This window comes from Labrenzia sp. THAF35, assembly GCF_009363595.1.
Taxonomy (GTDB): domain Bacteria; phylum Pseudomonadota; class Alphaproteobacteria; order Rhizobiales; family Stappiaceae; genus Roseibium; species Roseibium algicola.
Window position 1 is genome coordinate 4044171 of sequence record NZ_CP045380.1, and the last position, 54391, is coordinate 4098561.

60 protein-coding genes and 1 tRNA gene (2 of these 61 only partly in view) are annotated in these 54391 nt (G+C 57.4%); 41 read left to right on the plus strand and 20 right to left on the minus strand.

What is annotated here, in order from left to right; genetic code table 11:
- The 3 genes in view from FIU93_RS18535 to FIU93_RS18545 are tightly spaced (at most 8 nt apart) and all read left to right on the plus strand, a layout consistent with a single transcriptional unit that may run on beyond the window.
- Positions 1–279 carry the 3' end of an NAD-dependent epimerase/dehydratase family protein gene (locus tag FIU93_RS18535; RefSeq protein WP_055654679.1) on the plus strand. It extends 942 nt beyond the left edge of the window, so only the last 279 of its 1221 coding nucleotides appear in the window; its start codon lies off the left edge, out of view; its stop codon occupies positions 277–279.
- 8 nt (positions 280–287) lie between these two features.
- A complete protein-coding gene (locus FIU93_RS18540; RefSeq protein ID WP_152506401.1) occupies positions 288–1154 on the plus strand; it encodes a glycosyltransferase in 867 nt (288 codons plus the stop codon).
- Complete coding sequence (locus FIU93_RS18545) at positions 1130–2038, plus strand: NAD-dependent epimerase/dehydratase family protein (protein WP_152506402.1); 909 nt, start codon at positions 1130–1132, stop codon at positions 2036–2038. The genes FIU93_RS18540 and FIU93_RS18545 overlap by 25 nt, the downstream gene beginning before the upstream one ends.
- A 91-nt stretch (positions 2039–2129) precedes the next feature.
- Here FIU93_RS18545 and FIU93_RS18550 read toward each other — a convergent pair whose 3' ends face one another.
- Both FIU93_RS18550 and lipB read right to left on the minus strand, forming a co-directional pair.
- Positions 2130–4052 (minus strand): methyl-accepting chemotaxis protein, encoded by a 1923-nt coding sequence (locus tag FIU93_RS18550; protein ID WP_209010162.1) that lies wholly within the window; start codon positions 4050–4052, stop codon positions 2130–2132.
- A 291-nt stretch (positions 4053–4343) separates the two neighbouring features.
- On the minus strand, positions 4344–5051 hold the full coding sequence (gene lipB / locus FIU93_RS18555) for a lipoyl(octanoyl) transferase LipB (RefSeq protein WP_152506404.1): 708 nt from the start codon (positions 5049–5051) through the stop codon (positions 4344–4346).
- A gap of 98 nt (positions 5052–5149) precedes the next feature.
- Between lipB and FIU93_RS18560 the strand changes: the two genes are divergently transcribed.
- From FIU93_RS18560 to mgtE, 6 genes are all read left to right on the plus strand, one after another.
- Positions 5150–5416 carry a FliM/FliN family flagellar motor switch protein gene (locus FIU93_RS18560; protein WP_022998287.1) on the plus strand — a complete coding sequence of 89 codons (267 nt, stop codon included), beginning with the start codon at positions 5150–5152 and terminating at the stop codon, positions 5414–5416.
- A 132-nt stretch (positions 5417–5548) separates the two neighbouring features.
- A tRNA-Leu gene (locus FIU93_RS18565) sits at positions 5549–5635 on the plus strand.
- A 219-nt stretch (positions 5636–5854) separates the two neighbouring features.
- On the plus strand, positions 5855–6454 hold the full coding sequence (locus tag FIU93_RS18570) for a hypothetical protein (RefSeq protein WP_152506405.1): 600 nt from the start codon (positions 5855–5857) through the stop codon (positions 6452–6454).
- A 111-nt stretch (positions 6455–6565) separates the two neighbouring features.
- The gene (locus tag FIU93_RS18575; protein WP_062488588.1) at positions 6566–7054 is read left to right on the plus strand and encodes a hypothetical protein; all 489 of its coding nucleotides are present in this window, start codon (positions 6566–6568) and stop codon (positions 7052–7054) included.
- On the plus strand, positions 7047–7415 hold the full coding sequence (locus FIU93_RS18580) for a hypothetical protein (protein WP_075282978.1): 369 nt from the start codon (positions 7047–7049) through the stop codon (positions 7413–7415). Before FIU93_RS18575 ends, FIU93_RS18580 begins: the two co-directional genes overlap by 8 nt.
- Positions 7416–7589: 174 nt before the next feature.
- Positions 7590–9005 carry a magnesium transporter gene (gene mgtE / locus FIU93_RS18585; RefSeq protein ID WP_055654668.1) on the plus strand — a complete coding sequence of 472 codons (1416 nt, stop codon included), beginning with the start codon at positions 7590–7592 and terminating at the stop codon, positions 9003–9005.
- A 28-nt stretch (positions 9006–9033) separates the two neighbouring features.
- Here the strand turns inward: mgtE and FIU93_RS18590 are convergent, their stop codons facing one another.
- Positions 9034–9474 (minus strand): DUF1330 domain-containing protein, encoded by a 441-nt coding sequence (locus tag FIU93_RS18590; RefSeq protein WP_152506406.1) that lies wholly within the window; start codon positions 9472–9474, stop codon positions 9034–9036.
- Positions 9475–9523: 49 nt separating this feature from the next.
- On the opposite strand from FIU93_RS18590, the gene FIU93_RS18595 reads away from it, so the two are divergent.
- A complete protein-coding gene (locus FIU93_RS18595) occupies positions 9524–10117 on the plus strand; it encodes a TetR/AcrR family transcriptional regulator (RefSeq protein WP_173017354.1) in 594 nt (197 codons plus the stop codon).
- 311 nt (positions 10118–10428) lie between these two features.
- Here FIU93_RS18595 and FIU93_RS31740 read toward each other — a convergent pair whose 3' ends face one another.
- Positions 10429–11238 (minus strand): MarR family transcriptional regulator, encoded by an 810-nt coding sequence (locus tag FIU93_RS31740; RefSeq protein ID WP_152506408.1) that lies wholly within the window; start codon positions 11236–11238, stop codon positions 10429–10431.
- Between the two features lie 149 nt (positions 11239–11387).
- On the opposite strand from FIU93_RS31740, the gene FIU93_RS18605 reads away from it, so the two are divergent.
- The 16 genes from FIU93_RS18605 to FIU93_RS18680 all read left to right on the plus strand — a co-directional run bounded on the left by FIU93_RS18605 (position 11388) and on the right by FIU93_RS18680 (position 22076).
- On the plus strand, positions 11388–11813 hold the full coding sequence (locus FIU93_RS18605; protein WP_055654655.1) for an organic hydroperoxide resistance protein: 426 nt from the start codon (positions 11388–11390) through the stop codon (positions 11811–11813).
- Between the two features lie 77 nt (positions 11814–11890).
- Complete coding sequence (locus FIU93_RS18610; RefSeq protein WP_152506409.1) at positions 11891–12175, plus strand: YciI family protein; 285 nt, start codon at positions 11891–11893, stop codon at positions 12173–12175.
- A 158-nt stretch (positions 12176–12333) separates the two neighbouring features.
- Positions 12334–12756 carry a VOC family protein gene (locus tag FIU93_RS18615; protein ID WP_152506410.1) on the plus strand — a complete coding sequence of 141 codons (423 nt, stop codon included), beginning with the start codon at positions 12334–12336 and terminating at the stop codon, positions 12754–12756.
- A 56-nt stretch (positions 12757–12812) separates the two neighbouring features.
- Positions 12813–13523: a GH25 family lysozyme gene (locus tag FIU93_RS18620; RefSeq protein ID WP_022998298.1), complete on the plus strand. Its 711-nt coding sequence runs from the start codon at positions 12813–12815 to the stop codon at positions 13521–13523.
- Between the two features lie 90 nt (positions 13524–13613).
- Positions 13614–14039, plus strand: coding sequence for a MerR family DNA-binding transcriptional regulator (locus FIU93_RS18625; RefSeq protein ID WP_152506411.1), 426 nt, complete (start codon positions 13614–13616; stop codon positions 14037–14039).
- Complete coding sequence (locus FIU93_RS18630) at positions 14039–14482, plus strand: PaaI family thioesterase (RefSeq protein WP_152507631.1); 444 nt, start codon at positions 14039–14041, stop codon at positions 14480–14482. Before FIU93_RS18625 ends, FIU93_RS18630 begins: the two co-directional genes overlap by 1 nt.
- Before the next feature lie 3 nt (positions 14483–14485).
- Positions 14486–14932, plus strand: a complete 447-nt coding sequence (locus tag FIU93_RS18635; RefSeq protein WP_152506412.1) for a GNAT family N-acetyltransferase — start codon at positions 14486–14488, stop codon at positions 14930–14932.
- 21 nt (positions 14933–14953) lie between these two features.
- Entirely contained in the window at positions 14954–16126 is a 1173-nt protein-coding gene (locus FIU93_RS18640; protein WP_062488596.1) for an isovaleryl-CoA dehydrogenase, read from the plus strand.
- A 21-nt stretch (positions 16127–16147) separates the two neighbouring features.
- The gene (locus FIU93_RS18645) at positions 16148–16540 is read left to right on the plus strand and encodes a cupin domain-containing protein (protein WP_152506413.1); all 393 of its coding nucleotides are present in this window, start codon (positions 16148–16150) and stop codon (positions 16538–16540) included.
- Between the two features lie 121 nt (positions 16541–16661).
- A complete protein-coding gene (locus tag FIU93_RS18650) occupies positions 16662–17300 on the plus strand; it encodes an SDR family oxidoreductase (protein WP_286202366.1) in 639 nt (212 codons plus the stop codon).
- A gap of 230 nt (positions 17301–17530) precedes the next feature.
- Positions 17531–18166, plus strand: a complete 636-nt coding sequence (locus FIU93_RS18655; protein ID WP_152506415.1) for a TetR/AcrR family transcriptional regulator — start codon at positions 17531–17533, stop codon at positions 18164–18166.
- Complete coding sequence (locus tag FIU93_RS31745) at positions 18163–19125, plus strand: VOC family protein (protein WP_286202367.1); 963 nt, start codon at positions 18163–18165, stop codon at positions 19123–19125. The genes FIU93_RS18655 and FIU93_RS31745 overlap by 4 nt, the downstream gene beginning before the upstream one ends.
- 316 nt (positions 19126–19441) lie before the next feature.
- Positions 19442–19888: a GNAT family N-acetyltransferase gene (locus tag FIU93_RS18665; protein ID WP_209010164.1), complete on the plus strand. Its 447-nt coding sequence runs from the start codon at positions 19442–19444 to the stop codon at positions 19886–19888.
- Between the two features lie 13 nt (positions 19889–19901).
- A complete protein-coding gene (locus tag FIU93_RS18670; protein ID WP_022998308.1) occupies positions 19902–20306 on the plus strand; it encodes an ACT domain-containing protein in 405 nt (134 codons plus the stop codon).
- Positions 20307–20420: 114 nt separating this feature from the next.
- Positions 20421–21278 (plus strand): adenylate/guanylate cyclase domain-containing protein, encoded by an 858-nt coding sequence (locus FIU93_RS18675; RefSeq protein WP_075282967.1) that lies wholly within the window; start codon positions 20421–20423, stop codon positions 21276–21278.
- Positions 21279–21461: 183 nt separating this feature from the next.
- Positions 21462–22076 (plus strand): ATP-dependent Clp protease proteolytic subunit, encoded by a 615-nt coding sequence (locus FIU93_RS18680; protein ID WP_022998310.1) that lies wholly within the window; start codon positions 21462–21464, stop codon positions 22074–22076.
- A 67-nt stretch (positions 22077–22143) separates the two neighbouring features.
- Here the strand turns inward: FIU93_RS18680 and FIU93_RS18685 are convergent, their stop codons facing one another.
- From FIU93_RS18685 to FIU93_RS18695, 3 genes are all read right to left on the minus strand, one after another.
- Positions 22144–22548 carry a Clp protease ClpP gene (locus FIU93_RS18685; protein WP_031268347.1) on the minus strand — a complete coding sequence of 135 codons (405 nt, stop codon included), beginning with the start codon at positions 22546–22548 and terminating at the stop codon, positions 22144–22146.
- Positions 22549–22913: 365 nt separating this feature from the next.
- Entirely contained in the window at positions 22914–23909 is a 996-nt protein-coding gene (locus FIU93_RS18690) for a diguanylate cyclase (protein ID WP_152506416.1), read from the minus strand.
- 2 nt (positions 23910–23911) lie between these two features.
- Positions 23912–24457 carry a methanogen output domain 1-containing protein gene (locus FIU93_RS18695; protein WP_206907827.1) on the minus strand — a complete coding sequence of 182 codons (546 nt, stop codon included), beginning with the start codon at positions 24455–24457 and terminating at the stop codon, positions 23912–23914.
- A 310-nt stretch (positions 24458–24767) separates the two neighbouring features.
- On the opposite strand from FIU93_RS18695, the gene FIU93_RS18700 reads away from it, so the two are divergent.
- A complete protein-coding gene (locus FIU93_RS18700) occupies positions 24768–25565 on the plus strand; it encodes a YdcF family protein (RefSeq protein ID WP_152506417.1) in 798 nt (265 codons plus the stop codon).
- Positions 25566–25677: 112 nt separating this feature from the next.
- Complete coding sequence (locus FIU93_RS18705; protein WP_209010165.1) at positions 25678–26925, plus strand: adenylate/guanylate cyclase domain-containing protein; 1248 nt, start codon at positions 25678–25680, stop codon at positions 26923–26925.
- Here the strand turns inward: FIU93_RS18705 and FIU93_RS18710 are convergent.
- From FIU93_RS18710 to FIU93_RS18725, 3 genes are all read right to left on the minus strand, one after another.
- Positions 26811–27566: a DUF599 family protein gene (locus tag FIU93_RS18710; RefSeq protein WP_075282964.1), complete on the minus strand. Its 756-nt coding sequence runs from the start codon at positions 27564–27566 to the stop codon at positions 26811–26813. The two genes, FIU93_RS18705 and FIU93_RS18710, sit on opposite strands and share 115 nt — an antisense overlap.
- A gap of 519 nt (positions 27567–28085) precedes the next feature.
- A complete protein-coding gene (locus tag FIU93_RS18720; protein ID WP_152506418.1) occupies positions 28086–28628 on the minus strand; it encodes a hypothetical protein in 543 nt (180 codons plus the stop codon).
- A 113-nt stretch (positions 28629–28741) separates the two neighbouring features.
- Positions 28742–29626, minus strand: a complete 885-nt coding sequence (locus tag FIU93_RS18725) for an SDR family oxidoreductase (protein WP_209010166.1) — start codon at positions 29624–29626, stop codon at positions 28742–28744.
- A 121-nt stretch (positions 29627–29747) separates the two neighbouring features.
- Here FIU93_RS18725 and FIU93_RS18730 point away from each other — a divergent pair, with 121 nt between their 5' ends.
- Positions 29748–30182 carry a DUF1489 family protein gene (locus FIU93_RS18730; protein ID WP_055654619.1) on the plus strand — a complete coding sequence of 145 codons (435 nt, stop codon included), beginning with the start codon at positions 29748–29750 and terminating at the stop codon, positions 30180–30182.
- A gap of 10 nt (positions 30183–30192) precedes the next feature.
- Here the strand turns inward: FIU93_RS18730 and FIU93_RS18735 are convergent, their stop codons facing one another.
- A complete protein-coding gene (locus FIU93_RS18735) occupies positions 30193–30795 on the minus strand; it encodes a TetR/AcrR family transcriptional regulator (protein WP_173017355.1) in 603 nt (200 codons plus the stop codon).
- A 194-nt stretch (positions 30796–30989) separates the two neighbouring features.
- Between FIU93_RS18735 and FIU93_RS18740 the strand changes: the two genes are divergently transcribed.
- The 3 genes from FIU93_RS18740 (at position 30990) to FIU93_RS18750 (ending at position 33216) form a co-directional block, all read left to right on the plus strand.
- Positions 30990–31517, plus strand: coding sequence for a DUF2306 domain-containing protein (locus tag FIU93_RS18740; protein WP_152506421.1), 528 nt, complete (start codon positions 30990–30992; stop codon positions 31515–31517).
- Positions 31518–31620: 103 nt separating this feature from the next.
- Positions 31621–32361 (plus strand): VWA domain-containing protein, encoded by a 741-nt coding sequence (locus FIU93_RS18745; protein WP_152506422.1) that lies wholly within the window; start codon positions 31621–31623, stop codon positions 32359–32361.
- A gap of 147 nt (positions 32362–32508) precedes the next feature.
- A complete protein-coding gene (locus FIU93_RS18750; protein ID WP_152506423.1) occupies positions 32509–33216 on the plus strand; it encodes a DnaJ domain-containing protein in 708 nt (235 codons plus the stop codon).
- A gap of 17 nt (positions 33217–33233) precedes the next feature.
- On the opposite strand, the gene FIU93_RS18755 is transcribed toward FIU93_RS18750, so the two are convergent.
- Entirely contained in the window at positions 33234–34919 is a 1686-nt protein-coding gene (locus FIU93_RS18755) for an SPOR domain-containing protein (RefSeq protein WP_075282958.1), read from the minus strand.
- Between the two features lie 606 nt (positions 34920–35525).
- Between FIU93_RS18755 and FIU93_RS18760 the strand changes: the two genes are divergently transcribed.
- From FIU93_RS18760 to FIU93_RS18775, 4 genes are all read left to right on the plus strand, one after another.
- Positions 35526–35858 (plus strand): phasin family protein, encoded by a 333-nt coding sequence (locus tag FIU93_RS18760; RefSeq protein WP_031268356.1) that lies wholly within the window; start codon positions 35526–35528, stop codon positions 35856–35858.
- Positions 35859–36256: 398 nt separating this feature from the next.
- Positions 36257–36589: an ATP-dependent Clp protease adapter ClpS gene (clpS, locus tag FIU93_RS18765; protein ID WP_031268357.1), complete on the plus strand. Its 333-nt coding sequence runs from the start codon at positions 36257–36259 to the stop codon at positions 36587–36589.
- 12 nt (positions 36590–36601) lie between these two features.
- The gene (gene clpA, locus FIU93_RS18770) at positions 36602–39049 is read left to right on the plus strand and encodes an ATP-dependent Clp protease ATP-binding subunit ClpA (RefSeq protein WP_152506424.1); all 2448 of its coding nucleotides are present in this window, start codon (positions 36602–36604) and stop codon (positions 39047–39049) included.
- 242 nt (positions 39050–39291) lie between these two features.
- Positions 39292–39996 carry an SDR family oxidoreductase gene (locus FIU93_RS18775; protein WP_075282995.1) on the plus strand — a complete coding sequence of 235 codons (705 nt, stop codon included), beginning with the start codon at positions 39292–39294 and terminating at the stop codon, positions 39994–39996.
- A 13-nt stretch (positions 39997–40009) separates the two neighbouring features.
- Here the strand turns inward: FIU93_RS18775 and FIU93_RS18780 are convergent, their stop codons facing one another.
- On the minus strand, positions 40010–41893 hold the full coding sequence (locus tag FIU93_RS18780; RefSeq protein ID WP_152506425.1) for a WG repeat-containing protein: 1884 nt from the start codon (positions 41891–41893) through the stop codon (positions 40010–40012).
- Between the two features lie 227 nt (positions 41894–42120).
- Here FIU93_RS18780 and FIU93_RS18785 point away from each other — a divergent pair, with 227 nt between their 5' ends.
- The 4 genes from FIU93_RS18785 (at position 42121) to FIU93_RS18800 (ending at position 45843) form a co-directional block, all read left to right on the plus strand.
- Positions 42121–42882, plus strand: a complete 762-nt coding sequence (locus FIU93_RS18785; protein WP_353621956.1) for an AzlC family ABC transporter permease — start codon at positions 42121–42123, stop codon at positions 42880–42882.
- On the plus strand, positions 42882–43256 hold the full coding sequence (locus tag FIU93_RS18790; protein ID WP_055654604.1) for an AzlD domain-containing protein: 375 nt from the start codon (positions 42882–42884) through the stop codon (positions 43254–43256). Before FIU93_RS18785 ends, FIU93_RS18790 begins: the two co-directional genes overlap by 1 nt.
- Positions 43257–43341: 85 nt before the next feature.
- Complete coding sequence (locus tag FIU93_RS18795) at positions 43342–43992, plus strand: glutathione S-transferase family protein (RefSeq protein WP_152506427.1); 651 nt, start codon at positions 43342–43344, stop codon at positions 43990–43992.
- A 237-nt stretch (positions 43993–44229) separates the two neighbouring features.
- Positions 44230–45843 carry an ABC transporter substrate-binding protein gene (locus FIU93_RS18800; protein WP_055654603.1) on the plus strand — a complete coding sequence of 538 codons (1614 nt, stop codon included), beginning with the start codon at positions 44230–44232 and terminating at the stop codon, positions 45841–45843.
- A gap of 87 nt (positions 45844–45930) precedes the next feature.
- Here FIU93_RS18800 and FIU93_RS18805 read toward each other — a convergent pair whose 3' ends face one another.
- Together FIU93_RS18805 and FIU93_RS18810 are read right to left on the minus strand one after the other, a co-directional pair.
- A complete protein-coding gene (locus tag FIU93_RS18805; protein ID WP_055654601.1) occupies positions 45931–46359 on the minus strand; it encodes an HIT family protein in 429 nt (142 codons plus the stop codon).
- Between the two features lie 202 nt (positions 46360–46561).
- Positions 46562–46939 carry a metalloregulator ArsR/SmtB family transcription factor gene (locus FIU93_RS18810; protein WP_235814880.1) on the minus strand — a complete coding sequence of 126 codons (378 nt, stop codon included), beginning with the start codon at positions 46937–46939 and terminating at the stop codon, positions 46562–46564.
- A 39-nt stretch (positions 46940–46978) separates the two neighbouring features.
- Between FIU93_RS18810 and FIU93_RS18815 the strand changes: the two genes are divergently transcribed.
- Positions 46979–48346, plus strand: coding sequence for an aminotransferase class V-fold PLP-dependent enzyme (locus FIU93_RS18815; RefSeq protein WP_152506428.1), 1368 nt, complete (start codon positions 46979–46981; stop codon positions 48344–48346).
- Between the two features lie 32 nt (positions 48347–48378).
- Here the strand turns inward: FIU93_RS18815 and FIU93_RS18820 are convergent, their stop codons facing one another.
- From FIU93_RS18820 to FIU93_RS18840, 5 genes are all read right to left on the minus strand, one after another.
- Positions 48379–49134 carry a hypothetical protein gene (locus FIU93_RS18820; RefSeq protein ID WP_152506429.1) on the minus strand — a complete coding sequence of 252 codons (756 nt, stop codon included), beginning with the start codon at positions 49132–49134 and terminating at the stop codon, positions 48379–48381.
- A gap of 19 nt (positions 49135–49153) precedes the next feature.
- On the minus strand, positions 49154–50215 hold the full coding sequence (locus tag FIU93_RS18825) for a hypothetical protein (protein WP_152506430.1): 1062 nt from the start codon (positions 50213–50215) through the stop codon (positions 49154–49156).
- Between the two features lie 229 nt (positions 50216–50444).
- Positions 50445–53864 (minus strand): acyl-[ACP]--phospholipid O-acyltransferase, encoded by a 3420-nt coding sequence (locus FIU93_RS18830; protein WP_152506431.1) that lies wholly within the window; start codon positions 53862–53864, stop codon positions 50445–50447.
- Positions 53865–53966: 102 nt separating this feature from the next.
- Positions 53967–54248, minus strand: coding sequence for a YiaA/YiaB family inner membrane protein (locus tag FIU93_RS18835; protein ID WP_152506432.1), 282 nt, complete (start codon positions 54246–54248; stop codon positions 53967–53969).
- 15 nt (positions 54249–54263) lie between these two features.
- On the minus strand, positions 54264–54391 hold the 3' portion of the coding sequence (locus FIU93_RS18840; RefSeq protein ID WP_055654589.1) for a PspA/IM30 family protein. It continues 571 nt past the right edge of the window; the window shows 128 of its 699 coding nt (coding positions 572–699); its start codon lies beyond the right edge, outside the window; its stop codon occupies positions 54264–54266.

Here is a 54391-nt window from a genome sequence, read left to right on the forward strand (position 1 = left end):
ATCTCCCGCCTTACAGGCGCGAAGGTTGCCTATCTGCCAAACCCGCGGAAGGAAGCGGCAGAAAACGATCTGGTCGTCGAGAACAAGCAGTTCCTGGAACTGGGCCTCAATCCGATCACGCTGGAAGAAGGCCTGTTGAGCGAGGTGGTGGACGTCGCGAAGAACTTCGCTTACCGCGTCGACCGCAGCCGAGTACCGGCAGTGTCCGCCTGGACCAAGGAAATTGCCGACGAGATCGAACGGGATCCGGAACATCCGCGTCTGAAGTCCGTCTCCTGAGGCCGGGAATGCAAGACGCTCCTCAGTTCGACAGGGCACCTGGAAGCACATTTGCCTATGTGACACTGGTGACGAACCGGGACTATGTGCTCGGTGCGAAAGCGCTTCTGCGCTCGCTCCGGCATTCGGGAACCGAAGCCGACCTCGTGGTCCTCTACACACCCGGGGTCGGTGAGGCGGATCTTGCCGCCCTTGCGGAATTCGGACCTCGGCTTGGCCGGTGTGAGCGCCTGCCAACGAGCGAAAGCTTCAACGCGCGCCATGAACGCGGCCGCATTCACAAGGCGGCCCCGTTCACAAAGGGCGGAAAGCCGGTCTTTCACACGCCTCTGGACAACTTCGTCAAGCTGCGGCTGTGGCAACTCGAGGAATATGACCGGGTCATCTTCATCGATGCCGATGCCATCGTGCTGCAGAACTGCGACAAGCTATTTGGCTATCCCGAGTTCTGCGCAGCGCCGAACGTCTACGAAAGCCTGCAGGACTTCCACCGTCTGAACAGCGGTGTCTTTACCGCCCGGCCGAATAGGACCACGTTCGAGGCCATGCTGGCGCGTCTGGACAGGCCGGAGGCCTTCTGGCGGCGCACGGACCAGACGTTTCTGGAAGACTATTTTCCCGACTGGCACGGGTTGCCGGTGTTCTTCAACACGCTCCAGTATGTCTGGTTCAACCTGCCGGAACTCTGGAACTGGAAGCAGATCCATGTGCTGCATTACCAGTATGAAAAGCCCTGGCAGGAGGGGCATGAAAAGACCGCCAAGTTGCGTCCTCTGATCGATCTCTGGCAGGCTTTTGCGACCGGGGTCGACATTCCGGACGATATGGCCGGCCTGCCAGGACCTCTGGAGTGGGCGGCAAAGCAGGCGTCCTGATGCATGTACTTCTGACGGGAGCGAGCGGAACGGTTGGCCGATTCATCCTGAAGCGGCTGCTTGACGATGGCTGCACGGTTACGCTTCTTGGCAGACGTCCGGTTGACGGCGTCGCGGCAGCCTTTCAGGCCTATGACCTTGCTGATCCGGATCCTCAACTGCCGCAAGCCGATGCACTCGTTCATTGTGCGCTGGTCCATGAGCCCGGCAAGTTCCGGGGCGGTGAAGGTGACGAACCTGAGCGGTTCAGGAAGCTGAATGTCGACGGTACCCGACGTCTTTTTGAAGCGGCCGCGAAGATGGGATGCCGGACAGTCGTTTTCCTCTCCAGCAGGGCTGTTTACGGTGATCACCGACAAGGCGAAAAGCTCACGGAAACGGATGCACCAGCACCCGATACGCTTTATGGCGAGGTGAAACTTGCAGGGGAAGCGGCACTCAAGGCGTTATGCTGCCAGAGAATGCGCGGCATCGTTTTGCGCGCGACCGGTGTTTACGGCCCTGGGTCAGGCTCGGCAGACCACAAATGGTCGGGGCTTTTCAGGGATTTTGCATCCGGTATTCCGATTGCCCCGCGCAGGGGAACGGAAGTTCACGGGGACGATCTTGCTGCTGCCGTTGCCCTGGTTCTGGAAGAGCGACGGGAAAATGAAGAACCATTTCAGATCTACAACGTCTCGGATCTTCTGCTCGACCGCCAGGACCTCTTGGCACTTTATGCGGCCGAAGCAGGTTTGAACCTTGAGGTGCCGGCAGCATCGGACCAGGCGCCAGGCGAAATGACGACAGACCGGCTGCGGGCAATTGGCTGGTCGCCGGGTGGAACTGAAAAGCTGAAAGTGTTTCTGCGTTCAATAGCCGGGCGCGGTGCGGCCGGCACCTGATGCTCAGCTCTTGAGCGAGCTTTGTTTGCCGGTATGGCAACAAAAAAGGCGGGCTCAACGGCCCGCCTTTTCCAGTTGCCTTTGTGCCAGATCAGGCAGCGCGGATGTCGTCGAAGAAGCGGTCGACTTTCGAGCTGAGGTTGGCGGATTCGCTAGTTAGTGCCTCTGCTGTAGACAGAACATCCGCAGCGTTTCGGCCGGTTGACTGAGCGCCGCTGGAGACCTGGATAATCGTCTCGGAGATGGCGTCCGTACCCGTGGAGACTTCGTTGACGTTTCGCGAAATCTCGTTGGTCGCCAGGCTCTGCTGTTCAACCGACACAGAGATGTCCTTGGAGATCTCGGACATTTCCGCAATGACGTTGCTGATATCGCGGATGGCTTCAGCAGCGCGGTTCGAAACTGTCTGCATCGCCTGGATCTGCATTGCGATTTCCTCTGTCGCCTGGGCAGTCTGGTTGGCCAGGGATTTCACTTCCGATGCAACAACCGCAAAGCCTTTGCCGGCTTCACCGGCGCGGGCCGCCTCAATGGTGGCGTTCAGCGCCAGAAGGTTGGTCTGGGCAGCAATGTCGTTGATCAGGCTGACGATCTGGCTAATCCGGTCGGTGGTCGCCACCAGGCTCTGTACGGTCTGATCCGTCTGGGAAGCCGCGCTGGAGGCCCGTTCGGAAATGCCGGCCTGCTCTTCAACACGCCGGGCGATTTCGGCGATAGAGGACGTCAGTTCCTCGGAGGCTGCGGCAACCGAGCGGACATTGGCGGCAGTGTCGCCGGTAGTCCGGGCAGCCGATTCCGCATCGGTCGAGCTTTGTTCGGAAGTTTGCGCCAACTCGCGGGCGGTGCGTTCCAGTTCTTCTGTGGCGTTGGAAACGGTTTCCAGAACGCTGCGGATTTCCTGGTTGAAACCACCAAGCAACTGGTCGACGGTTGCTGCCCTGCGATGCTTTGCTTCCTGCTCGGTCGCGCGTTCGGCTTCCAGGCGACGCTGTTCCTTGCCGTTGGTCTTGAACACCTCCACGGCATTGGCGATCGAGCCGATCTCGTCGTTCCGCTCCAGGCCCAGGACCGGGGTTTCCAGATCGCCTTCCGCAATCTGGGCCATTGAACTGGTCACGGACGCGAGCGGACGGGCCAGCAGTGTCTGGAACAAGGTACCGAGGATGGCAAGCATCAGCACGGTTGCAATCACGGTCGCAAAGAGTGCCGAATAGCGGAAGCTCGTCAGGCTCGCAAAGGCGGCGTTTCGATCAACGGAGAGGCCAATCTGCCAGTCGACCGGCAAACCGGTGACCGGAACGAACTGGACAATACGGTCGCCATTCACACTGGACGCGTATTGCGGTTCTGCACTGACCTTGACCGGCTCGTTGGGAAACAGCTCACTGAGCGGCTTGGAAATCATGTTGCTGTCCGGGTGCACCAGGATGGTGCCCTTGGAGTTAGCCACAAAGACGTATCCGAGGCCGCTCATGTTCGACGAGGCAAGCATGTTCGCCAAGGTGGTGATGTCAAAGTCACCACCGACCACACCGGAAAGGGTGCCGCCGGTTTTTACCGGTGTTGCAGCCGTCACGATGAGATTGCCGGTTGAGGCGTCCTGATAGGGGGCGGTGATCACGGGTCCACCTTTTGCGACGGCATCCTTGTACCAGGGACGCACGCGCGGATCGTAGCCTTCGGGCAGATCTGCCGGCGGCCACATGTTGAAGGCGCCGTCTGCTTCCACACCAAAATAGGTCGCGCTGAAATTGCTGGTCAGGGTCTTGAGGTCGAAGAACTCGGGCGTTACCTCGGGCTGCTTGGCAATGCGTTCGGACAACGCCTCGATGAGCAGCATGCGCGCTTCGAACCAGTTTGTGACGATATTGACTTCCGACTGGCCGACACCGGTCATGTAGTCGCGAACTTCGTCCGTCTTTGCGTTGCGCTGAAGGGTGTCGTTGAAGAGGCCGAAGCCGGCGAAGATCAGAACAATGACGCCGGCGGCTGCCAGCAGGATTTTGGTGATCACGCTCCGACGGGAGCGAACTGAGAGAGCCTGGGTCACAAACTTCATTCCCATGGTTGAGAAGGTTTGTGTCTGTATTCGCTCATCTGAATGAAGGAATACTAAATCCGACCGGTTTCCAAGCCGTCTTTGAACTAAAAAAATGAAAACTTCATGCGATTTTGAATGTTACTCGCAAAAATAACAATGGAATTTCTTGAGGTTGCTTTTTTGTTTTTGCTACAACTCGAGTTTGAATTCGATATTACCTAGAGTTCAATGCACACGTTTGAAGCCTCCACCGCGCGAGTGGCTTCACACGGAAACCGTGGGGCCAAATATCTTTTCAAATTCGGCCCGAAGGACGCTGTCGTTTTCGGCCATGGTAACAGGCAGGCCGAGATCCACGAGACTGGTCACGCCATGTTCGGTAATGCCGCAGGGCACGATGCCGTCAAAATGATCCAGTTCAGGCTCCACGTTGAAGCTGATGCCGTGGAACGTGACCCATTTGCGCAGGCGGATGCCGATTGCGGCGATCTTGTCCTCGACCGTCGCCCCGCGGCCTGGCCGGCGCACCCAGACGCCGACGCGGTCTTCCCGGCGTTCGCCGCGAATGTGATAGTGCCAGAGCGTGCTGATGAGCCAGGCTTCAAGTGCGGAAACAAAAGCCCGCACATCCTGCTGACGCCGCTTCAGATCGAGCATGACATAGGCTACGCGTTGCCCGGGCCCATGGTAGGTGTGCTGTCCACCGCGCCCTGTCCGGTAGACCGGAAAGCGGTCGGGAGCGACAAGATCGCTGTCCTTGGCGCTGGTGCCGGCGGTGTAGAGCGGGGGGTGCTCCAGCAGCCAGACCTGTTCGTCGGCTTCGCCGGCAATGATTCTCTGGACCCTTTCATCCATTTCCCGAAGAGCGGTCTCATAATCGACCAGTTCGTCGGAAATCCGCCATTCGACCGGGCGCGAGCCGGAAATTGGCAGAAAACTAAGGGAAAGAGCGTCTCTATCGGCGGGTGACATGTGGATGACACTTCATTGTTTTTTGAGCTGGCTTGCCATGCCGTGGTATGGTTAAGCGCTGGCGGGTCAGTTGCCCTATTTAAGGATCAAGGCGTCCGATGACTACCTTCGATGAAATCAAAGTCGATATTTCCGTCGTTCTCGGGGAGAACGAGATGCCTGTCCACCAGTTACTACGTATGGGGCGTGGCGCCGTTATCGACCTTGATGTGGCCGAAGACGACGATGTGAAGATCTATGCCAACAATACGCTGGTCGCCAAGGGGCAGGTGGTTTTGCTCGGTGAGCGGATAGGCATCTCGATCACGGAAGTTCTGATGCGTCCGCCGGACATCCGGCCGATGCGCACCGATGGCCCTCTGTGAGGGACTAAAGCATTTCTGCATAAGAAAAATCGCGTGCCTGTGAATTAATGCAAAAAGGCCTCTTGCGCCCCCAAATTCCTTTTGCTACATGGAGCGCCTCGACGCTGAGAGGCGCTGGGAACAATCGAATATGCGGTCGTGGCGGAATTGGTAGACGCGCAGCGTTGAGGTCGCTGTGGGGTAAAACCCGTGGAAGTTCGAGTCTTCTCGACCGCACCATATTCGAAGCATTTCTACCGATGCTTCCTCAAAAGGCTGCCCCTCCGGGCGGCCTTTTTGCTTTTCCGCACTGCCCGCAAAATACCTGATTGCTCTGGGAAAATTCAGATACCGGCTTTTTGGGTTTGTTGCGATGTGCTTTTCTGCAAGGAACAGCCTCAGCGGGCTACTGGCAAAAACCGGTCCGGCACATTCATGCGAAATCGAAGGAAGCCGCACGTGTTCAATTTCCGTTCCATCAGTACTTCGTCCTGCGCCGCAATGATGACCCTGAGCTTGCTGGCAGGTCCGCTTCAGGCGCAAGAACAAGAGAAAGTGCAGGAGGCAATGGTCCCGGCCGGTGCCATTGCCGGTGCAGTCACGTCTCCCGTCGACGGCGATATCAATCGCTTTCGTGCAATCCTCGTTGAAACGGAAGAAGGCGCCGATCTCTACGTCTTTACGGACGCAGGAGAGGGCTGGAAACAGGTTGCCCATGCGAAAGACATGGTGTGGCGCGGCGGCATGTACGGCCAGGAGCCCTGGATGGAAGCAACCGAACACGGTTCGTTGAAAATCTATTCGGAAAATTCGGCTGTCGGACGCAACCGTTGGGAACAGGTCCTGACCATTGCCTATCGTAACGGCGTCTTCCGGGTCGCCGGATACACCTATTCCTACTACGATACGCTGGATCCGGATGCGAACGGGCAGTGTGACGTCAACCTTCTGACGGGCAAGGGAGTCCTGAACGGGAAGAACTTCAAGACTTCACTCGGTGCCCTGCCTGTACAGGATTGGACCATGGATACGCGGCCGCCGGAGTGCGAGGTCGAGTGATGCGGCCTTTGCGGCGAGTGTCCGCACTGGCTGTGGAAGCGGTTCTGAAGGGCTCTTGATGACGCTTTGTCGTGTTGTTGTCCGTCATTGAGAAAACACGGGAGGGATGACATGTCCGATATCGCAAGGCCGGATTGGCGCTGGGTGATCCGCGGCATGATTCTGACGCTCGTCATCTGCCTGTTGCTGATACAGCTCTTCCCCGAAATTTACGCCGTAAAGGATTTCTGGCTTGTCACTGTGCCGAGTGGCGCTTTATGGGGCAGCTTCTTGTCGCGTCTCTTGAGCGAGCCGGGGCTCTGGAAACTTCTCGTGACGAGCGCGGAAGGGGCTGCGATGATCGTCGTGCTGTTTCTTGTGGTGTTTCGTCCGCTGATTGCCTGGAAAGCGTATCTGGTCTGCGTCGCCTTGACTGCCGTCTCGGCAATCCTGTTTTTTACCTACGTCCTTCCCGCAATGCCGAACAGCACGCTGCTCATGGTCTTGGCCGGCAGCCTCTATTCATCGTTCCGCTATGGCGTCACGCTTGCGCTGCTCTATGCGCTCGCGCTCACGTCGGACACAGCGCCAACCAATCGGCAGCTTCCCGCCCATGCGTGAAGGTGTGAGACAGGGCATTGCGGAGCGACTGAAAGCCCTCCGGACCAGGTTCGTTCTCGTGTGGCTGGCACTTGCATTTGTGTCGCCAGCGGCATTTGCGCAGTCACTTTCCGTTTATCCTGCCGTTGATCCGGGCAGGTTTGGCGCGATGACGTGCCAGCAGCTTTGGTATGTCGAGCAGGAGGTGCTGGCTGCAGGCAGAGTGTGTCTTGCCAGCGAAAGAGCACGCCGCGCATTCCGCCGTGCGGAGCGATGCATATCCGATGACGAGGCCATTCTGCCACAGGATACGCGTGACTATCTCGATCACTTGCGAAGCGTTGCAGCGGACAAGGGATGCAGCGGCCCCGAGAGGCGTTGAAGGACTTCAAGGAAAGTTGGCAGGCTTTTGAACCAGACCGGCATTTCGGAGTTAAGTCTGTGGACCGGTTTCGCTTTTCCGGTGGCGCTTTGCCGCCGCAAACGCTAGATCTGGTGAGGAGTGTCCGGTGCCTTTCGCCGGAAGAGTTCGTTGCGTTTTGAGGGGAGGCGCCAGATGAGTGAAGCATCCGAGCTTGATGTCACCGCCTCTCCCGTTCCCGACATTCCGGTGCGCGACGAGGATGAGCATCTCAATCGCGAGTTCATTGCGGCTGTTGAAGCGGCAATCGAGGCGAACGATCAGGATGGCTTGAGGCACCTTGCCGCCGATCTTCACGAAGCTGACACCGGTGATCTTCTCGAGACGCTGGATCCGGAGGATCGGGCGTCCTTCATCCGGCTTCTGGGCGAGGACTTCGACTATACCGCGCTGACCGAGATCGACGAGGCGGTGCGTCTGCAGGTTCTGGAAGACCTGCCGACGGAAGTCATTGCCGAAGGTCTGGGCGAGCTCGATTCGGATGATGCGGTCTACATTCTGGAAGACCTCGATGAGGACGACCAGGCTGCGATTCTGGAAGAACTGCCTTATGCGGACAGGGCCCAGCTGCAAAAGGCTCTGGATTATCCGGAAGAAAGCGCCGGCCGGCGCATGCAGACCGAATTCATTGCGGTTGCCCCGTTCTGGACCATCGGTCAGACGATCGACTACATGCGCGAGGCCCGCGACCTTCCGGACAGCTTCTACGAAATTTACGTGGTCGATCCGACGTTCAAACTGCTCGGGTCCGTTCACCTGGACAAGATCCTGCGTACCAAGCGGGACGAGAAGGTCACTTCCATCATGGAGGAGACTCGCCAGGCGGTGCTCGCGACGGAAGATCAGGAAGAGGTCGCCCGCCGGTTTGAGCGCTACAACCTCGTTTCATCCGCCGTTGTGGACGAGAACGACCGCCTGGTCGGTGTTCTGACGGTTGATGACATCGTCGACGTCATCCAGGAAGAAGCGGAAGAAGACCTGCGTGCCCTGGCCGGTGTCGGTGATGAAGAGATTTCCGATAATGTGATGACCATTGCGCGCTCGCGGCTGACCTGGCTGGTCGTCAACCTTGGCACTGCCGTGCTTGCCTCGGTGGTGATTGCGCTGTTCGAGGACACGATCGAGGCCATGGTGGCGCTGGCGGTGCTGATGCCGATCGTCGCTTCCATGGGGGGCAACGCCGGCACCCAGACGATGACCGTTGCCGTGCGTGGTATTGCCACCCAGGAACTGGGTGCACGCAATCTTTTGCGCGTTCTCAACCGCGAAATTCTGGTGAGTGTGTTCAACGGTGTTGCCCTGGCCATCCTCATCGGGGTGACTGCCTGGATGTGGTTTGGCAGTCCGGGGCTCGGCGTAGTGATTGGTGGTGCGATCGTGATCAATCTGCTGTTCGCGGGTCTCTCCGGCCTTCTGATCCCGATCGCGCTCGACAAGATGAACGTCGATCCGGCGATCGCCTCGAGCGTCTTCGTGACGACGGTAACAGATGTGGTCGGTTTCTTCGCCTTTCTCGGCATCGCGGCTCTTTGGTTCGGCCTGCCGTTCTAGCCTCCAATCGGCAGGCCTCGTTTAAAGGTCAGTCACCGCAAACCAGAACCTTCTGTCGCAGACACGCGGCCGTGCGGTGATGGAAGGCCTCGCGATAGGCGCTGTCCGAATAGAGTGCGATCAACGCGGTTAAATCGGGATAGGCGCCGATAGCGACCAGATCCCAATCCTCGTCCTGCCCCAGGAACATGCCCTGAAACGGTCCGACATAAAGGAACCGTCCACCAGCCCGCTCCATGGCCGGCATGCTTGCAGCCGCATAACTGGCAAAGGCTTCCTGGCCCGTCTGGCCCGTCGTTCCGTCCGCATATTTCGCGGCGGCATTCAGCTTGAAGAAATTGATCAGGGTTACGGGTTTGTCGTTCGCCCGGCTGAGGATCTGCGTCCATTGGCTTTCCGTCGGGCTGGTGCCGTCGGTTCCCGGGCCGTACCAGGTTACGAATTGGGCTGACTGTTGCTTGACGTCCATGAGGCTTCTCCATAACTTTACACGTGTCAAATTGCAGGAAAGTTTACACGTGTCAAGTCAAGCCAGAGTGCAACGCACGCGCGCGGAAATTCTCGATAGTGCCTGGACGCTCATCTCGCAGCGGGGAGCGGACGTGTCGCTGGCGGAAATCGCCAAGGCCGCAAAAATCAGCCGGCAATCCGTCTACGATCACTTTGGTTCGCGTGGGGGGCTGATCCTGGCGCTCGTCCGGCGGGCTGATGAACGTCTCGACATACGGGCAAAACTGTTTGCAGCCTTTGACAGGCCACAGCCGCATGAACGGCTGAATGCTACTGTTGCCGTCTGGATCGGCTTCGTGAAGGAAATCTACCCGGTTGCCTCGGATCTTATCCGCCTGCGAACCACCGATGCGGACGCATCGGCGGCGTGGGAAGACCGGATGTCGGAACTGAGGCAATGGTTGCTTGTGTTGACCGGATCGCTGGAACGCGACGGTGCGCTGCAATCCGTCTGGACAGCGAAGTCGGCTTCAGAATTTCTCTGGGCGTCGTTCAGTGTGCAGGCCTGGGGTCTGTTGACACAGGACTGCGGCTGGGATGAGGGCGAGGCGGAAGCTGTCCTGACGAGGACACTGCAGCAGGCATTGCTGACGGAAAAATGATGCCGCGGAGGTCGTGAATGTGGGTCACTAAAAGCAAACACACCTGACGCGAAGTGGAAAACCCTGGTTCAAAGGTTCGGCGGGCAGGCCATGCCTGGACCATGGCTGCTTCCTGTCGAAAGTTTTGTTGTCGAATTCAACAAACACGACGCCATGGAGGGGGGCGGTCGACAAAGACTTGAGCTGCGCTGCAAAAGGTCACGCAGACCCGTTATTGCCAAAACAAAAGGCCCCGGGATTTGTGCTGGTGCAGCAACTTCCCGGAGCCTGTTTGATGGCTACTCATTTTGCTCGCTGCTCAATGCCAGGTATCACTCCAGGCCAGCTTTACGCAAATTGTCCCGAAGCGTCATGACCTTTGCCTGAAGGTCGATGACTTCTTCCAGTTTCAGTCCGGTCGAAGACATGATGCAGGTGCTGAAATGTTCCGTTTTCTTCTGCAAGGCGCGGCCTTTGCGGGTCAGTTTCAGGATAACCTGGCGCTCGTCCTTGATGTTGCGTGTCCGCGTGACCAGCCCCATGGCCTCAAGCCGCTTTAACAGTGGCGTCAGCGTGTTGGTGTCGAGCTGCAGCTTGGACGTAATGGTACCAACCGGAACGTTGTTTGTTTCCCAGAGCACCGTCATGGCCAGGAACTGCGGGTAGGTGAGCCCGACTTCCTTGAGCAACGCCTTGTAGACGCCGTGCATCGCGTGGTTGGCGGAATACAGCGCAAAACACAAGTGCCGGTCGAGCGGCAAGCTTCCATCATGGATTTTCTGACTGTCGTCGTCCTGGTCGCTGGCAGGGTCATTGGCAGCGGATGAAGATGCGGCCTGCTCGGTGCCGGGATCTTCGCCAGCCTGCGTTTCCGCAGAAACGTCAGGCGTCTCCCCGGTATCAACTATCTCTTGGCTGACAGGCGTCTCAGCGACGGCAACGACAATTTCCGCTTCGCGTGTGTCATCGCTTTCAGCGCCGGAAGCCGTTTCCGCCTCAGGCTTGGCAGCGGCCTTCTTGCGCTGTTTCTTCTCAGACTTTTCGGCTTTTGCCGGCTTGTCTTTTTTTTGTTTTTCAGTCGCTTCCGGCGCGGAAAATCCAATCGCGTCCAGCAGGGACATCTGGTTTGTGGTCTCGCTCATTCGCCCCTTATAAATCGCGCGCGATATGGTCGCAACTGTTGACGAATTGGAAGCGTGTGTATATGTGGGTAATTTATATCGTGTACGATTAAAACGTATGAGATATATAAGGCTGAATGACTTATTATTTGAGAAAAAGGAGCCTGCAGATGGCTGTTGATGTGAAATATGAAACCAAGGCAAAGGCCACCGGCGGCCGCGATGGTGCGGCGGAAACGTTGAGCGGATCCTTCAAGGTCAAGCTGGCGACGCCGAAGGAACTCGGCGGCGCAGGCGGCGAAGGCAATAACCCGGAAGAGCTGTTCGCAGCCGGATATGCAGCCTGCTTTATTGGCGCGATGAAATTCGTCGGCGGGCAGGAAAAGATTGCAGTCCCGGCTGATACGTCCATCACCTCGACGGTTGGCATCGGTCCGCGTTCTGAAGGCGGGTTCGGTCTGGCGGTCGCGCTGGAAGTGTCCCTGCCGGGTTTGGACAAGGCTGTAGCTGAAGACCTCGTTGCCAAGGCACACCAGGTTTGCCCCTATTCAAACGCCACCCGGAACAACATTGACGTCAAGCTGACTGTCGTCTGACACAGATTGTCCGGTTCGACCTTTTGTGGTCGAGCCGGACCTCTTTTTGGGCTTTCTGTTGGTGGAAAGGAGCTTTCGTGAGCCTCTTTGTTATCGATCTTCACTACACTGCTGATCTGCGGGAAATAGACGCTCTGGCGGAAGAACACAGGTCCTTCCTGCGGGATCAGTATGAGGCCGGTCTGTTCCTGGCGTCCGGTCCGAAACAGCCGCGAACCGGTGGTGTGATCCTTGCGCGCGCAGCAGACCGTGTCGAAGTCGATCTGGCGATCAACAAGGACCCGTTCAAGTCGGCGGGCGTTGCGGAATATACCGTGACGGAATTCAAGCCGGCCATGCACGCACGGAACTTCCCGATTTGACGCAATAACGGGCGATCACCTCTGTGCGGAATGCAGCCGTCACACGACAATTCCAATTGGCGATGGCGATTTGAAAGAAAACCTTGCCGGGTAACCTGAAATTCCCGGCGGATGGGTGTTAAGAAGGGCCGACCTGTCTCACGCGGAGAATTAAGAACATGCGGCCGAAGCTTGATGGCATCCTGGAAACCGCCGTTTATGTCGACGACATGGAGACGGCTCACTCCTTTTATTCCGAAATCCTGGGATTGAAGCGCATGGTCGCTGGAGAAAGGCTGTTTGCCTATGATGCCGGCCCCGCGCAGGCGCTTCTGGTGTTTCATCGCGGCCATACCGGGGAGGACGTTGAGACGCCTGGAGGTATCGTTCCCGGGCACGATACGTCGGGGCACAGTCATTTCGCGTTTCGCATCGGGTCCGACCAACTGGAACCCTGGCGGGCTTACCTGGGCGAGATGGGTGTGGAAATTGTCAGCGAGGTCATATGGCCGGCAGGCGGCAACAGCCTTTATTTCAACGACCCGGACGGCAATGTCCTGGAGCTGGCGGCAGCCCCGCTCTGGCCGAATTACCTATCGTGATTCTTAACAGTTTTGCGGCAGGGTGACGGCGTTTGAAAGTCATAACAGGTGGCGCAATGAATTTCTTGCAAGCGGTCCTGCGGACATTGTTCTACGTTGCCGTCGGCGGGGTGATTTCGATTGTCGGAGCGGCGTTTTTCTTCATGAACTGGGAGCCTGACCGGAACCAATACACGATCCGCGGCATCGATATTTCGCACCACCAGGGTGATATCGACTGGGCGCAGGTGGCTGCGGACGATATTGCCTTCGTCTACATGAAGGCAACCGAGGGCGGAGACTTCAAGGACCGTGCCTTTGCCCGCAACTGGGCCGGAGCAGGAGGCGCTGGTCTGGCGCGTGGTGCCTATCATTTCTTCAGTTTGTGCAAATCCGGCCGCGAGCAGGCGCAAAACTTCCTGTCGGTTCTGCCTCAGGACAGCGACATGCTGGCACCGGTGGTGGATCTGGAATTCACCGGGAACTGCGCGCGCCGTCCGCCGGCCGAGGAAGTGCTGCAGGAAATCAGTGATTTCGTTGCTCTGGTCGAGCAGGGGCGCGGCAAGCAGGTCATCCTTTATGTGCCGGAGGACTTTTATCTGGACTATCTGAAGGGCAAGGGCCTGAACCGCCGTCTCTGGACGCAGTCGATCTGGCATTCCCCCGGCTATGTGTCAGACTGGTCGCTCTGGCAATACCATGACCGGGGCACGATCAAAGGTATTTCCGGCGATGTCGATCTGAATGTCCTTCATCCAGAGAAAAGCTTGGATAATCTGAAATCCTGACTGCTCAAGTTCATGAAATATAAGCTTTAAAATAGACGTGTTGACTTTAACGTAAAAAGACGGAACTGTGCGCTCCAACAAGGAGCGGGCATGCAGCGTTATTACACCATCACCCAGCTGACGCAGGAGTTCGACATTACCACCCGAACCCTGCGATTCTACGAAGCGCAGGGGCTGGTGTCACCGACGCGCCGGGGTCGTCAACGCCTTTACACACCCGGTGATCGTACCCGCATCAAACTGATCCTTCGCGGCAAGCGTCTCGGATTTTCCCTGAACGAAATCAAGGAAATGATCGAGATGTACGGCAGTGCGCCCGGTGAAACCGGCCAGCTGCGGCTGCTCCTCGACAGGATCGCCGCCCGCCGGGCTGAACTTCTCGAAAAACAGCGCGATATCGAATTGACCCTGGTTGAACTCGACGATGTCGAGGCCGGTGCAAAGGCCCGCATGGTCGAGCTTGAAACAGGCCCGAACCAACTGTCTGGCGCCGTTGCGACCCCGGAGGACAAATGATGGATCTTTCGCCTCGAGACGAAAACTGGGAACCCCGTGTTCGGGCCAGTTTTGCCGCGCAGAAATTCATGACCCATCTTGGGGCAAAGATAGTTCACGTCTCGCCCGGAGCGGTCGATCTGGAATTGACGATGCAGCTGGAACTGACACAGCAACACGGCTTTTTTCATGCTGGTGCGACGTCTTCCATTGCGGACAGTGCGGCAGGCTATGCAGCTCTGACGCTGTTTTCCGCCGGCTTCGGGGTGTTGACCAGCGAATACAAGATCAACCTGCTCAATCCGGCGAAACAACCGGTGCTTCTTGCGCGTGGACGGGTTGTCAAACCGGGACGAACGCTGACCATAGCCAAGGCGGATGTCTACGGACTGGATGACGGCGAACAGGTGCATGTCGCAACGGGGCTGTTCACGCTCATGAGCGTTGCCGGCGTCAAGGACTGAAGAATGACCGATATCACCATCAGGCCGCTGGAACGATCCGACAAGCCGGGCTGGCTCGAACTCTGGAAGGCCTATCTTGCATTCTACGAGCAGGATCTGGCGCCGGGAGTGACGGAAACCCTCTTTGAGCGACTGCATTCCGATGCAGGCCACCGCGCGTTCGTGGCAGTTCAGGAGAATGAGCTGGTTGGACTGGTCCATTACCTTTTTCACGATAGCACCTGGGCCAGTTCGTCCACCTGCTATCTGGAAGATCTGTATGTCAGCGAGAAGCTTCGTGGCGGCGGAGCCGGCCGCAAGCTGATCGAGGCGGTCTACAGGGCCGCGACCGAAGAACCGTCTGCCAGCGGCAAAGTCTACTGGCACACACATGATCACAATACGCGCGCCCGGCAGCTTTACGACCGGATCGGCGTTTTGAGCGATTTTGTCCGATACGACAGGCCTTAAGAACTCTGGGAGGTAATCAAGATGATCCGTAACGATTTTCCGGGTTTCAATTTCGATCTCGGCGAAACCGCCGACATGCTGCGCGACACCGTTCGGTCCTACAGTCAGGACCGGATTGCGCCACTGGCAGAAAAGATCGACCGCGAGGACTGGTTCCCGCGGGAGCTCTGGCCGGAAATGGGAGACCTTGGCCTTCACGGGATCACAGTGGAGGAAGAATGGGGCGGTTCGGGTCTGGGCTACCTGGAGCACTGCATTGCCATGGAAGAGGTCAGCCGGGCGTCCGCCTCCATCGGCCTCAGCTATGGCGCCCATTCAAACCTGTGTGTCAACCAGCTTCGCCGCTGGGGAAGTGACGACCAGAAGAAGCGCTATCTGAACAAGCTCGTGACCGGTGAACATCTGGGCGCGTTGGCCATGTCGGAGCCGGGCGCTGGCTCAGACGTCGTTTCCATGAAACTGAAGGCGGAAAAGAAGGGCGATCGGTACGTCCTCAACGGCTCCAAGATGTGGATCACCAACGGTCCTTCCGCCGATACGATGATCATCTATGCCAAGACCGATCCGGAAGCCGGGCCGAAGGGCATTACCGCATTTCTGGTCGAGAAGAGCTTCCCCGGTTTTTCCGTCGCGCAGAAACTCGACAAGCTCGGCATGCGCGGGTCCGAAACCGGTGAACTGGTGTTCCAGGATTGCGAAGTGCCGGAAGAAAACGTCCTCGGCCAGGTTGGCAAGGGCGTCAACGTGCTGATGTCGGGTCTGGACTACGAGCGCGCCGTTCTGGCTGCAGGGGCCGTCGGCATCATGCAGGCAGCCATGGACGTGGTCATTCCCTATGTCCACGAGCGCGAGCAGTTCGGTCAGCCGATCGGCACGTTCCAGCTTGTACAGGGCAAGGTCGCCGACATGTATGTGACCATGAACGCCACCAAGTCCTATGTCTATGCGGTTGCCAAGGCGTGCGACCGGGGCGAGACCACGCGCGAAGACGCCGCTGGTGCAATCCTCTACGCTGCCGAAAACGCAACCAAACTGGCACTTGATGCAATCCAGCTGCTTGGTGGCAATGGCTACATCAACGAATATCCGACCGGGCGTTTGCTGCGTGACGCCAAGCTGTACGAGATTGGTGCGGGAACTTCCGAAATTCGGCGAATGCTGATCGGTCGTGAGATCTTTAACAAGACGGCCTGATCACCGAACTCGGAGAATGGCATGAAACAGACCCGGCTTCCCGAAAAGCCCGACGCGAAATCTCCGGCGGGGGCCGATATCCGTTTCATCATGGATGGGCCGACAGGAAACATGATCCATTCGACTGTTCCTGTCGGCCAGACCAACCGCGCAACACGTCACAGGACCGTGCATGAGTTCTGGCATGTGCTTTCCGGCCATGGACAGATCTGGAGGTCCAACGATGCCAGCCAGGGCGTTGTCGACCTGGAAGCCGGTGTCTCCATCGATATCCCGGCTGGAACTGCTTTCCAGTACCGCAACACCGGTGAAAACGTTCTGCAGTTCATTTGTATCTCCATGCCTCCCTGGCCAGGGGATGACGAAGCCGAATTTGTTGATGGGCCCTGGGAAGCGACGGTCGGCAGCACCTGAGACCAATCCTGCTGGCGAACCGATCCGGCTTTTTCTGCGTATCGCTGTCACGACGAAAGTGAGGCAGTGAATGACGTCAATTGCGATAATCTTTGGGGCCAGCGGCGGAATTGGCTCAGCCATGAGAGACCACCTTGAAGCGGGCAGCGGCTATGACAAGGTTATCGCCCTTCATCGCACGTCGTCACCACCTCTCGACCTGCTCGACGAACGCATGATCCAGGCCTGTGCCGACTGGATAAGGGAGAAAGAGGGGGATGTTCGATTGCTGTTCGATGCCACCGGGGCTCTCACCTTGGGCAGTGCCCGTCCGGAAAAGAGCCTGCGCGAACTCGATCCTGAAGTCCTTGCTCGTTCATATGCGATCAACGCCATTGGACCGGCACTGCTGATGAAGCACTTTTTGCCACTCCTCCCGAAAGAGGGAAGAAGTGTCTTTGCGACGCTTTCGGCCCGGGTCGGTTCGATCGGCGACAACGGTCTTGGTGGATGGTTTGCTTACCGGGCCGCCAAGGCTGGGCTCAATCAACTGGTCCGTACGGCGTCTATCGAGCTGGCACGCAAAAATCCCTCTGCTATCTGTGTTGCGCTTCATCCCGGCACGGTGAAAACACCCTTGACCGAGAACTTTGCGAAAACCGGGCTCGATGTTCAGGAACCGGCTGTTGCAGCAGAGCGTCTTGTCGATGTGCTGACCAGTCTTATGCCTGCCGACACCGGTGGGTTTTTCGATCAAACCGGCAGGCCGATCCCCTGGTAGGCTTGGCGTGGGCTTAAATCCCGGCATGTTGCGATCACCAAGCGTTCTTCGTCCGCTCAATTCAGGTGTTGGCAGGGAACCCTTTCGTTTTTCAATGCCTCAATTTCAGAAACCCCGCTCGCTCGCTCAAACGCGTTTGGCGCATCCTTGCTAGCCGGTGACAGGGAGTTGCAGCACGGTCGTCAAGCAAGTCGATTGACAACATACCAACTGGTCGGTATGAGTGACGTATGACAGAGAAACCTCAAAAGACCAAACGGCCGGATGCGCGGATCAAGCTGCTGGATTCGGCACTGCGTGTGATCCGTATGAAGGGTTATACGGCAACCACCGTCGATGATCTGTGCCGGGAGGCGGGCGTGACCAAGGGGGCCTTCTTCCACCACTTTCGTTCGAAGGACGATCTGGCAGTTGCCGCTGCTGACTATTGGTCTGAAACGACCGGGGCTCTGTTCGAGAAGGCGACGTATCACGATCCCGAAGATCCGTTGGACCGGGTGCTCGGCTATCTCGATTTCCGCAAGGCACTGGTGCAGGGCGATGTGCCGGAGTTCACTTGCCTGGTCGGGACCATGGTCCAGGAAGTCTATGACACGAACCCATCCATCCGCGATGCCTGCAACCGCAGCATAACGGGGCACGCCGCAACGCTGGTTTCCGATATCGCAGAAGCAGCTGAAGCCCGGGGCGTTGAAGTTCCAGGTGGTGCGGAAAGCCTGGCGCTTCACACACAGGTCGTGATCCAGGGGGCATTCGTGCTGGCAAAGGCAGGCAATGCGCCATCGATAGCAACTGACAGCATCGATCATCTGAAACGTTACGTCGAACTGTTGTTCGGCCGGTCTAGAAACGGGAGAGCGCTATGAGTGAAGTCGAAATTCGCAAGGAAGGTCTGACACTGGAACTCAGCCGCGTCATTGCCGCGCCGCGCGAGGCCGTCTGGCAATGCTGGACCAATCCCGAATTATTGAAGCAGTGGTTTTGCCCGAAGCCCTGGTTCGTACCGAAGGCCGATATGGACGTCCGTCCGGGAGGGCGTTTCAATACAGTGATGGCCGGTCCGGAAGGGGAGCTGTTCGAGAACGTCGGAATGTTTCTGGAAGTTGTCGACGGTGAGAAGCTAACGTTCACGGATGCCTATTCGGAAGGATATGTGCCGCGGGAAAACGCGTTCATGACCGGGTATGTGGAACTGGCAGATGTTCCCGGTGTTGGTACGCGCTTCACATGGGGGGCTCGCCACACTTCGGAAGCAGACAGGAACAAGCACCTGGAAATGGGTTTTGAGGAAGGCTGGAAGGCCGCTTCCACTCAGCTTGATGAGCTAGCAAGGTCGATTGCCATTGAGGGCTTGCAAACAATTCCCGCGTTTTCCGCCAAGGTGCGCACTTGCCTGTTCTTCAGTGAGAAGGGTGAAGAAGCCGCCAAGTACTATACGTCCCTGTTGCCGGATAGCGTGATGGGTTCGGTCTTCAGGCCGGATCCGAATGGACCTGTGCTTGTTGCCGAGTTCACCCTGGCGGGCTCACCTTTCATGATCCTGAACGGCAACCCGGATATGCAGCCAAGTTATCTGACCTCGATTTCCATACTGACGGAAGATCAGGCAGAAACGGACCGGCTTTGGCAGGCGCTCCTTGCCGATGGCGGGGAAGAAGGGCAGTGCGGCTGGTTGAAAGACCGCTACGGTGTTCACTGGCAGATCGTACCGAAGGCGTTGCCTCGGCTGATGCATGCTGGCAATCCGGAACGGGCCGGCCGTGTCAGTGCTGCCCTGATGAAGATGAGGAAGATCGACATTGCCGGGCTGGAAGCCGCTGCCTGAATTGGAGCATAAACACAGCCCGTTGTCTTGATTGCCCAACAAGGCTTGAGCGAAGAAGGAAAATACGAAACGCCACCTGTTGAGCGGCGTTTTGCTTTTGTGGAACAGACACTTTCACCGGGATTGCCGTCCCCGTTCTTTCCGTGCAACTTTGCAATCCGGAGGAGTGGATATGACACATAACGATCCCGTCCACATTCAGCTTGCAACCCCGGAGCGCTGGGCAGATCTGGTGGATCTGTTCGGACCGGAGAGGGGGGCGTCTGGCGGTTGCTGGTGCATGTGGCCGTTCTTGCGGGGCAGAGACTGGAAAGCGATGACCCGTGATGAACGGCGCGATGCATTCCAGCAGAAAGTGGACGCGGGTCCGGTGCCAGGGCTTCTGGCCTACCGCGGCAATCTGGCCGTGGGCTGGATCGCACTGGGTCCGCGCATGCAGTATCTGCGTTTTCAGCTTGGCAAAACCACCCAGCCGCTGCCGGATGACGGCGCACAAGCGCTGGCGGCGACATATGCCGTCACCTGTTTCTTTATCAGAAACGGACATCGCAAAACCGGGTTGATGTCCGTGTTGCTTGATGCAGGCATTGGCCACGCCAAAGCGCAAGGAGCGCATCAACTGGATGCTTGTCCAATGGAATCGGAAAAGCCCCTTCAATGGGGAGAAGGCTTCGTGGGTATAGCAGACGTCTTCCGTAGAGCAGGTTTTGTCGAAATCGCACGCAGAAGCCCGCGGCGGCCGCTGATGCGCAAACTTCTTTGAATGGATTATCCGAATGACCGGTGAAACCGACCTTGCCACCCTGATCTCCCAGATGCGTCCGATGCTGGATCCGGAGCCTTATGTGTTTTGCACCTTCGCTTCGAAATCCATGACGGACCTGGCGGAATACGACCCGATCGGGCTTTTTGCGGAAACGGAAGGCCTCACAGCCATCCTGCCGGTGGAGCGTGCGCGCGAACTGGGTTTGGCCGAGGCCGAATGGTTTCGCCGGATAACCCTGACGGTGCATTCCTCACTTGAAGCCGTGGGTCTGACGGCGTCGATCTCGGCTGCATTGGCCGCTGAGGGGATTTCGGCAAATGTGGTCGCAGCCTATTTTCACGATCATGTTTTTGTGCCCGAAGAGCGCGCCGATGATGCCCTGGCAGCGCTGCGCAAACTCGCCGGAGACATCTGACACTGCTTTTCTTAGTTGGCCGAACTTCGGGCTGGGTGGCGAATTCGGTGGATTTTCCCTTGCAATTTCCGGTTTGCCTTCCCATTCCTAAGCGGGAGCAAGCGGGGTAAGAGCATGCAACGGGTCAAGCGGCGTCTGGCGGCAGTTATGTGCGCAGACGTTGCGCAATATTCCAAGCTCATGGAGCGGGATGAAGACGGAACGCTGGACCGGCTCAAGGCCTATCGGTTGGTGATGTCTGCGCTGACCGAGCGTCACAATGGACGTATCGTCAACACATGGGGTGATGCCGTCATCATCGAGTTCGCCTCGGTGATGGAGGCCGTTCAATGCGCCGTCGACATTCAGAACGAGCTTTCCGTTCGCAATGCGGACCTTCCGGACCTGAACAGGATGGAGTTTCGCATCGGTATCAATCTCGGCGACATCATGGTCGAGGGCGAGGATATCTACGGCGACGGTGTGAATGTTGCTGCCCGTTTGCAGGAAATCGCGCCGAGGGGCGGGATCATGCTCTCCCAATCGGTCTATGACCAGGTCAAGACCAAGATGGCGCTGGGCTTTGAGCCGCTTGGCCCTCAGCACGTCAAGAACGTTACCGATCCCGTTGAAACCTATTGCGTGCGTATTGGCGGTCGCAATGCGCCGGAGGAAAAACGGTCCGGGCAGGAGACGAACGGAACTGCGGAGCGACGCCAGACCGAAATTCCAAGACCGGAATGGGAACGAGACACCCAGGCGGTTGCCTCCGGGTTTGAACAGGCGCGCCGTTGGTTGAGGGCTCAGCCAAAGCGGGTGCGAAGCTGCGTTTTCATGATCGGCCTGTTTTTCGTAATCAACCTGCTGACATCTGGCTTGTCCACATTGTGGTTCGTCTGGCCGTCCCTGCCTTTCGCAGCCATGCTGGTTTGGTATCTGCTTGTCGGGCGACAGGAAAAGCGCTTCGGCGAGACGACGGGACCGGGTGATTGAGCGAGGGCAATGTCACGTGTTGCCGATCTGATAACTCTTTTCACGCTAATCAGGGTCTGATGATTTGCGAGTGCAACTGACTTCGCTTACACATGGACCAACGCGGGGCGGCGAAACATTCCGTCAGCCCATCGAAAATGCCGGCCAGGCCGGCCCAACAGCAAAGGGAGCTTAATCCTGCGCATGAAAAACTATTCGACCACGGTGCCTGCACGCCTCGACGATGAAGACGAGGATAAGCCCAAGAGCCAGCCGTCGATCCAGGTCGACAAGCATCTGTTCGAAGCGCGCACAGTTCTGATCACCGGTCCGGTGACACAGGACATGGCCCGCGACGTGTGCGCCCGGCTTCTGGCGCTGGCGCAGGTTTCCAACGACCCGATCACGGTCATTGTTTCGTCTCCGGGCGGTCATGTCGAATCCGGTGACATGATTCACGACACCATCAAGTTCATCGCACCCGAGGTCCGTATCCTCGGCATGGGCTGGGTGGCCAGCGCCGGTGCACTGATCTACGTGTCGGTTCCCAAGGACAAGCGTTTCTGCACGCCGAACACTCGTTTCCTGCTTCATCAACCGTCCGGTGGTGCCGGCGGCATGGCCACGGATATCGAGATCCAGGCCAAGGAAATCATCAAGATGCGCGATCGACTGAACAAGATCTTCGCGGCGGCGACAGGCCAGCCGATCGAACGGATCGAAAAAGACACCGATCGCGACTACTGGATGAGCCCGGAAGAGGGTATCGACTACGGTCTGGTCGGCAAGATCGTCACGAGCGTGGACGAACTTGGTTGATCCCGACTGACCTGACTGCAAACGTAGAAACGCCGGCAAATGCCGGCGTTTTTTCTATCCGAACCGATCAGAGGCAGATCGGTTCGGGTTCGACGGAATAGACCATTACCGGTGCAACCGGCTTGGGGTTGAGCACATGCGGCCGAAGTCGGGACATGAGCTCACGCAGGTGCTCTTCGTCTCCGGGGGCAGGGGCGCCGTCGAAGATGACTGCGACAAGGTGATCCACGAAGCGTTCGTAGATGTTGTTGCAGGTGCAGATCGGCGCCAGCAGTTCACAGACGGGCTTGCCGTCGTAAAATGGCGCTCCACCGGCAAGGAAGATCAGGAACTCGGTCAGATCGTCCGAGTGTTCGAATTCCGGCAGAAAGCTGGTCACGTCGAAACACGGGTCCTGTTCCAGTCTCGCTTTGAGGCGAGGCATTGCCCGCATGATCGCCTTGCGACCGCCTAGTTTCATATAGAGTGTCATCTGGCTAACCCTCATTGATCCTTCATTACGATGTCGCCAAGATGACTCAGAAAGCGTGCCAGCCCTGTGACTCCGATCACGGATAAACCCTTTGTCAAAATCACCAGTGCCCGCTAATGGCGCATTGGTGCGGTGAAAACAGCCCCAAAGCGGCCGTTTTCAACGGTTTGAGCAGGAAGATGTCGGTAAAATGTGACAGGCGCGTTACAGGACCCGTAATCAGCGGTCGGTCAGGTCTCGCGGAGGCATCGGCGTCCACATTGTTAAAAATAGTGAGGCAGCTAAGGAATGCGCGCGGTGGTCGGATCGGCGAAAAGCCTGACCAAATCGAAGCCTGTCAGCAATAGCCAAAGTTCGGACCAATTTCAGAAATGCTGCGAATCGATGCGCCCTGACTTCCGGCATTCGCCGGATTTTCCGGTCTCGATGGCCGCTGCCGTGGGGACGGCCTCCCCGGCGATGAGGCGGGCTCTGCCGGTTTCCTTTGCCAAATAGAGATTTCTGTCAGCCCGTTCAAAAAGCGAGGCAGGGGTGTCTTCAGGCCTTTTTTCCGCCAGGCCCGCGCTTGCGGTATAGGCATATCTCTTGCCGCGCGCGAACATTGGTGTCGCGTTCAACAGATCAAGCATGCGACGGACGACTATCGTTGCTTGCGCCAAATTTGTTTCCGGCAGGATCAGCGCGAATTCTTCACCACCTACACGGCAAACGACATCCGTCTGGCGAAGATGTTCCAGACATCTTTGCGCAAAATGAACGAGGATTTCATCTCCAAGCTGATGGCCATGGGCATCGTTGATCGACTTGAAATGGTCCAGGTCGATAAGGGAGATGCAGAAGTCGTGGTCATAGCGAGCAGATCGATTGTATTCCTTGTCCAGTTCCTGATCGAACCCGCGGCGGTTGGAGATACCGGTAAGCGGATCCGTAAGTGCCAGGTTTTCAAGTTCGGTCCGCTCCTGACCGAAATGCAAGATCTTGTTGTTGAGCGACGAAATATCGGCGTTGAGCGCGGCAAATTTGCTGGAAAGGTTCATGTTCTCGTCGAAGCGGACAAGAACGGCGCCATCAATTCCGGTGCCCGGAACAGACAGTCTGTGGCCAAAAGCAACGCTTTCATATCCGGACAGAAGTTTCAGGCGCACCGGAACGGGAGTGGTTGAAGACCTGCACATCGACAGGTAGTCATCCACCTGCGCTGTATCCCTGACCTTGTCCGAAAGTTGTTCACCTACACTAATTCCGGCAAGAGACTTGGCTGCCTTATTTGCGAGAACCACACGGCCAAAATCGTCCAGCAGGAGAATAGGCTGTGGCATAGTCTGGACAAGGGCCGATATGATGGCGGTAGACTTGGGCACGACTATCGGACCCTGTAGAATTCTTTGCCGTTGACGTCGTTCTCTGCGGTCGGAGTCAGGTGGACAACAACACGGCAGTCAGTATCACCACGGGCGATTGACCTGTCGATGTGAACCCTGGCGTAGCCATGGCAATCTGCAGCGATTCTTCCGAAGACGTTTGTCGTCATCATGCAGAGGGACGGGCGGTCCTTGACGCGGTCTCCGAACGGGCAGCGGGTGTTCTTGAGGATCAAGACCTTGTTGTCTTCATATTCGACACAGAACTGGCCGCCGATCCGTCGTTTCAGGTCAACCAGGACGTCTGCAAGCAAAGGCCCTGGGATCTGTTCAAGATGCAGGGCAGACTTGTAATCGGAATTGATCTTTTCACCGATGCGGTTGGCTACCAGTGCGATGAACCCTTCCGCCTCGTTCAATCCGACAATTTCCTGCAGTGCTCCGCTGAGCTCTCGAATGATCTGATTGAAGAAGTCGGTTGTCTCCAGGGGGATCTGTGCCTTGGTGATTTCCGGCTGCTGCTGGTCCACTTCAATCGGCAGGCTCATGATCGATCCTCCTAGGGTTGCAATCTAACGTTGGGTGAATTTTCTTTCGAATCAATTAAATCGTTGAAATAAAGAGACAATAATGATGCAACCTGGAGATTTGTGACAATGCGTGGGCGGACGTCTCAACCTCGAACATTGTCGTAATTGTCATGCGGGAGAACGACTAGAAAATCCGGACCAAGACCGTGAAAACCATTTTGGCTCAAAGCTGTCAGGATGTGTTTCAACTTCAGCTTCAAGTCTCAATATTGTCGGTTTCACCGTATCTTTGTCACGCATCGGGCCCGCAACGATTCGGATTTTTCAGATGTATGTTTACCTATCCAAGATCGGCGGATTTCTGATCCTGCCATCCAATTTTCTCGTTGTTCTGATGGCTTTGGGATTGGTGCTCAGCCTTACGTCAAAGTGGCGGCGCAGTGGACGGTTTCTGACTTTTGCCGGTTTTCTTGGTTTGGTGGTTTGCGCTTTCTCACCGGCAGCCAACTGGTTGATTGTGCCCCTCGAGGACCGTTTTCAGCGTCCCGGCACTTTGGAGAATTATGACGGGATCATCGTTCTGGGCGGTGCCGTGGACACGGTGGTGACCGGCGTGCGGGGCGACACGGCCCTGACAATGTCCGCCGAGCGCATCACCATCACTGCACGGCTGGCCAACGCGCTGCCGGAGGTGAAGATCATTCACACCGGTGGGCAGGGCATGATCGTATCGGACCAGGCAACAGAAGCCGAAGGGGCTGCGCGACTGTTTCGAGACTTCGGCATCTCTCCCGATCGCGTCATTCTGGAAGACAAGTCCCAGAACACCTGGCAAAACGCAGTCTACGCAAAGGATATTGTGCAACCACAGCCCGGACAGCAGTGGCTTCTTGTCACTTCGGCCTATCACATGCCGCGCGCCATGGGAGTGTTCGAAAAGGCCGGTTGGACCGGGGTGACGGCTTATCCGGTGGACTATCGCACGCGTGGACCGCAGGACAAGTCGCTCGGCTTCGACGGTGCTTCAAAAGGCCTGCGGCGCTTTGATATCGCCTACCGGGAATGGGTTGGTCTGGCTGTCTACTGGATGCTTGGCAGGAGCACGGAATTCTTCCCTGGTCCATGAATTTGCAAAACCCTTTCGACAGTCAGCGACTTTTGAAATCGAACCTCTTTTACTGTGCGGAGCGTGTTCCCATATACTGGGCTCAATCAGGGATTTGAAAGGACGTGGGCTGATGGTCCTCGAAGCGCCGATCGTTGCGGCAGACGTCGTACAATGGCTCTACAGCGATGCGCCCCAATTGAAGGGGACGCTGGAAATCGTCACTGAGATGGCGAAACGTCTGCGCGCCGGAAAAGTTCCGGTCGATCGTGTCACCACGGGGATCTGGGTGGTGCATCCGAACGTGCGCGCGGAAAGCTCGATCTGGGTCAACGGCCAGACACCGGAATTGCGCCTTCACACTGCGGAGAACAAATCGCAGGACGAATACCAGAAAAGTCCGATCAAGCGCGTGCATGAAACGCAGAAGGCCGTTCGAGTGGAAATCGGCAAGAAGCCGGCTGTCGCTGACGAATTTCCGATTACCGCAGAGCTGCGCCAGGAAGGCTATACCGACTATATCGCTTTGCCCATGCGGTTCTCCGACGGCTCGGTGAAGGTTGCGAGTTTCGCCACCAAGACACCAGGCGGATTTTCAGGGTCGCATATCGGCGTTTTTGAATCGCTGATCCAGCCGCTTGCCCTCGTGTGTGAACTCAAAACACTACGCCGCACCGCTGAAACCGTTCTGGACACCTATGTCGGCCCGCGGGCGGGTTCGAAGGTTCTGGACGGCACGACGCGGCGTGGAGAAGGCGAGTGGATCAAGGCGGTTGTCAGCTTCGCCGACATCCGTGGGTTCACGCGTCTTTCCAACACACTTCCGGCGGACAAGATCGTATTGTTTCTGAACAAGTATTTCGGAGCGATGACGGCAGCTGTCGAAGCCCACGGTGGCGAGGTGCTGAAGTTCATTGGCGATGAAGTGATGGCGATCTTTCCGTATGAAACCGAAGAGGAAGCCAGGGACGCCTCGGTGCGTGCGCTGATGGCAGCACGTGAAACGCTGACGCGGATCGAGGCGATCAACACGGCCCGAACCTGTTCGGTCACACCTGACCTGAGCGTTGGAATTGCCCTTCACGCGGGCGATGTCTTCTACGGCAATGTCGGCAGCGAAACGCGGCTGGACTTCACGGTCGTCGGCCCAGTGGTCAATCTTGCGGCCCGTATTGCAGAGCTTGCAAAGGACCTGCAGCGCCAGCTTCTGGTCTCGGATGCCCTGGCCGATATCATGGGGTGCCGGTCGGGCCTCTTTGGCCGCTATCAGGTGAAGGGGTTTGATGAACCCGTATCGGTGTATTCGCCGGATTTGTCCGCGGATCCCAAGTTCGGATATTGCCCCAAGAGCACGGCGGCTCTGGCCTTGGAAACGAACTGACGACGTAGCAGGACCAGGAGAACGGCGAGGGTGGTTGCGGCAAATACATAAGGCCCGGCGAACCACCCAAGGAAGCCGATCGAAAAGAACAGCGCTCGCTGGCCGCGATTGAAATGGCGGCCTGCGAGAACGCCCAGCTCCCCCGCCTGCGCAGCCATTTTCGCGATCACTTCGTCAGGTGCCTGACCTTGTTGCGGGACTGCGCCCATGACGATGCTGGCATAATTGAAGAGCCGGTATGCCCAGCCGAATTTGAAAAATCCATAGGCAAAGATCAGCATCAGGGCGAGCACCTTGATTTCCCAGAGCGCGCGGCTGTCGGCCACCGGGATGGACAGGTCACCGGCGACCTGAACGATGCGTTCCGTTGCATCCAGCAGCGCAAAGCCGCCGCCGATCGCCAGTAGGGACGTTGACGCGAAGAACGCGGTGCCTTGTTGCAGACCGGACATGATAGACGTGTCCATGATGCGGACTTCCCGCAGGCTCATGGCACGCATCCAGCCGCGTCTGTAGGTTTCCATGGCGCTGGACAATGTCTTTTTACGCAGCGGACTGACATCGATCAGCAAATTGAAACCGAGCCAGGCAAACAGAAACCAGGCGGCTGCTGCCAGGTCCATATTCGAGAGCGCGTGCATCCTGATCCCTTTTGATTCTCCGGTGGCCGAATCCGGCCATGGTCTGTCTTACCAGACTTTTTCCTGGTCCCTAACAGGCAGCACCGAGAGGACTAAGTGGCTGAATTTCCTGATGCGAAACGAGGAATGCAAAAATGCGGGATCAGCTGCTCTTTTTTTGCGCTTGCGAAATGGTAATGGATCGTTTACCTCCTCGCCTCAATGGCGCCATATTTGAGGTCGGTGGGACCCGGCGCCGCACAACAATATGTAGGGTTTTTATGGACGAAAACGTGCAGAAATCTTGTTGGAGCGTCACTCTCTGGACTGTCGCTGCAGTGGGCCTCGCATTGACGATGGTACTTCTGTTCAACGATGTTGAAAGTGCACAACAAGCCGTCGCCGCCGCCAAATAAGCCAGCGGGACGCAAGGAAAACAAAGGCGCAGCGTGAGGCTGCGCCTTTTGTCGTTTTAGCGGACATTTTATGCGAGCTCGGTATTCTCCGAGCTGAGAAGGCGTCGTTCGAACTTCGGGCGTGTCAGTTTCCGGCAGAACTGGTTGAGAACGAAATCTCGGGTCTGTCCGATGGCCCGTAGGACTGCCTGAATTCCATTTGCCGCACCACTGTCCTGTTGCCGGGATGGCTGATGAGGAATGCGGTATAGGCTCTTTCACCCAGAGGCAGCAGTACAAGTTGAACGGTGCCCGATCCTGGCCAGTCCAGTTCCGCGCCCCAGGCCGGAACATCTTCCGGATTGTCTTTCCCGAACAATGCCTGAATGTCGATGTCATGAAGCAGGGACGTTCCGTTGGCGTCCCACGTCAGCGCGGCCAGGCCTTGTTCCAGCGGAAACAGGCTGAGTTTGGCGCCGTTGATCTCGACATCAAGACGGTTGGTGGCATCCCTTTCGATCAGAGCTGTGCCTTCGTTCATGTCGGTTGCCAGCGCGATGCGCTCCCCGTTGCTTTGAACGAACCCTTCTGTGTTCACCACCTTGAATATGCCAACCGGGATGCTTTCCGCCTGAAGTGGCAAAACGGAAACGAGAAAGACCAGCAACGATGTGAGTGTACGTAACACGCCCGGACCCTGTATTGAGCTTTTGTCCGGATCATACACCTTCAAAACTTTAGAAAGTCTTTTTCCAATACCGGACTCGGGGCGCTAAGCTGCTCAAAACTCAAGGTTATCGTCTATTTTGACAGGGATACCACGAGGTCCTCTATTGTCGAATGTTCCGGTTGCCAGCCAGTTGCCCTTTGGGCATGGCTGACGTCGACGGACTGCGACAAGGCAAAACCGGCGGCCCAGTCGGTAAGCGGTTCGGTTGCCTCAGGGGCCGGAACTGTCATGATTTCCAGCGGCAGTCCGTGGCGGGCTGAAATGTGAGATGCCAGATGACCGACCGAGATGCCGGGAATGCAGCTCGCGATCAGGGACATCCGGAACCGTGCGTTCTTGAGGGCAAGAGCATAAAGCGCGGCAAGGTCGTTGATTTCAACAAGCGCCCATTTGGTTTGCGACGTCGCGCGGGTTTCAAACGGCCTGCCTTCCTTCAGCGCGGCCGTCATCTCGGCAATCGGCCCGGTCGTCTGGCCGCAGGCGAGGGCCGGATGAATGACCGTCAGATTGAGATCCGTTCCGTGTGACAGGGTCCTGATCGTCTCGGTCATGAAGCGAAACGCGGGTAAGGGCGCGAACTGGGTTTTCTCGGTCAACAGGCTGTCGCCTGTCGTTGCGGGAAAGAGCCAGATGCCTCCGGTGTAAACAATCTTGAGCGGCTGCTTGCGGTGCCTTGATGCCTGCTTCAACGCAAGCATGCTCTGGCGGTCAACACGGCCCATGTCTTCGGAAAAAGTTGCACCAAGATGGATGACGGCATCGCATGAGGCCGCCCGTGATACCCAGCTTTCCGGTGCTCGCAAGTCGCCCGGGTAGGCGCTTGCACCGGACGCACGCAGCTTTGCCGAGGACGCGTCAGAGCGGGCCAGACCGATTACCCTGGCACCATCCTGAACCAGCCGCTTTACCACGGCAGAACCGATCTCGCCGGTTCCACCCGTTACAAATACTTCCATGGGCAAAGAGAACCCCGTTCTTGCCATCGGCGCAAGCTGAAGCTGCCTGTGAAATTCGACAATCCACCGCCGTTTCTCGCCACAATCTTGACCTTGGCGGGAAGCCTGATACGTCAGAAGCATGACCTTGCATCTGGTAAAACTGTGCGTCGGCGCAGACAGCGTCGAGTCTCTTCAGGCCTGGATCGATTTTCGTATGGAGAACGCCCGCAAATCGGGACTTCCGGCGGAAACGATCCATACGACGCGCATGGTGCCAACCCGCAAGGACGAGCTTCTGGACGGTGGGTCTCTCTATTGGGTGATCAAGGGCAAGATCCAGGTGCGTCAGCACCTGATCGACATCAGGCCGTTTACGGATCAGGCGGGCGTCAAACGCTGCGACCTGGTGATGGAGCCGAGACTGATCCTGACGCAGTACCAGCCCAAGCGGCCGTTTCAGGGCTGGCGATATCTGAAGGCGCAGGACGCGCCGGCGGACCTGAAGGCTGGTGGCGCGGCACACGCCATGCCGGAGGACATGCGGCGGGATCTTACGGAACTCTGCCTGCTTTGATCCGCTGATATCAGCCTGGATCCGGCAGGGCTTTCTGAAGATGCGTGACCAGTGTGCCGAGTTCCGGCCAGCCGCGCCCTAGGCCCGGGTTCTCCTTCTTTCGTGTCATGGCAAGATGGGCATAGCCATGCACCAGCGACCACACGAGTATCTCGATTTCTTCCGGATCGGTCCCTTCAGGGATCAGCGGTGCGCATGTTTCGCGCAGGATGGCGTAGGCCCTTGAGGCGTGCACCGCGAATTCCTCGTCATCCTCATTGAACTTCTGTCCCGAAAAAATGAAAAGGAACAGCTCCGGGTGGCCGGTGGCGAAATCCAGGTACCCCTGACAGATCGCGCTCAGTCTTTCTGTTGCCGCAGGAGGAGACGCATCGAGGCGTTGTTCCATCGCCTGGCAAAACAGGGCGAAGCCGCGCCCTGCAATCGCCGTCGACAAACCTGTGATGTTCTTGAAGTGATAACCGGGCGCAGCGTGTGACACACCCGCCTTGGCGGCGCATTCACGCAACGAGAGCTTGTCCGGACCACGTTCTCGCAAAAGCGCCACACCTGCATCAACCAGGGCTTTTCGAAGACTGCCGTCTCTTTTGCGACGTGGAGGAGGAACTGTCATGTGGTCTTCATCGGTCATTCGCTTGACAGTGTCAAGTTTCGCTCTATTTTGACACTGTCAAGTTAAGTTGGAGGATCGGTATGTCGATGGTTTCTAGGTTTGCAGCAAACGTCGCTTTTTGGACGGCAGCCGTTAGCGCCGCTCTGGTCGCCGTGGCTTCATTGAGGTTTTTGGCGCTGGGGGTATCCGCTTCAATGGAATTCGTGGCGCATAACCTCGACGGAAATGCGCTGATGCTCTACGCCCATATCGGTGTTGCACCGATCGCACTCGCGTTGATGCCGTTTCAATTCATGACAAGGCTGCGAGCCAGCAGGCCGAAACTGCATCGCTGGCTGGGACGAGGGTATGTCGTGTCGATCCTGATCTCGGGGATTGCAGGACTTCAGCTGGCCTTTCACACGACTGCAGGGACCTTCGCTGCAACAGGCTTTGCGATTCTCGCAGTCTTGTGGCTTGCGACGACCGGCATCGCGTTCGCCTTTGCGTTGAGGCGGCAATTCCCGCGTCACCGAGCCTGGATGCTGCGTTCGGCGGCTCTTACATTTGCTGCCGTAACATTGCGGGTCTATCTGGGGAGCAGTATGGCGGCGGGGGTCGATTTTGATGTCGCCTATCCACTTATCGCCTGGCTGTGCTGGGTGCCTAACGTCCTCGTCATGGAGGCATACCTGCAGATGGCTCGACCCGGAAAGACAGGCCTGATTTCAGCGACAGCGTAAGAACATGATCGGCTGCGCCATATTGCATCCGACGGCTTGAGTCTTGCCAAAACGGCTGCCCGGACCCAAGTTGAGTGTCACCAACTGGCAGAAGGAGGCGGCCGTGAACGTCAAGACCGGCAAAGGCACGGTAGACCCTATGGTCAAGCAGGACGCCCGCGTGCCTTCAGCCGAATCCGATGTTGCTGCCTTTCTTCAGAAGGCCAAGGAAATTGCACCGCAACCGGGCAGCGGCGGGCGGTTGGTGTTTGCCCTGGACGCTACCATGAGCCGTCAACCGACCTGGGACCAGGCCTGTCAGATCCAGGCGGAGATGTTTCAGGAAGCCGGCAAGATTTCAGGCCTCAGCATCAAGCTTGTCTATTTTCGCGGTTTCGGTGAATGCCGGGCGTCCCGCTGGTTTTCCAGCGGCACTGAGCTTGCCCAGGCCATGAGCCGCATTTCCTGTCAGGGGGGGCGTACCCAGATCCGAAAGGTGCTCTCGGCTGCCTTGTCCGCGGCCAATACCGAGAAAATTGCGGCGCTGGTCTATGTCGGCGATTGTATGGAGGAGGACGTGGATGCCCTGTGTGACAAGGCTGGCCAGCTGGGCATGCTTGGTGTGCCTATGTTCCTGTTTCAGGAGGGGCGTGACGGCGTCGCTGAGCGCGCGTTTCGCGAGATGGCCAGACTGACCAACGGCGCCTTTTGCCGGTTTGATTCCGGGTCTGCCCAGCAACTGGCCGATCTTTTGAAGGCGGTTGCCGTTTTCGCCAGCGGAGGCCGGACGGCACTTCAGCAGCTCGAAAAGCAAGGCGGCAAGGGCGCAACGCTTCTGCTGCAGCAGCTACCATCGGCCCGCTAGAACCCGGAAAGCACCGGGCTTGCACTTCCTTGCTGTAGCCGGTGCCGGAGGTTTACATACTCGGCAACTTTCGACACGTGACTGGAGTAGGGCCGGGGCATCCCAATGTGATGGTCCCGGGCCGGCGAACGGGGAACCAACCGCCACATGATTTATTTGATTATCGGCTTGATACTGCTGACCGCCCTGTTGACGCTCGGCAACAAGTTCGTGAACGCCAATCCCGCAAATCTGGCCAGAGGACTGCGCCTCTTCGGAGGAGCGTTTCTGATGGTGTTGGCGCTTGTCTTTGCGCTGACGGGCCGGTTCGTGTTTGCCATCCCGTTGTTCGGGCTTGGCTTGTCGGTGCTGGGGATGTCCGGGCTGAACTGGCTCTCGTCAGGCTACAAACCTCAGAAAACCTCCGGACAACGTTCCCGTGTGCGGACCGCTATGGTGGAGATGGAACTCGATCACGATACCGGTCACATGACCGGGACCGTGCTGGCAGGCACCTATCAGGGGCGCGAGCTGGATCAGTTGACCGAAACGGACCTGGAAGCCTTTTGGCAGGAGACGGCCCAGGACGGTCAGAGCCAGAAGCTAGTCGAAGCTTATCTCGACCGCAGGCTTGCCGGTTGGCGTGAACACTTCCAGGCGAATGGAGCAGAGCGGCAGGGAAGCGCGGCGAGCTCTGGCCCCATGACAGATGAGGAGGCCTACCAGATCCTGGGGCTTACGCCCGATGCCGGGGACGCGGAAATTAGAGCCGCGCACCGCAGGCTTATGATGCGGGTCCATCCCGACCAGGGAGGCTCCGGTTTCCTCGCGGCGAAAATCAACGAGGCTAAAGACACGCTTCTCAGAAGACATTGACGGCATCCGTTACGCGGTTACTGGTAGATGGCGAAGCAAGCGTATTTTGCCTTTTTCAAGCTTTTGCAGGCATTCCACGCAGCTGTTTTGGTGTCGAAGCCGACGAAGCGGGCCCGGTAGAGGGTCTGTCCGTTGGTGTCGACGGGTTCGGTGTAAGGGACCCGGCCACGAAGGGCGGATCCGGTCTTGGCCTTGGCGTTCTTCAACATCGTGATGGCCTGGCCTTCGGATTCTGTTGCGGCGATCTGGACCTGCCAGCCCGGCTCGACATCGCGGGTGTCGCTGGTTGCAACCGTAACGCTGTCGTCGTCGCTGCTGTTGTCGGCAGCGGTGGTTTCAGGCGCTGCAACCGTTTCAACCGGCGTCGTGTTGACCGCGATCGTCTGAACGGAGACCGTCTTGACCGACTGCGCGGAGCCGACAGCGCGCTGGCTGTTGTCCGACTTCACGACTTCTGCTCTTGCAGCTTCGATCAGGGCAGTCCGGGAAATCGAATTGGTGTTAAGCGGCTCATCCGGGCTTGAAGGCGGGATCGGCGGCAAAGCTGTTGCGACTGCAAACGTGCTGTCAAAGCGTTGCTTGACCAGTTTCGGCGGTAGCGGAACGTCGTTGCCAAAGCCTGGAACCGGAGCAGGGGCCTGGGCCGAAGCCATGACTGGCGCATTGGACGCAGTCACGGGAAGGGGGGCCGGAGCCGGTGTCGGAATGGCGCCAGGGTTGGACGGTGCGGTGAATGCCAGCACCATCGGCTCACCCGTTGCAGGCACAGGTTCGCTTCCCGGCTTGCTGTTCGGAAGAGGCGGGTTCTTCAGCGCAATTGCCACGAAAGTCGGTTCAGACGTGTTCTGAACGATCAGCGGGGCGGTTTTCGGGCCGCGGCTTGCCTTGGGCAGATAGGAGTTGATGAGCTTTGTCATCTGCGCGTTGCGTGACGCGCCGGTTTTGCCACCCATCACGACGGCCACAATCTGCCGCCCGTCCCGGTTCACAGATGTCACCAGGTTGAAGCCGGATGCCCGGATGTAACCGGTCTTGATGCCGTCTACACCCTTTACGCGGCCCAGCAGCTTGTTGTGGTTGCCATAGGTGCGTCCGTTGTACTTGTAGGCACGGGTTTTGAAGTAGCCGTAGTACTGCGGGAAACGTTCCTGAATCGCGCGGCCAAGCGTCGCCATGTCGCGGGCTGTCGTACGCTGACCGCTGTCGGGCAGGCCGTGCGGGTTGCGGAAAGTGGTCTTCGACATGCCGATCTGGCGCGCCGTACGGGTCATGCGCTCGGCGAATTTCTTTTCAGAGCCACCCAGGTTTTCAGCGATCACGGATGCGACGTCGTTCGCGGACTTGGTAACAAGTGCGAGGATGGCGTCCTTGACCTTGATCGTGCCGCCGGGCTTGAGGCCCAGCTTGGAGGGCGGACGTGCGGAAGCGTAGCTGGAAACGCTCAGGTTGGAGTCCAGCGACAGTCGCCCGGCTTCCAGTTCCTCGAACACCAGATAAAGCGTCATGATCTTGGTGAGCGATGCCGGATACCGGTAGGCGTCAGCCGAGGAGGAGTAAAGTGTCTTGCCGGTTTTTGCATCAACGACGATCCCCGCATATTTCGGGTTGGCCATCGCCGTTGCCGGGACCCCCAGGAGCACCAGGCCGAGGGTCAAGATCTTAGCGGTGCGGGCGAGAGCCCGTCCTTTGCGAAAAATACGCATCCCAAACACAATTACTATCCCATTCTGGGTCACGTGGTTCGTATCTGGAGCGGCACGGTTCGGATCTTAACCCCCTGCGATTCAAAGCCGCGGCCCCGTCGTTCTCCATGTCATTTGATGGAATCACGGTTACGAATGAGTAAATGAATGATCGAAAAAGCACTTAAAAAAATAGTTTTTTGTTAGAGTTAATTGTTGGTTAAGGTTGTGTTTTGCGTACTTGATAAGAATTATTTAGATCTAATCTTATTTTCATTTGTTTTATTGGTTAAGAGTTTGTTTATTTTCGGTGTCTGTTGTTCCGAAGTTGGTCAAATTCAAGAATCTGACTGAAATCTTGCTGAGGCTCTGTTGTTTCCTGCTTCCGGTTGCTGGTGCCGGTCTCGATCAGGGGTATCTGTTTTCAGAGGGAAGTCTGACAGCTTACGCCATGGAAGGATTGTCAATTTCGCGTAATGGTTGTTTTTGCAATGCAAAATCGCCTTGACACTTATTGTGCAGTGCATTACGACAAGATCCCGTTAGGTAACGCGATACGCGCGCCGGGCCGCCCCATAAGGCCGATGCTTGGGATTGGAAACCGGTTCGCCGGAAAAGGGCAGAAAAATGATGAACAACTTTGATGAAATGCAGAAGATGAGCAAAGACAACATGGATATGGCCATGGCGTCTTTCGGCTCCGTCAGCAAGGGTTTCCAGGCCATCGCCGCTGAAATGGCCGACTACCAGAAAAAGTCCTTCGAGGAAGGTTCCGCAGCTGTTGAGAAGCTCGTTTCCTCCAAGTCCCTCGACAAGGCATTTGAAGCGCAGGCCGACTACGTCAAAACCGCTTACGAAGGTTTTGTTGGCGAGATGACAAAGATCGGTGAAATGGTCACCGACATGTCCAAGGATGCCTACAAGCCTTACGAAGGTGTGATGGGCAAGCTTGCGAAGTAAGTTTTCCTTTCAGCCGTCTCAGGACGGCTTGAAGTTTCAAACCCGGCTCCGACGAGCCGGGTTTTTTCGTATATGCACAGATTTACAGGCTTGCCGCGGTTCATCCTGCCATTTGCAGCCGGATTTCGAAATGCGTTCTCTTGCCACCTTTTAATCATTAACGGGCAACCTACATTCCTCTTGACCGGCAGCGCAGGGACTACAAATGCGCTGTTGACCTTTATGTTGATGAAATCGACCATTGCGCGAGCGCGGCTTGCGCGGCAGGATTATCACTGAGAATGCGTATTCGCGGCGCAGTCCGTGCTGCGGAAAGCTCTGGACCAGCTGCGCAGGGCAGTGTGTTCAGGATTCGAAATTTGGTGATGGCCGGAGTGATAGAGGCAAAAGAAACGGCAATGTCGGCGGGCTCTGATTATGACAATGACGGTGGCGACGCCGGAACGGTTACAGTCACCCGTACCAAAACAGTAACCAAGCGGCCAAATCTCTATCGAGTGCTGCTGTTGAACGATGACTACACTCCGATGGAGTTCGTCATTCACGTTGTGGAGAACTTCTTCCAAAAAAACCGCGAAGAGGCGACCCGCATTATGCTGCATGTTCACCATCACGGCGTCGGGGAATGCGGGATTTATTCCTACGAGGTCGCGGAGACGAAAGTCACCCAGGTGATGGATTTCGCGCGCAAGCATCAGCATCCGTTGCAATGCGTCATGGAAAAAAAGTGAGGACAAACGCACGTGCCTTCCTTCTCACGCAGTCTTGAAAAAGCACTTCACCAGGCTCTGGCCTTCGCCAACGAGCGACAGCAGGAGTATGCAACGCTGGAGCATCTTCTGCTGGCGTTGCTGGACGACCAGGACGCGGCTGCGGTCATGCGGGCTTGCAACGTGGATCTGGAAACGATCCGCCGCAATCTGGTTGAATATATCGAAACCGAGCTGGATAACCTTGTCACGGACAGTGACGAGGACTCCAAGCCGACCGCGGGCTTCCAGCGCGTGATTCAGCGGGCGGTTATCCACGTCCAGTCGTCAGGCCGGGAAGAGGTGACCGGCGCCAACGTGCTTGTTGCGATCTTTGCCGAGCGCGAAAGCCATGCGGCCTACTTCCTGCAGGATCAGGACATGACCCGTTACGACGCGGTCAATTATATCTCGCACGGCATTGCCAAGCGTCCCGGCATGTCCGAGGCCCGTCCAGTCGAAGGGGCGGATGAAGAAGATGTGATGCCCGGAGCTGAAACCGAGAAGAAGTCCAGTCAGAAGACGGACGCTCTTGAAGCTTACTGTGTCAATCTCAACACCAAGGCCACCAACGGCAAGATTGATCCGCTGATCGGGCGCGACAGCGAAATTTCGCGCACGATCCAGATCCTGTGCCGCAGGTCGAAGAACAATCCGCTCTTCGTCGGCGACCCGGGTGTCGGCAAGACCGCCATTGCGGAAGGGCTGGCGCATCGCATCGTCAATGGCGATGTGCCGGATGTCCTGAAGGATGCCACCATCTTCTCGCTCGATATGGGTTCGCTGCTGGCGGGTACCCGCTATCGCGGCGATTTCGAGGAGCGGCTGAAGCAGGTGGTCAAGGAGATCGAGGACTACCCGGGTGCGGTGATGTTCATCGACGAGATCCATACGGTGATCGGCGCCGGTGCAACCTCTGGCGGGGCGATGGATGCGTCCAACCTCCTGAAACCTGCGCTTGCTTCCGGAGCTATCCGCTGCATCGGTTCGACCACCTACAAGGAATACCGCCAGTTCTTCGAGAAGGACCGGGCGCTGGTCCGCCGTTTCCAGAAGATCGACGTCAACGAGCCGTCGATCCCGGACGCGATCGATATCCTGAAGGGCCTGAAGCCTTACTTCGAGGACTTCCACAAGGTTCGTTACACCAACGATGCCATCAAGGTGGCTGTGGAGCTGTCGGCCAAATATATTTCCGACCGCAAGCTGCCGGACAAGGCGATCGACGTGCTGGATGAAACCGGTGCCTCGCAGATGCTTGTTCCCGAAGCCCGCCGCCGCAAGACCATTGGCGTGAAGGAAATCGAGAACACGATTGCCACCATGGCCAGGATCCCGCCGAAGTCCGTTTCCAAGGATGATGCGGAGATTCTGGAGAACCTTGGCAAGGATCTGAAGCGGGTTGTCTATGGACAGGATGAAGCTATCGGGACGTTGGCGTCTGCCATCAAGCTGGCGCGTGCCGGTCTGCGTGAGCCTGACAAGCCGATCGGCAGCTATCTGTTCTCCGGCCCGACAGGCGTCGGCAAGACGGAAGTCGCTCGGCAGCTGGCATCTTCACTGGGTGTTGAACTGATCCGGTTCGACATGTCCGAATACATGGAGAGGCACACCGTGTCGCGCCTGATCGGTGCACCTCCGGGATATGTAGGCTTCGACCAGGGTGGCCTCTTGACCGACGGTGTCGACCAGCATCCGCACTGCGTGCTGCTGCTGGACGAGATCGAAAAGGCCCATCCGGACCTGTTCAATATCCTGTTGCAGGTGATGGACCATGGCAAGCTGACCGACCATAACGGCAAGCAGGTCGATTTCCGCAATGTCATCCTGATCATGACCACCAACGCCGGTGCCGCGGACATGGCCAAGATGCCGGTTGGCTTCAACCGGATGAAGCGGGAAGGCGACGACGCGGAAGCGATCAACAAGCTGTTCACGCCGGAGTTCCGCAACCGTCTCGATGCGATCATTCCGTTCGGCAATCTGCCGATGGAAGTCGTCTACAAGGTGGTCGAGAAGTTCGTCATGCAGCTGGAAGTCCAGCTGGCTGACCGCGGCGTGACCTTCGAGCTGACGGAAGATGCCGTCAAGTGGCTTGCTGACAAGGGCTATGACAGCCAGATGGGGGCTCGCCCGCTTGGGCGGATCATCCAGGAGCACATCAAGCGGCCTCTGGCCGACGAGGTGCTGTTCGGCAAGTTGAAGAAAGGCGGAATGGTCAAGGTCACCGTGTCCGAGGACGGCAAGGGTCTGCTTCTGGAAAGCATCGAGGAGCGTGCGACACCGCCAAAAGCCAAGGCCAAGACCGAATCCAAGGCAAAGCCCAAGCGCCGGCGCAAGCCTGCTGCCAAGGCAGCGGCCGCCAAGGATACGAAGCCTCCTGCAGGCAAGAGCGGTCCGGCCAAGAAAAGCCTTGTGCCCAAGGTGCCGCTGGCCGACTGAGGCCCTGCACAATCAGATAGGAAAGGCCCCGAAGAGATTCGGGGCCTTTTTGTTTTTCGCCTGCACAGACGACGCGCAATGCGCGAAGCGGGCCGGGTTGGTACACGCCCCGGGCTTGTCCTCCAACAGGCGTACTGGACTTGTTCTCATTCATGTTTGGAATTGAAACCATTCAGGAAAATCATTTGCCGCCGCCCGGCTGCTTGCCTAGCTATGAAGCAGACACTTTCGGGAGAACGGACATGAGCGATAACAAGGTTGCGATGATCACCGCTGGCGGCTCCGGCATGGGAGCCGATGCAGCAAGACGGTTGGCTGCAGATGGGTTCCGGGTCGCAATTCTGTCGTCCTCCGGCAAGGGGGAAGCGCTCGCGGAGGAATTGGGCGGGGTCGGGTTCACCGGATCCAATCTGGTTGCTGACGACCTGACCTCTTTTGTCAGCAAGACGGTGGACGCTCTTGGTCGGATCGATGTTCTCGTCAATTCGTCCGGACATGGCCCGAAAGGCGATATTCTGGAAATCTCCGACGAGGACTGGCATCTCGGCATGGACTACTACCTGATGAATGTCGTTCGGCCGGCACGCCTTGTCGCTCCGATCATGGCTGCGCAAGGTGGTGGAACGGTGATCAATATCTCCACTTTCGCCACCTTCGAGCCGGATCCGATGTTTCCGACTTCCGGCGTGTTTCGGGCAGGGCTGGCCAGCTTCACCAAGCTGTTTGCCGACAAGTTCGCTGCCGAGAACGTGCGCATGAACAATATCCTGCCCGGTTTCATAGACAGCCTGCCGGAGAAGGAAGATCGCCTGGCGCGAATCCCCATGGGCCGCTACGGCCGCTCGGACGAAATCTCAAGCCTGATCGCCTATCTGGCCAGCGACGAGGCGGCCTATATCACAGGTCAGAACATACGTATCGATGGTGGGCTGACGCGGTCGGTGTGAGGTAATTCGAGTGTTAGAAGGTCATTCCTAGAACGCCCGGCGGCTCTGGCCGTTTTCCCTGAGCGTAGTCCAACAATGCACGTAGCCAGAGAACGCTGTTTTCGTGCGGATCTTGGGACAGTTCCTCAGGGCGAGTTTCAGTACGCCCCACAACGTCGACAGATTTCCTGCAAGAAAGGGCAACCTTCTGCCGACCATCGGAACCGATTGGGCACCAGAGTTTTTTCTGTTTGAGTGCTCCCCAAGCAACGCCCCGCCTGAAACACGTCAACGCTCGATAATCCGGGTCGATAATCACTCTGCCGCTTGGGCCTATCATACCCCAGAGCCCATTTTCTTCGAAGCGCTTCAGCATACCGCCACAGGCCAGGATTGCTTCGCTCTCTTCTTTGGTTGGGTCTCTGGGCTTTACGACTTCTTTGTTGTGGGTGTCGATCCAGAATTCTCTTCCATTCTGCTCGACCTTTAAGACAACCGGGTCTTTTTGGGGACCTGTCTGAGACCGAACGACGAACCAAGTTTTGTTGTGTCTGTATATTTGGAGCTTGTCGTAAAGCGGGGGAACTAAAAATTGTCCATCGTCGTCAATTACACCCCATTTTCCAGCGGAGAATACCGCAGACAATCCTTCGTTGACGTAGAGAACGTTGTCATAGCAGCCTTTGGACGGCAGTGTTCGACCGTCTTGCGTAACAAACTTATACTGGTTGTCGCCGATTGAGACCAAATAGGGCGACAAGCAGAAGTCGTCAGAAAACCGCTTGTTTATAGCGCTAACTTTCGTCTTCACCAAGGTGTCAAGCTTGAGATGGCGGATCGCGAAGAGCCCGTTCAGTTCGATTACCTGAAGTCCTTTGGGGCAAGAAATGTGCACGTGACCGTTGCGTTGATCAGGCACCAGATCTCCTTCAGGCGTAACGCTGCGCCAAAGCCCATTTTCCAGAACTCGCGGCCAGCGGCCATCGGTTGGTCGGTCAACATTTTCATAATAACGGCCGGTCAATAGCTCGCCGCGTCGGGTTACCAAACCCAGTTGTGAAAGGTTGTCATATTTGCGCGCAAGCCCATACCCACCCATCCAGTAACTGAGACCTTCAAACTTGAGTGGAATGACGAGTTTGCCGTTTCTATCAACGGCACCTGACATTCTCTTCACAGTCTGAGGTGACTTTGGCTCGACCTCATCAGGAATGCCTTGCACCGTTGCAAAGTCGTCAATGAGCCAATACGCGCTTGTGTACCGCGGTGTAACTTGCCACGAGCCATCAGCTCTCAGAAGGCCGAAGAGCGGCTCTTTACCCTTAGCTTCAGACGCCCAAATCAGGCCACGGCTCAGCTCGTCAAAATAGGCAACTTTGTATCGCTTCTTTGAAATCCAACCCTGATCGATCCGATACAGACCCAATCGTTTTTTGATGAAGATGCTGCTGAGTTCGTCTAAAGGGGCAAGTCTGAACCTGTCTTCGAGGCGACGTTGTCCTTCTGCCACAAGAACAACGTCTTCAGTAAACGGAATTGCTCGGGCGAACTGTGTCTCGACGACGACTTTTCCGTTTCGGTCAATGACGCCTGCGTGATTATCGATAACGACTTCCGCATGGCCGGATGAAAAAGTGCCTGCAAGGTCGAAGCGCGGTTCGATAACCATAGAGCCGAGGCTGTCGACATATCCCCATTTGCCTTCTCTCTTAACTGCGGCCAGTCCTTCGCTAAAAGGTAGTGCATCCTCAAACTTGAAGGGGATCAGAGTTTGTCCCGACTTTCTGTCGACATAGCCGCAGAGGTCGAACGGCCCGCCGCATCTGAACGAAATGTCCGAGACGTCAGCGATGCCCGGGGAGTTGGAAAACAGAAATACGAAGAGGCATGTCGGAAGGAAAAATAGTTTGCGCAACATTCAGGCCACTCTGAAACAAAAAATGATCTAACCCTGATCGTCTTCAATTGTGGCGCAAATGCAGTCATGGGTTGTGTCGACTGGCGGTCGCGTCTTTTTGGCACTAACGATGAGTAGGCTAGCCGGTTCGGCTCTCTGGCGTACCGGTTCACAATTAAGCACTCTGGACAGAAAATCTCCAAAAAGGTAAGGCTACCTTACTAACTGCCCAGAGATGAGTCAGCTTGATGACGGCTCCTGATCAACCAGATATCGACCAGGAATCCCAGAACCCGCCGGAACATGCCCGGGTCTGGATGGCGCGTGGAGCGCGGGCGGCGGTGTCTATTCCAGCGTTTATTCTGACCGCGGCGTTTGTCGGATATGCGGGTCTTGCCCGTGAAACAGGGCTGACGCTCTGTGAGACGCTGGCAATGACCGGTTTCGTCTGGGCGCTGCCTTCCATCGTGGTTCTGACCGGCGCGATTTCTTCCGGAATGGGTATCCTTCCTGCCGGAATTGCCGTCGCTCTTGCGTCAGTCCGCCTGATGCCGATGACAATGGCCTTGATGCCGCTGGTCAAGGTGCCGGGCAAGACAAAGACCTGGCAATTGCTGATCGCGTCTCATTTCGTTGCGGTGACTGCCTGGGTATTCGCGATGAAGCACCTGCCGGACATGCCAAGGGAAGGGCGTCTGCCGTTCTTCATTGGTTTTGGCGCGGCGGTGACCAGCTTCGTCTTCTGCATGACCGGTGTCTCCTACCTGTTGGTTGAAAGCATGCCGGGCATGGTGGCAGGTGCCTTGTTCCTGCTGACGCCTGTTTATTTCCTGTGCTCGCTCTGGGGGGCTGCAAGGCTCAATGCCGACCGGGCGGCGATGGTCGCAGGACTGCTGCTCGGACCGGTCTTCTTCACCTATCTGCCTGGACTGGATCTGCTTTGGACCGGCCTTGTGGGCGGCACGATTGCCTACCTCGGAACCAGGATCATGCGCAGGGGGCTGTCGTGATGGAGGGACCAACAGCAGGTGGATTGGTATCCGAAACCTGGTGGCCACTGGTGATGATCATCATCGCCGGCTGGTTTGCAACTGACGTTTGGCGGTGGCTGGGTGTCTTTGCCGGTGGCCGGCTGCGTGAAGACGGCGAACTGCTGATCTGGGTGCGCTGTGTTGCAACCGCACTGGTGGCCGGAGTGATTTCCAAGCTGATCCTGTTCCCGCAGGGTGTGCTGGCAGAAACACCGCTCTGGCTGCGTCTGGCTGCTGCCGGTTTCGGCTTCGCGTCGTTTTTTGCAGCCCGGCAACGTGTGTTTGTTGGCGTACTTGCCGCAGAAGTCTTTCTCGTTTCCGGTTGGCTGATCCTCGACACGATGGCTCCCTGACACCAAGCGATTTCCCATGTTCACTTGCCCGGCAGATAGGCTAGGTTGAAGAGCACGGCGATTGCACCCGGTCAAGGAGAGGAACATGGCGGATCAGGTCGAACTCTTTTATGCACCTCAGACACGCGCCACCGGCGTACGTGTTCTCCTGGAAGAGCTGGGCGCACCTTACAAGCTGAATGTGCTCAATCTGAAGCTGGGTGAAAACCGGACCTCCCGATATCTTGCCGTCAACCCGGCTGGCAAAGTTCCGGCACTGCGCGTTGGCGAGGCAGTCATTACCGAACAGGTCGCGATCTATGTCTATCTGGCTGATCTGTTTCCCGAAAAAGGACTGACACCCTCGCTGGATGATCCACTGCGCGGACCGTACCTGCGCTGGTTCGTGCATATGGCATCCTGTTTTGAGCCGGCACTGATCGACCGCGCACTCAAGCGCGAAGAACCGCCGCATTCCATGTCCGCCTATGGTTCGTTTGACACCGTCATGGAAAGCATGCGTGCCCAACTGGCAAAGGGACCTTACGTTCTTGGAGAACGGATGACGGCTGTCGACGTTCTGTGGGGTATGGGGCTGCGGTGGGGAACGATGTTCGGCATCGTACCGGAATTCGAAGAATTCACCGCCTACATCGAGCGGTTCGCGGAAAGGCCGTCGGTGGTCAAGGTGCTGCAGGAAGACCAGAACATGGCTAGGGAGCAGGAAGACGCCGCTGTTCAGGCGGGCGTCGCGTAAAATCTTGTCACAAGCGGCGTCTTCTCAGCGATGCGCAGCACCGTCTGCGGTTACCCTCTCTTCTATCCGCAATCCTGACAGGACAATCTTTTGCCGCGCACTATCTAACGAAACGTCGTTTTTGCGGCACTAAACTTCGAATGGGGGATGATCGGATAAAACGCAGCCGACCTAGAGTTAACGATTGAAACCGGGCGCAAGCCAGATGGTGACTGTAAACTTGGAGGTAATCTGACGATGAAGGACAAGTACAAAGATACGGAAATGCTGGAAAAGCTGGGCGAGGCCGCAAGATCTGGCCGAATTTCCCGCCGTGATTTCCTGAACTATTCCATGGCTGCCGGTGTTGCAGCTTCCGCCGCAACGGGGCTCTGGACCACGAAAGCCAAGGCGCAACCAAAGCAGGGCGGAACCTTCAAGGTCGGCATTCATGACGGCAACACATCAGACACCCACGATCCGGGCACCTATCTCACCATCGCCATGATCGTACTGGCGCATACTCACCGCAGCTATCTTACCCTGATCGAACCAGACGGGTCTCTTGGGCCGGATATCGCCACCGAATGGACGGCGAATGCGGACGCAACGGAGTGGACTTTCAAGCTCAACGAAAACGTCACCTTCCACTCCGGTCGCAAGATGACAGCCGACGACGTCATTGCATCGATGAACCACCACCGCGGCGACAGCACGACCTCCGCGGCCAAGGCTCTGCTGACCGACGTCGCTGATATCGTCAAGGACGGCGACAACACGATCGTTTTCAAACTGTCTTCGGGCAATGCGGATCTGCCGTGGCTCATGACCGATTACCATTTGGCCATCTGTCCGGCGAACGCCGATGGCTCGATCGACTGGGCTTCGGGCGACGGTACCGGTCCCTACAAGATCGAAACCGGTGACTTCGGTGTCAGGTTCTCTCTGACGCGCCATGACGGCTGGCATCTGGACGGTGCACATTTCGACGGTGTGGAACTGATCATCCTGACCGATCCGAACGCCCGTCAGACGGCTCTGGTTACTGGCGACGTGGATGCCGTTTCGCTTATCGATCTGAAGACGATGGGTCTGCTTGCGCGCAATCCAAACCTGGAGATCGACAATGTGCCGTCTGCCTCGACGCTCACGATGCCGATGTTCTGCGACACGCCTCCGTTTGACAACAAGGATGTTCGCAACGCACTCAAGCTCGCGATGAACCGCGACGAGATCATCGAGAAGATCGCCTTTGGTGCAGCGACAAAGGCAAACGATTTCCACCATTCGCCAGCCATGCCCTATTGGCCGGATGACATTCCCCAACACGACTACGATCCGGACCAGGCGAAATCGCTGCTGAAAAAGGCCGGTGCCGAGGGACTATCCATCAGCATTTCCTCTGCGGAATCCATCTACTCCGGCGCGGTCGATCTTTGCGTGCTTTATGCCGAACATGCCAAGGCGGCAGGCATCGACATCAAGGTCGTGCGTGAACCGAACGACGGCTATTACTCGGATGTCTGGCTGAAGAAACCGTTCTGCGTGGTGGCCTGGGGCGCGCGTCCGACACCTGACGTGATGTATTCATTGGCCTACAAGTCCGATGCCGCCTGGAACGAGAGCCATTGGCAGAATGAGCGTTTCAACGAACTGCTGTTGATGGCGAAAGCCGAATTGGACGACACCAGGCGGGCGGAGATGTACCGGGAAATGGCGCTGCTTGCGCATGACGACGGCGGCACGATCATCCCGTTCTTCCGCAACTTCGTTTATGCCCGCCGCAGCAATGTTCAGCATGGTGAGCAACTGGCATCGAGCTGGGAGCTCGACGGTGCCCGTGCCTGCAGCCGCTGGTGGTTCGATAGCTGATTGAGCATCGAGAAAAGCGCCCGCCCGGTTTGTAGCCAGGCGGGCGTTGTCTGTTGTGTGCTGAATGGCTGGAGATGCTCGCCTGACTCAGGCCAGTGCGGCTCGTATCTTTTCTGCTTGGGCTGCCAGCACGTCATTGTCTGCCATCGCGCCGGTGTGCGGTTTCAGCGACACGCCCTCGAAACGTGGAATGACGTGGACGTGGGTGTGGAACACCACCTGGCCACCGGCAGGTTCTGAGAATTGCTGGATGGTCGTGCCGTCGGCATCAAAGGCCTTGATCACCACCCTGGCCATGGTCTGCGTCGTTGCCATGACTGCGTTGAGATCGTCCGGCGCGATGTCCAGAATGTTGCGGGAAGGGGCTTTCGGGATCACCAGAACATGACCATCGCCGCGGGGCATGATGTCCATGATCACCAGTGTTTTATCGTCCTCGTAAACCTTGTGGCTCGGCAGTTCGCCGCGCAGGATTTTGGCAAAGACATTCTGGTCGTCATAAGCGGGCGTGGACATGTTTGCATTCCTGTCTGATAGGCAAAAGAATTTCGCGAAGCGGTGTTCAGAAACGAGCCACCCCGACACTTGAGGGTTGATCAAAGGACCATCAATCGATTCCGATCAAGAGTTACTCCTGATCTAGTCCGAGTTTTCTTGCAGCTGCAAGCCGCGACATGCGGCAGAACCGCCCGGATGAGTTTGCTCAAGCCGCGGTTGTTCAGGAAACGGTTTCGGTGGCCAGTTGACCGGCATTTGATGCTTCAGGATCCGTTTGCGATGCGCATGTGAGCTTCAACCCCAGGTCCTCAAGCCTTGTCCTGTCGGGTTTGTAGAACATCCAGTTGCCGATCCGCTTTCCCGTTACCAGGCCTGCTTCCGACATCTTTTTCATGTGCGAGCTTACGGTCGGTTGGCTGAGGCCCACCTTTTCGGTGATGAAACCCACACACACGCCGTCGTCCACGAGGTCTCCGTCCCGCTGGCGGGGGAAGTGGGCTCGAGGGTCGAGCAGCCATAAAAGGATCTGCAGCCGCACAGGGCTCGCCAGTGCTGCCATTGCCAATGAACTTGACTCTACATCTATATTGATATTCATCTATATAGACACTCTTCGACATAGATTGGTGGTTCGAACATGGAAAATAGCCTTCTCGGCCTTCAAGCGGAAGCCTTTTCGAACGGCGCGGCGCGCGGCGTGCGTTATCTGAAACAATTGCCGGATCGGCGCGTCGGGCCGAATTTGTCTCGTCTTGCCGAGCTCGATCCGGGTTTGCCGGAGCAGGGCGCCGACGTTGACGATATTCTTGATCTGCTCGAGACCGTGGGCGGTGAGGGCACTGTTGCGACGGCGGCAGGTCGGTACTTCGGTTATGTCATAGGGGGCGCATTGCCTGCAGCCTCCGCGGCCCGGGCCTTGCTCTCCGCGTGGGATCAGGTTGCAGACGGTTTGACGGGACCTTCCGTGATCAAGATGGAAGAAACGGCGGTGTCCTGGATCGTTAGGCTTCTGGGGCTGCCTGAAGGTACCGATGGCGCTTTCACCACCGGTGCGACCATGTCGAACATGGCGCTACTGGTCACCGCGCGCGACACGCTGTTGTCGCGCCTTGGCCACGAAAGAGGAGAGGGCCTGATTGGCACTCCCGGCTTGCGGATCGTCGCCAGCGCCGAAATTCATGCAACCGTGCTGAAATCCCTTCGAATGGCAGGCCTGGCCACGAAATCGATCGAGTGGGTGGAGGTGGACGATCAGGGGCGGATGCGGATCGACAAGCTACCCGAACTGGATGATCGCACGCTCGTTTTGTGCCAGGCAGGAAACGTTTGCAGCGGAGCCTTCGATCTATTTGATGAACTCGGCGACAAGTGTAATGCCGCTGGTGCCTGGCTTCATGTTGATGGCGCTTTCGGGTTGTGGGCAAGGGCCTGCAGCGATACGGCAACGGCGCTCAAGGGACTTGAGAAGGCAGACAGCTGGGTGGTCGACAGCCACAAGACACTCAACACGCCATATGATTCAGGCTTGGCGTTGTGCCGCCATCCGCAGGAAATGCAGGCGTCGATGGCAATCGGGGCCACCTATCTGCCGGCGACCGTATCAAACCCGGCCAACCGCGCTCCTGAATTCAGCCGGTCTGCGCGCGGAGCCGAGACCTGGGCTGCGCTGCTTTCCCTCGGCCGGCAAGGTCTTGAGGACATGCTGAGCCGTTTTCACGGTCATGCAAGGCGCATTTCAGGGGATCTGACAGCACTCGGGTTCGAAGTGCCACATGAGGTGCATTTCAACCAGGTGTTTGCGACGCTGCAGGGGGCGGAAGACGCCTGTGCCCGCATCGCTGGCCATGTTCAGGCTTCCGGTGAAGCCTGGTTCGGTCAGGCCTCCTGGAAAGGACGACAGGGGTTTCGCATCAGTGTCTCGAACTGGTCAACCCGGACGGAAGATGTGGACCGGCTGATAGCTGCTGTTGCAAAGGCAAAGGCCGAGGTGATGGCCCCGGCCTGATGCAGCTCACATTGCAGAAGACGCGACCCTGGTCAGGTCCTTTCGGGCCACAGATATGACAGGGTTGCGTTCGAGCGTATGACCACGAATTCCTCGCGTTTTTCCCATCGGCCCAAAACGTTGATTTCAGTCACCGAACAATTGCCGTGCTGACGCCGCAAGGGATCGCAGGCGCGGGCTGCAGTGGTATAGAGTTTCGCCCGTCGGTTCTTGAATTCGTTCAGCCAGGCTTCGGCATAGATTCCGGCACTGTCCACCAGATCGGCGTCCACTTCCTGGTAGTTGAGAGGCTTCTCTGTCTCGAATGCACCGGGGACTTGCTTCTCTACGAACTCAAGCTGCATCCTGATCTCGGCAAATTTCGGATCATCCTTGAATTGCTTGGCTTTTGTCAGCTTTACCCGGCAATTCGATGCAATTGTCTTCACTAGGAGCTTGCATTCGGCTTCCGCGATTCTGGGGGCCTGACCGGAGATGAAGACCTCGATCATGTCCCTGTCGGCAGGAGCTCCTGTTTCCTTCAAGAGCTCTTTCACCGATACGGGCATGACGATATTGACCACCCGTCCGGCATCGAGGTTTTTGAAGTCCGTGAGGGCGACGTAGCCGTCTTTCAGGGAACCGCCTGAGCCATGCCTGGCGTTGTGGACTGTCGCCTGTCCTTTCAGCGGATCGTTCTTGAAGCCGAAGACAGTGTTCGCGACGTTGGCAACACTGAACATGATGTAGCCGTAGTAGAGCGTCACTGCGAAAAAGATCACTCCGCAGGCGATTTGAAGGATACGCATCAAGACTGTTCCCTGTTGCTTATGAACCGGAATTGGAATTGGCGGTGCTGTCACGTCCGAGAGCCTTGTCGACCAGCGGCCTGATCTGCGCCATCGCCTTGTCCTCGTAGCCGGACTTGCCAGCTACTGCGATGTTCTCGACCGGCGTCATGATGACGAGTGATCCCCCCAGTGGACGGAAGGGAATCCGGTCATCAAGATTTTCCGGGATTGGCCCAACGAGCACATGAGTTGACCGTTCCACGCCAGCGAGATTTTGCTCGCTTCTTATGCCGAAGGCGCTCTTGAACCAGCTGTCATACTTGCGATAAGCCGCCTTGTTCTTGGCAACTGGCTCTTCATGAAGGCTCGGATTTTCCTTGGCGTTTCTTGCGAAAAGCCAGTGATCTTGCATCTTTCGCCAGGGCTGAACACCGCAGGAACGAAGGGTTCTTGCACCGGCCATTTCAACAGGCACGTCAGGATCAAGATTGGCGAAAGCGATATCGCCGACACCGAGTGCCACCACATGCGAGATGCGGGCGCCAGGTGCCAGATGTATGTTCCATAGGATCTTGCCGAATTCGTTTTGCAGGATCAGGTAGACCGGCTTTTCGGTTTCCGTAACCACGACATCGACAACAGGAAAACTGTCGTCCTTTGCACTGAGTACCATCGTGTCGACACGGATCTTTCTGGGGTCGTCGGCTGGTTTTTGGGCGTTTTCAGCCAGCTTTTGTGCCCGTTCCCGAATTTTTGTTTTCGACCAGGTATAGATCGGCGCATGCATGTTGCCTGTGCCGACATGCACATTGCCGATATATTCTCCGAGGTTGGGTTTGCGGAAGCGGCACAACGCAGTCGGCTGCTGCATGACCACCTTCGCGGGAAGGTCGGTGTCCAAGGTCGTTTCCTTGTACCCGGTCACCGCGGACTGGATCCAATGAGGTGTCCCGTCTTCCGCGACCAGGACGCCGGGTGATGCCTTGTAGCCGCGCATGTCGCGCTTCAGACCGGACTGCGGGTCTCCGGATGGAACGTTATCCGAGCAGGCGAGCAAACCGAAGCATAAGGCTACGGCAAATCCTTTTTTAAAACGCATCCGTAAGCTCCGGAAATGTCTGGCGTTGGGTATGCGTTCACAGGTTGTATCATTCGTCTTAAGGTTTAGTTTCGCCGGGAGGGCAATTCTTGCGTTACTGACGGTTTAAATCGGGAAATGTTCTTCTGATGTCTTGTTGGCGATGCTGAAAAATCTCTCTAGATAAGATAAAGAGGCGCGGTGATCAGTATTCACCCCGACCCGGCTTGCGTCAGGTCGGGGTGTAATGTCAGGCGGCTTCGCCCAGTTCAGATCCGTCTTTGACCAGTTTTGCAACCGCTGCGAAGTCCAGCTTTCCGGAACCCAGGACAGGAACCTTGGATACCACACGGACTTCTGCCGGTATCATGAGGTCCTGTGCGCCTCGGGCTTTGGCGCCTTCAACGAAGGCTGCGCGGTCCGCATCCGGGTTTTCCGTCACAAGCACCAGTTTCTCGCCCTTGCGGGCATCCTTGATGGCGGCAACTGCGGACAGATGCTGCGGCCAGATCTGACCCGCCAGGGCTTCCACGGCGGACAGAGACACCATCTCGCCTGCAATCTTGGCGAAGCGCTTGGCGCGGCCCTTGATGATGATGTAGCCGTCGTCGTCGATCTCGACAATGTCGCCGGTATCGTGCCAGCCGTCGACAAGTGGTTCGACGACCCCGGGATTTTCGGCCTTCAGATAACCGACCATCACGTTCGGTCCCGACACATGCAGTCTGCCGCCGGTTTCCACACCAGGTACGGGCTCAAGGCGAGCCTTCATGCCGGGCATCAGTTTGCCGACCGTGCCCGGACGGTTGTACATCGGTGTGTTGAGCGCAATGACCGGTGCGGTCTCGGTCACGCCATATCCTTCCAGAACACGCAGACCGAAGCGTTCCTGATAGATCTGCCTGGTTGACGGTTTCACCGGCTCTGCGCCTGCAAAACAGTAGCGCAGGGAGCGGAAGTCGTAGGCATGGGCAACGCGGGCATACCCGTTGAGGAAGGTGTCCGTACCGAACAGGATCGTCGCATTGGAGGTGTAGATCAGCTCCGGAACGATCCGGTAATGCAGGGGCGAGGGATAGAGATAGACCGGGACACCGGATATCAGCGGCAGGATGGTGCCCGCGGTCAGGCCGAAGGAATGGAACATCGGCAGGACGTTGAACACCTTGTCGTTCGGGGTGAAATCGATCCTGGCGGCTGCCTGCGTGGCATTGGACAGGATGTTCCTGTGTGTCAGCACAACGCCTTTCGGTGTTCCCTCCGATCCGGAGGTGAACAGGATCACTGCCGTGTCGTCGGCCTGCCTGCGTACCAGGGGGCGGCTTTTGGTCAGAAGGCCGCGGATCTTGTCCATGAAGCCGATTTCAGAGCGCAGATCTTCCAGCCAGATGATGCGAACGTGGTCTTCCAGGTTTGAAGCCAGTTGCTCCAGACGGGCCTGCTTGACGAAGGCGCGGGAAGACAACAGCGTACGAACATCCGCAGCACGGCAGGCCGCGAGAATGTTTTCCTGACCGGCAGTGAAATTGATCATGGCGGGCACCTTGCCGGCAGACATGGTCGCCAGAACGGTAACGGCAGCGCCATTGGCATTCGGCAGCATGATGCCGAGGGTGTCTTCTCCGCCGGTGTGCCGCAACAGTTTGCGGCCAAGCACTGAGACGCCTGTCAGCATTTTGCCTGCATTCAGCTTTCCGGACACCGGATCCTCAACCGCCAGCTTGCCGTAGCCGTACTCTTCGGCCGTGGCGATTACCTTCTCCAGGATCGTCACGTCTTCCGTCAGGCTGGTTTCAAACATCAGTTCGGACATGACGCTGTACAGCTTGGCGCCGGCTGCAGCGCGCCGCTGACGTCCCCTCAGTTCGTCGTCGAGGTCCAGGCGGGTAGGTTCCATGATTGTCACCTTCACTTTGGGGAACAGACGCTTGCGGATCTGGCTTGGGTTCAGGTAGGAGAACGGCGTTTTTTCAAGTCCGTCGATGCGGATCGGGACGATCATGGCCCCGGTCTTGTCGGCCACCATGGCCGCGCCGTCGTAGACCTTCATCAGGCTGCCGGTGACAGTCAGCCGGCCTTCCGGGAAGATCACCATCGGTTCGCCGGAGTTCACCACCTTGATCAGTGCGCGGGTGGCCATGGGTTTTGACGGGTTGATCGGCAAGGCATTAGCAAGGCGCAGGAAGGGTTTGACCCACCAGCGCCGGGCAATGTCATAGTCGATGGCGAAGGACGGCTTCTTGTCGGTCAGGGTCAGAGCCAGGCCAGCGTCCAGCAAACTAACGTGGTTCAGCGCCAGGATCGGGGCTTCGCCGGCTTTTTCCAGATTTTCCAGGCCTTTGACTTCCATCCGGAAGATGGCGCGATAGAGGATCGAGATTGCATCGCGCATCGGGTTGGTCGGCAGGATCTTGAGCATCACGATAGCTGCGACAAGGTTCAGCCCGGCCAGCGCCAGAAAAATTGCAGGAACGGAAAATCCAAGTTTCTGGGCTCCTGCCAGCAACAGTCCGCCAACCGTCATCAGGGCAGCGCCAAGGGCGTTGGACGCTGCTATCCGGCGGGCCCGCACCTGCGGTTTCGCCCAGGTCTGGAGTGCCGTGAAGGTGGGAACAACCAGCAACGCACCGGAAATGGCAAGGCCGGCCATATCGACACTGAGGCGGATTACGCCCTCATGGGTGAGGAACTCGCGCAAGCCAGATGCTGTTGCGGTTGCCGGCAGGCCTGCCAGGGTCAATGCCGCATCCAGGCAGAAGAGCGCCAGCAGAAGCGTTCCGACAGGAGCCGGCAAAAGGACGACACGGCCAGCCAGAAGCCAGGCGGCAATTGCCGATCCGATGCCGATCGAAACGGCGAAGACGGTCAGGAAATAGGTGACGGCAATTTCTTCACCGCCCAGGAACGTCTTGACCATCAGCGGCAGAACAGCGAGCACCATGGCACCGATGAGCCAGAACCAGGCATTCATCATTGCTACCAGGAAGAGACGACGATCGGCAGCCAGATCTCTCACCACGCACCATGTGGATGTCGCAAGGTTCCAGTCAATCGTCAGATGAGGGGCTGCTGCTGGCGCGGAGGGAATTTGCCGGCTCAGTCCGTAACATGCGAGAGCCAGGGCTATCATCACTGGAGCAAAGATCAGGGTCGGAGCGCCGGTGCTGAACAAAAGGCCGGCGGAAATCGTGCCGCCCAGGATTGCCAGAAAAGTTCCCGCTTCTATCCAGGCATTGGCGCGCGGCAGGTTTGAAGCCGGCAGATGATCCGGGAGCAGTCCGTATTTGACCGGGCTGAACAAGGCAGACATGGCACCAAACACGAATAGCGCGGCAAAGAGGATGGGGAGGGAGGACAAGGCCATGCCTGCCACGGCCAGGCCTGCGCCTGCAATTTCTGCAAGCTTGGTTGCCCGGGCAATCCGTGCCTTGTCGAATTTGTCTGCGAGTTCGCCCCCGAGTGCGGACAGAAACAGGAAGGGCGCGATGAAGACAGCCCCGGCCAATGTTATCAGAACACCGGTGTTGCCACCGTCTGCGCCGTGTCCACCAACCTGGAACAACACCAGGAACACCAGGGCGTTTTTCAGGAAATTGTCGTTGAATGCAGAGAAAAACTGCGTCCAGAAGAGCGGTGCGAAACGTCTGGATGTCATCAGTGACGCGCTCATGAGGTCCTCCTTCGAAGCAGCTATCTGTCAATCTGCTTCATAACCTTCAATCTTTGAAACCCGGACGGAGAGTTAGAAACTCCGCCCGGTTTTATTTCTGGATCAGACTTGTTCCGGCTTGCTGATGTCCATCAGCAGTTTTTCCGTCTTTGCGTCTTCCAGGCGGTTATGGAACTTGTTGGCTTCTTCGCGATCACGCATGGTCTTGGTCAGGGTGACCGCTGTATGGACCAGCATGATTGCGGCCATTGCGTAGAAGCCTTTCGCGGAGAAGCTTGCTTCAAGGTTCCAGATGCCCAGGGCCATCATGATAGCGGCAACTGTGAAACTGCCGGCGGTAAAAATGGTCCAGTTGTTGGAATGTTTGACTGTGGGTTCCTGCATGGTCTTGTCCTCGTGTTAGCTGCTTTTTTCCAGAAGAAGGGGAATGTCGGATTTCAAGCGGGCGAGCACATCGTCCGCTCGGGTTTTCACAGGTGCGCCGCAACCTGCATCGCCCAGTTTCTCGATAACCGCACTTGGGCTAT

What these genes read in the sequence shown, in the direction of transcription:
- FIU93_RS18540 (WP_152506401.1), top strand. Translation starts at nt 288, where the DNA reads ATGCAAGACGCTCCTCAGTTCGACAGGGCACCTGGAAGCACATTTGCC.
- lipB (WP_152506404.1), bottom strand. Translation starts at nt 5,051, where the DNA reads ATGTCACCCGCCGATAGAGACGCTCTTTCCCTTAGTTTTCTGCCAATT.
- FIU93_RS18560 (WP_022998287.1), top strand. Translation starts at nt 5,150, where the DNA reads ATGACTACCTTCGATGAAATCAAAGTCGATATTTCCGTCGTTCTCGGG.
- FIU93_RS18575 (WP_062488588.1), top strand. Translation starts at nt 6,566, where the DNA reads ATGTCCGATATCGCAAGGCCGGATTGGCGCTGGGTGATCCGCGGCATG.
- FIU93_RS18580 (WP_075282978.1), top strand. Translation starts at nt 7,047, where the DNA reads ATGCGTGAAGGTGTGAGACAGGGCATTGCGGAGCGACTGAAAGCCCTC.
- mgtE (WP_055654668.1), top strand. Translation starts at nt 7,590, where the DNA reads ATGAGTGAAGCATCCGAGCTTGATGTCACCGCCTCTCCCGTTCCCGAC.
- FIU93_RS18590 (WP_152506406.1), bottom strand. Translation starts at nt 9,474, where the DNA reads ATGGACGTCAAGCAACAGTCAGCCCAATTCGTAACCTGGTACGGCCCG.
- FIU93_RS31740 (WP_152506408.1), bottom strand. Translation starts at nt 11,238, where the DNA reads ATGAGCGAGACCACAAACCAGATGTCCCTGCTGGACGCGATTGGATTT.
- FIU93_RS18605 (WP_055654655.1), top strand. Translation starts at nt 11,388, where the DNA reads ATGGCTGTTGATGTGAAATATGAAACCAAGGCAAAGGCCACCGGCGGC.
- FIU93_RS18615 (WP_152506410.1), top strand. Translation starts at nt 12,334, where the DNA reads ATGCGGCCGAAGCTTGATGGCATCCTGGAAACCGCCGTTTATGTCGAC.
- FIU93_RS18620 (WP_022998298.1), top strand. Translation starts at nt 12,813, where the DNA reads ATGAATTTCTTGCAAGCGGTCCTGCGGACATTGTTCTACGTTGCCGTC.
- FIU93_RS18625 (WP_152506411.1), top strand. Translation starts at nt 13,614, where the DNA reads ATGCAGCGTTATTACACCATCACCCAGCTGACGCAGGAGTTCGACATT.
- FIU93_RS18630 (WP_152507631.1), top strand. Translation starts at nt 14,039, where the DNA reads ATGGATCTTTCGCCTCGAGACGAAAACTGGGAACCCCGTGTTCGGGCC.
- FIU93_RS18635 (WP_152506412.1), top strand. Translation starts at nt 14,486, where the DNA reads ATGACCGATATCACCATCAGGCCGCTGGAACGATCCGACAAGCCGGGC.
- FIU93_RS18640 (WP_062488596.1), top strand. Translation starts at nt 14,954, where the DNA reads ATGATCCGTAACGATTTTCCGGGTTTCAATTTCGATCTCGGCGAAACC.
- FIU93_RS18645 (WP_152506413.1), top strand. Translation starts at nt 16,148, where the DNA reads ATGAAACAGACCCGGCTTCCCGAAAAGCCCGACGCGAAATCTCCGGCG.
- FIU93_RS18650 (WP_286202366.1), top strand. Translation starts at nt 16,662, where the DNA reads ATGAGAGACCACCTTGAAGCGGGCAGCGGCTATGACAAGGTTATCGCC.
- FIU93_RS18655 (WP_152506415.1), top strand. Translation starts at nt 17,531, where the DNA reads ATGACAGAGAAACCTCAAAAGACCAAACGGCCGGATGCGCGGATCAAG.
- FIU93_RS31745 (WP_286202367.1), top strand. Translation starts at nt 18,163, where the DNA reads ATGAGTGAAGTCGAAATTCGCAAGGAAGGTCTGACACTGGAACTCAGC.
- FIU93_RS18665 (WP_209010164.1), top strand. Translation starts at nt 19,442, where the DNA reads ATGACCCGTGATGAACGGCGCGATGCATTCCAGCAGAAAGTGGACGCG.
- FIU93_RS18670 (WP_022998308.1), top strand. Translation starts at nt 19,902, where the DNA reads ATGACCGGTGAAACCGACCTTGCCACCCTGATCTCCCAGATGCGTCCG.
- FIU93_RS18675 (WP_075282967.1), top strand. Translation starts at nt 20,421, where the DNA reads ATGCAACGGGTCAAGCGGCGTCTGGCGGCAGTTATGTGCGCAGACGTT.
- FIU93_RS18680 (WP_022998310.1), top strand. Translation starts at nt 21,462, where the DNA reads ATGAAAAACTATTCGACCACGGTGCCTGCACGCCTCGACGATGAAGAC.
- FIU93_RS18685 (WP_031268347.1), bottom strand. Translation starts at nt 22,548, where the DNA reads ATGACACTCTATATGAAACTAGGCGGTCGCAAGGCGATCATGCGGGCA.
- FIU93_RS18695 (WP_206907827.1), bottom strand. Translation starts at nt 24,457, where the DNA reads ATGAGCCTGCCGATTGAAGTGGACCAGCAGCAGCCGGAAATCACCAAG.
- FIU93_RS18700 (WP_152506417.1), top strand. Translation starts at nt 24,768, where the DNA reads ATGTATGTTTACCTATCCAAGATCGGCGGATTTCTGATCCTGCCATCC.
- FIU93_RS18705 (WP_209010165.1), top strand. Translation starts at nt 25,678, where the DNA reads ATGGTCCTCGAAGCGCCGATCGTTGCGGCAGACGTCGTACAATGGCTC.
- FIU93_RS18710 (WP_075282964.1), bottom strand. Translation starts at nt 27,566, where the DNA reads ATGCACGCGCTCTCGAATATGGACCTGGCAGCAGCCGCCTGGTTTCTG.
- FIU93_RS18725 (WP_209010166.1), bottom strand. Translation starts at nt 29,626, where the DNA reads ATGGAAGTATTTGTAACGGGTGGAACCGGCGAGATCGGTTCTGCCGTG.
- FIU93_RS18730 (WP_055654619.1), top strand. Translation starts at nt 29,748, where the DNA reads ATGACCTTGCATCTGGTAAAACTGTGCGTCGGCGCAGACAGCGTCGAG.
- FIU93_RS18735 (WP_173017355.1), bottom strand. Translation starts at nt 30,795, where the DNA reads ATGACAGTTCCTCCTCCACGTCGCAAAAGAGACGGCAGTCTTCGAAAA.
- FIU93_RS18740 (WP_152506421.1), top strand. Translation starts at nt 30,990, where the DNA reads ATGGAATTCGTGGCGCATAACCTCGACGGAAATGCGCTGATGCTCTAC.
- FIU93_RS18750 (WP_152506423.1), top strand. Translation starts at nt 32,509, where the DNA reads ATGATTTATTTGATTATCGGCTTGATACTGCTGACCGCCCTGTTGACG.
- FIU93_RS18755 (WP_075282958.1), bottom strand. Translation starts at nt 34,919, where the DNA reads ATGCGTATTTTTCGCAAAGGACGGGCTCTCGCCCGCACCGCTAAGATC.
- FIU93_RS18760 (WP_031268356.1), top strand. Translation starts at nt 35,526, where the DNA reads ATGATGAACAACTTTGATGAAATGCAGAAGATGAGCAAAGACAACATG.
- clpS (WP_031268357.1), top strand. Translation starts at nt 36,257, where the DNA reads ATGTCGGCGGGCTCTGATTATGACAATGACGGTGGCGACGCCGGAACG.
- FIU93_RS18775 (WP_075282995.1), top strand. Translation starts at nt 39,292, where the DNA reads ATGAGCGATAACAAGGTTGCGATGATCACCGCTGGCGGCTCCGGCATG.
- FIU93_RS18780 (WP_152506425.1), bottom strand. Translation starts at nt 41,893, where the DNA reads ATGTTGCGCAAACTATTTTTCCTTCCGACATGCCTCTTCGTATTTCTG.
- FIU93_RS18785 (WP_353621956.1), top strand. Translation starts at nt 42,121, where the DNA reads ATGACGGCTCCTGATCAACCAGATATCGACCAGGAATCCCAGAACCCG.
- FIU93_RS18790 (WP_055654604.1), top strand. Translation starts at nt 42,882, where the DNA reads ATGGAGGGACCAACAGCAGGTGGATTGGTATCCGAAACCTGGTGGCCA.
- FIU93_RS18795 (WP_152506427.1), top strand. Translation starts at nt 43,342, where the DNA reads ATGGCGGATCAGGTCGAACTCTTTTATGCACCTCAGACACGCGCCACC.
- FIU93_RS18800 (WP_055654603.1), top strand. Translation starts at nt 44,230, where the DNA reads ATGAAGGACAAGTACAAAGATACGGAAATGCTGGAAAAGCTGGGCGAG.
- FIU93_RS18805 (WP_055654601.1), bottom strand. Translation starts at nt 46,359, where the DNA reads ATGTCCACGCCCGCTTATGACGACCAGAATGTCTTTGCCAAAATCCTG.
- FIU93_RS18810 (WP_235814880.1), bottom strand. Translation starts at nt 46,939, where the DNA reads ATGAATATCAATATAGATGTAGAGTCAAGTTCATTGGCAATGGCAGCA.
- FIU93_RS18815 (WP_152506428.1), top strand. Translation starts at nt 46,979, where the DNA reads ATGGAAAATAGCCTTCTCGGCCTTCAAGCGGAAGCCTTTTCGAACGGC.
- FIU93_RS18820 (WP_152506429.1), bottom strand. Translation starts at nt 49,134, where the DNA reads ATGCGTATCCTTCAAATCGCCTGCGGAGTGATCTTTTTCGCAGTGACG.
- FIU93_RS18825 (WP_152506430.1), bottom strand. Translation starts at nt 50,215, where the DNA reads ATGCGTTTTAAAAAAGGATTTGCCGTAGCCTTATGCTTCGGTTTGCTC.
- FIU93_RS18830 (WP_152506431.1), bottom strand. Translation starts at nt 53,864, where the DNA reads ATGAGCGCGTCACTGATGACATCCAGACGTTTCGCACCGCTCTTCTGG.
- FIU93_RS18835 (WP_152506432.1), bottom strand. Translation starts at nt 54,248, where the DNA reads ATGCAGGAACCCACAGTCAAACATTCCAACAACTGGACCATTTTTACC.